Annotated in this window: 54 protein-coding genes (2 of these 54 running past the window's edge); 25 read left to right on the top strand and 29 right to left on the bottom strand. The window is 66.2% G+C overall.

Annotation, left to right across the window (positions count from 1 at the left end; translation table 11 throughout):
* The 3 genes from chvE to WKW82_RS12535 form a co-directional block, all read right to left on the bottom strand.
* Positions 1-236: the start of a multiple monosaccharide ABC transporter substrate-binding protein gene (chvE, locus tag WKW82_RS12545; protein ID WP_340342614.1), read on the bottom strand. Its footprint begins 838 nt before the window's first position; the window shows 236 of its 1,074 coding nt (coding positions 1-236); it begins with the start codon at positions 234-236; its stop codon lies off the left edge, out of view.
* Positions 237-433: 197 nt separating this feature from the next.
* Entirely contained in the window at positions 434-1,396 is a 963-nt protein-coding gene (locus WKW82_RS12540) for an ABC transporter substrate-binding protein (protein ID WP_340342613.1), read from the bottom strand.
* Positions 1,397-1,453: 57 nt separating this feature from the next.
* The gene (locus WKW82_RS12535) at positions 1,454-2,905 is read right to left on the bottom strand and encodes an aldehyde dehydrogenase family protein (RefSeq protein WP_340342612.1); all 1,452 of its coding nucleotides are present in this window, start codon (positions 2,903-2,905) and stop codon (positions 1,454-1,456) included.
* A gap of 88 nt (positions 2,906-2,993) precedes the next feature.
* On the opposite strand from WKW82_RS12535, the gene WKW82_RS12530 reads away from it, so the two are divergent.
* Positions 2,994-3,953: a LysR family transcriptional regulator gene (locus WKW82_RS12530; RefSeq protein ID WP_340342611.1), complete on the top strand. Its 960-nt coding sequence runs from the start codon at positions 2,994-2,996 to the stop codon at positions 3,951-3,953.
* Between the two features lie 30 nt (positions 3,954-3,983).
* On the opposite strand, the gene WKW82_RS12525 is transcribed toward WKW82_RS12530, so the two are convergent.
* Positions 3,984-4,511: a hypothetical protein gene (locus WKW82_RS12525; protein ID WP_340342610.1), complete on the bottom strand. Its 528-nt coding sequence runs from the start codon at positions 4,509-4,511 to the stop codon at positions 3,984-3,986.
* A 204-nt stretch (positions 4,512-4,715) separates the two neighbouring features.
* Here WKW82_RS12525 and WKW82_RS12520 point away from each other — a divergent pair, with 204 nt between their 5' ends.
* On the top strand, positions 4,716-5,639 hold the full coding sequence (locus tag WKW82_RS12520) for an SMP-30/gluconolactonase/LRE family protein (RefSeq protein ID WP_340342609.1): 924 nt from the start codon (positions 4,716-4,718) through the stop codon (positions 5,637-5,639).
* Positions 5,640-5,644: 5 nt separating this feature from the next.
* Here the strand turns inward: WKW82_RS12520 and WKW82_RS12515 are convergent, their stop codons facing one another.
* From WKW82_RS12515 to WKW82_RS12500, 4 genes are all read right to left on the bottom strand, one after another.
* Positions 5,645-6,487: a hypothetical protein gene (locus WKW82_RS12515; RefSeq protein ID WP_340342608.1), complete on the bottom strand. Its 843-nt coding sequence runs from the start codon at positions 6,485-6,487 to the stop codon at positions 5,645-5,647.
* Positions 6,488-6,559: 72 nt separating this feature from the next.
* Positions 6,560-7,624, bottom strand: coding sequence for an aldose epimerase family protein (locus WKW82_RS12510; RefSeq protein ID WP_340342607.1), 1,065 nt, complete (start codon positions 7,622-7,624; stop codon positions 6,560-6,562).
* The gene (locus WKW82_RS12505; protein ID WP_340342606.1) at positions 7,621-8,259 is read right to left on the bottom strand and encodes a 3-oxoacid CoA-transferase subunit B; all 639 of its coding nucleotides are present in this window, start codon (positions 8,257-8,259) and stop codon (positions 7,621-7,623) included. The genes WKW82_RS12510 and WKW82_RS12505 overlap by 4 nt, the downstream gene beginning before the upstream one ends.
* Before the next feature lies 1 nt (position 8,260).
* Positions 8,261-9,061, bottom strand: coding sequence for a CoA transferase subunit A (locus WKW82_RS12500; protein WP_340342605.1), 801 nt, complete (start codon positions 9,059-9,061; stop codon positions 8,261-8,263).
* An 88-nt stretch (positions 9,062-9,149) separates the two neighbouring features.
* On the opposite strand from WKW82_RS12500, the gene WKW82_RS12495 reads away from it, so the two are divergent.
* Positions 9,150-9,716 (top strand): LuxR C-terminal-related transcriptional regulator, encoded by a 567-nt coding sequence (locus WKW82_RS12495; RefSeq protein WP_213953650.1) that lies wholly within the window; start codon positions 9,150-9,152, stop codon positions 9,714-9,716.
* A 69-nt stretch (positions 9,717-9,785) separates the two neighbouring features.
* Positions 9,786-11,459, top strand: a complete 1,674-nt coding sequence (locus tag WKW82_RS12490; RefSeq protein WP_422823466.1) for an alpha/beta fold hydrolase — start codon at positions 9,786-9,788, stop codon at positions 11,457-11,459.
* A 22-nt stretch (positions 11,460-11,481) separates the two neighbouring features.
* Here the strand turns inward: WKW82_RS12490 and WKW82_RS12485 are convergent, their stop codons facing one another.
* The gene (locus WKW82_RS12485; RefSeq protein WP_340342604.1) at positions 11,482-12,459 is read right to left on the bottom strand and encodes a Bug family tripartite tricarboxylate transporter substrate binding protein; all 978 of its coding nucleotides are present in this window, start codon (positions 12,457-12,459) and stop codon (positions 11,482-11,484) included.
* Positions 12,460-12,684: 225 nt separating this feature from the next.
* Between WKW82_RS12485 and WKW82_RS12480 the strand changes: the two genes are divergently transcribed.
* Complete coding sequence (locus WKW82_RS12480) at positions 12,685-12,969, top strand: hypothetical protein (protein WP_340342603.1); 285 nt, start codon at positions 12,685-12,687, stop codon at positions 12,967-12,969.
* Between the two features lie 11 nt (positions 12,970-12,980).
* Here WKW82_RS12480 and WKW82_RS12475 read toward each other — a convergent pair whose 3' ends face one another.
* On the bottom strand, positions 12,981-14,267 hold the full coding sequence (locus WKW82_RS12475; RefSeq protein WP_340342602.1) for a hypothetical protein: 1,287 nt from the start codon (positions 14,265-14,267) through the stop codon (positions 12,981-12,983).
* A gap of 68 nt (positions 14,268-14,335) precedes the next feature.
* Between WKW82_RS12475 and WKW82_RS12470 the strand changes: the two genes are divergently transcribed.
* The 3 genes from WKW82_RS12470 (at position 14,336) to WKW82_RS12460 (ending at position 15,856) form a co-directional block, all read left to right on the top strand.
* On the top strand, positions 14,336-14,956 hold the full coding sequence (locus tag WKW82_RS12470; RefSeq protein ID WP_340342601.1) for a 2OG-Fe(II) oxygenase: 621 nt from the start codon (positions 14,336-14,338) through the stop codon (positions 14,954-14,956).
* 14 nt (positions 14,957-14,970) lie between these two features.
* Entirely contained in the window at positions 14,971-15,567 is a 597-nt protein-coding gene (locus tag WKW82_RS12465; RefSeq protein ID WP_340342600.1) for a hypothetical protein, read from the top strand.
* Between the two features lie 94 nt (positions 15,568-15,661).
* A complete protein-coding gene (locus WKW82_RS12460) occupies positions 15,662-15,856 on the top strand; it encodes a hypothetical protein (protein WP_340336858.1) in 195 nt (64 codons plus the stop codon).
* Between the two features lie 14 nt (positions 15,857-15,870).
* Here WKW82_RS12460 and alkB read toward each other — a convergent pair whose 3' ends face one another.
* The 9 genes from alkB to WKW82_RS12415 form a co-directional block, all read right to left on the bottom strand.
* Positions 15,871-16,512, bottom strand: coding sequence for a DNA oxidative demethylase AlkB (gene alkB, locus WKW82_RS12455; RefSeq protein ID WP_340342599.1), 642 nt, complete (start codon positions 16,510-16,512; stop codon positions 15,871-15,873).
* Positions 16,513-16,516: 4 nt separating this feature from the next.
* Complete coding sequence (locus WKW82_RS12450) at positions 16,517-17,203, bottom strand: 2OG-Fe(II) oxygenase (protein ID WP_340342598.1); 687 nt, start codon at positions 17,201-17,203, stop codon at positions 16,517-16,519.
* Complete coding sequence (gene ada, locus WKW82_RS12445) at positions 17,200-18,297, bottom strand: bifunctional DNA-binding transcriptional regulator/O6-methylguanine-DNA methyltransferase Ada (protein WP_422823465.1); 1,098 nt, start codon at positions 18,295-18,297, stop codon at positions 17,200-17,202. The genes WKW82_RS12450 and ada overlap by 4 nt, the downstream gene beginning before the upstream one ends.
* A gap of 83 nt (positions 18,298-18,380) precedes the next feature.
* Positions 18,381-19,268, bottom strand: a complete 888-nt coding sequence (locus tag WKW82_RS12440) for an ABC transporter permease subunit (RefSeq protein WP_340342597.1) — start codon at positions 19,266-19,268, stop codon at positions 18,381-18,383.
* A complete protein-coding gene (locus WKW82_RS12435; RefSeq protein ID WP_340342596.1) occupies positions 19,261-20,049 on the bottom strand; it encodes a taurine ABC transporter ATP-binding protein in 789 nt (262 codons plus the stop codon). Before WKW82_RS12435 ends, WKW82_RS12440 begins: the two co-directional genes overlap by 8 nt.
* 26 nt (positions 20,050-20,075) lie before the next feature.
* A complete protein-coding gene (tauA, locus tag WKW82_RS12430) occupies positions 20,076-21,086 on the bottom strand; it encodes a taurine ABC transporter substrate-binding protein (RefSeq protein ID WP_340342595.1) in 1,011 nt (336 codons plus the stop codon).
* A 200-nt stretch (positions 21,087-21,286) separates the two neighbouring features.
* Positions 21,287-22,210: a dimethyl sulfoxide reductase anchor subunit family protein gene (locus WKW82_RS12425; protein ID WP_340342594.1), complete on the bottom strand. Its 924-nt coding sequence runs from the start codon at positions 22,208-22,210 to the stop codon at positions 21,287-21,289.
* Positions 22,207-22,947, bottom strand: coding sequence for a 4Fe-4S dicluster domain-containing protein (locus WKW82_RS12420; protein WP_340342593.1), 741 nt, complete (start codon positions 22,945-22,947; stop codon positions 22,207-22,209). Before WKW82_RS12420 ends, WKW82_RS12425 begins: the two co-directional genes overlap by 4 nt.
* Positions 22,948-23,051: 104 nt before the next feature.
* Entirely contained in the window at positions 23,052-25,991 is a 2,940-nt protein-coding gene (locus WKW82_RS12415; protein WP_340342835.1) for a molybdopterin oxidoreductase family protein, read from the bottom strand.
* Between the two features lie 81 nt (positions 25,992-26,072).
* Between WKW82_RS12415 and WKW82_RS12410 the strand changes: the two genes are divergently transcribed.
* Positions 26,073-27,041: a LysR family transcriptional regulator gene (locus WKW82_RS12410; protein ID WP_340342592.1), complete on the top strand. Its 969-nt coding sequence runs from the start codon at positions 26,073-26,075 to the stop codon at positions 27,039-27,041.
* On the opposite strand, the gene xsc is transcribed toward WKW82_RS12410, so the two are convergent.
* Complete coding sequence (gene xsc, locus WKW82_RS12405; protein WP_340342591.1) at positions 27,032-28,852, bottom strand: sulfoacetaldehyde acetyltransferase; 1,821 nt, start codon at positions 28,850-28,852, stop codon at positions 27,032-27,034. The genes WKW82_RS12410 and xsc overlap by 10 nt on opposite strands.
* Positions 28,853-29,026: 174 nt before the next feature.
* On the opposite strand from xsc, the gene WKW82_RS12400 reads away from it, so the two are divergent.
* The 3 genes from WKW82_RS12400 to WKW82_RS12390 all read left to right on the top strand — a co-directional run bounded on the left by WKW82_RS12400 (position 29,027) and on the right by WKW82_RS12390 (position 32,920).
* Entirely contained in the window at positions 29,027-29,860 is an 834-nt protein-coding gene (locus tag WKW82_RS12400; RefSeq protein ID WP_422823464.1) for an IclR family transcriptional regulator, read from the top strand.
* 22 nt (positions 29,861-29,882) lie between these two features.
* Positions 29,883-30,821, top strand: coding sequence for an AAA family ATPase (locus WKW82_RS12395; RefSeq protein ID WP_340342590.1), 939 nt, complete (start codon positions 29,883-29,885; stop codon positions 30,819-30,821).
* Between the two features lie 389 nt (positions 30,822-31,210).
* On the top strand, positions 31,211-32,920 hold the full coding sequence (locus WKW82_RS12390) for a cobaltochelatase CobT-related protein (RefSeq protein ID WP_340342589.1): 1,710 nt from the start codon (positions 31,211-31,213) through the stop codon (positions 32,918-32,920).
* A 204-nt stretch (positions 32,921-33,124) separates the two neighbouring features.
* Here WKW82_RS12390 and WKW82_RS12385 read toward each other — a convergent pair whose 3' ends face one another.
* Together WKW82_RS12385 and WKW82_RS12380 are read right to left on the bottom strand one after the other, a co-directional pair.
* Complete coding sequence (locus WKW82_RS12385) at positions 33,125-34,423, bottom strand: SGNH/GDSL hydrolase family protein (protein WP_340342588.1); 1,299 nt, start codon at positions 34,421-34,423, stop codon at positions 33,125-33,127.
* 67 nt (positions 34,424-34,490) lie between these two features.
* Positions 34,491-34,694, bottom strand: a complete 204-nt coding sequence (locus tag WKW82_RS12380) for a hypothetical protein (RefSeq protein ID WP_340342587.1) — start codon at positions 34,692-34,694, stop codon at positions 34,491-34,493.
* A 45-nt stretch (positions 34,695-34,739) separates the two neighbouring features.
* Here WKW82_RS12380 and WKW82_RS12375 point away from each other — a divergent pair, with 45 nt between their 5' ends.
* The 4 genes from WKW82_RS12375 to WKW82_RS12360 all read left to right on the top strand — a co-directional run bounded on the left by WKW82_RS12375 (position 34,740) and on the right by WKW82_RS12360 (position 39,388).
* Positions 34,740-35,114 (top strand): hypothetical protein, encoded by a 375-nt coding sequence (locus WKW82_RS12375; RefSeq protein ID WP_340342586.1) that lies wholly within the window; start codon positions 34,740-34,742, stop codon positions 35,112-35,114.
* An 86-nt stretch (positions 35,115-35,200) separates the two neighbouring features.
* A complete protein-coding gene (locus WKW82_RS12370) occupies positions 35,201-36,187 on the top strand; it encodes a tripartite tricarboxylate transporter substrate binding protein (protein ID WP_340342585.1) in 987 nt (328 codons plus the stop codon).
* Positions 36,188-36,378: 191 nt separating this feature from the next.
* The gene (sauS, locus tag WKW82_RS12365; RefSeq protein WP_340342584.1) at positions 36,379-37,818 is read left to right on the top strand and encodes an acylating sulfoacetaldehyde dehydrogenase; all 1,440 of its coding nucleotides are present in this window, start codon (positions 36,379-36,381) and stop codon (positions 37,816-37,818) included.
* Between the two features lie 43 nt (positions 37,819-37,861).
* On the top strand, positions 37,862-39,388 hold the full coding sequence (locus tag WKW82_RS12360; protein WP_340342583.1) for an AMP-binding protein: 1,527 nt from the start codon (positions 37,862-37,864) through the stop codon (positions 39,386-39,388).
* 218 nt (positions 39,389-39,606) lie between these two features.
* Here WKW82_RS12360 and WKW82_RS12355 read toward each other — a convergent pair whose 3' ends face one another.
* Both WKW82_RS12355 and WKW82_RS12350 read right to left on the bottom strand, forming a co-directional pair.
* Positions 39,607-39,909, bottom strand: a complete 303-nt coding sequence (locus tag WKW82_RS12355; protein WP_340342582.1) for a DUF202 domain-containing protein — start codon at positions 39,907-39,909, stop codon at positions 39,607-39,609.
* Positions 39,906-40,277, bottom strand: a complete 372-nt coding sequence (locus WKW82_RS12350) for a YidH family protein (protein WP_340342581.1) — start codon at positions 40,275-40,277, stop codon at positions 39,906-39,908. Before WKW82_RS12350 ends, WKW82_RS12355 begins: the two co-directional genes overlap by 4 nt.
* 267 nt (positions 40,278-40,544) lie before the next feature.
* On the opposite strand from WKW82_RS12350, the gene WKW82_RS12345 reads away from it, so the two are divergent.
* From WKW82_RS12345 to WKW82_RS12335, 3 genes are read left to right on the top strand one after another with little or no spacing between them, the layout of a single operon-like run.
* Positions 40,545-41,483, top strand: coding sequence for a phosphate acetyltransferase (locus WKW82_RS12345; RefSeq protein WP_340342580.1), 939 nt, complete (start codon positions 40,545-40,547; stop codon positions 41,481-41,483).
* A 4-nt stretch (positions 41,484-41,487) separates the two neighbouring features.
* Positions 41,488-42,672 carry an acetate/propionate family kinase gene (locus WKW82_RS12340; protein WP_340342579.1) on the top strand — a complete coding sequence of 395 codons (1,185 nt, stop codon included), beginning with the start codon at positions 41,488-41,490 and terminating at the stop codon, positions 42,670-42,672.
* Positions 42,669-43,559 carry a bestrophin family protein gene (locus tag WKW82_RS12335; protein WP_340342578.1) on the top strand — a complete coding sequence of 297 codons (891 nt, stop codon included), beginning with the start codon at positions 42,669-42,671 and terminating at the stop codon, positions 43,557-43,559. The genes WKW82_RS12340 and WKW82_RS12335 overlap by 4 nt, the downstream gene beginning before the upstream one ends.
* 129 nt (positions 43,560-43,688) lie before the next feature.
* On the opposite strand, the gene WKW82_RS12330 is transcribed toward WKW82_RS12335, so the two are convergent.
* Both WKW82_RS12330 and WKW82_RS12325 read right to left on the bottom strand, forming a co-directional pair.
* Positions 43,689-44,462, bottom strand: coding sequence for an enoyl-CoA hydratase (locus WKW82_RS12330; protein ID WP_340342577.1), 774 nt, complete (start codon positions 44,460-44,462; stop codon positions 43,689-43,691).
* Between the two features lie 15 nt (positions 44,463-44,477).
* A complete protein-coding gene (locus WKW82_RS12325) occupies positions 44,478-45,293 on the bottom strand; it encodes an IclR family transcriptional regulator (protein ID WP_340342576.1) in 816 nt (271 codons plus the stop codon).
* A 140-nt stretch (positions 45,294-45,433) separates the two neighbouring features.
* Between WKW82_RS12325 and WKW82_RS12320 the strand changes: the two genes are divergently transcribed.
* The 3 genes from WKW82_RS12320 to WKW82_RS12310 all read left to right on the top strand — a co-directional run bounded on the left by WKW82_RS12320 (position 45,434) and on the right by WKW82_RS12310 (position 49,558).
* Positions 45,434-47,080, top strand: coding sequence for a GMC family oxidoreductase (locus WKW82_RS12320; protein WP_340342575.1), 1,647 nt, complete (start codon positions 45,434-45,436; stop codon positions 47,078-47,080).
* A gap of 203 nt (positions 47,081-47,283) precedes the next feature.
* Positions 47,284-48,609: an MFS transporter gene (locus WKW82_RS12315; protein WP_340342574.1), complete on the top strand. Its 1,326-nt coding sequence runs from the start codon at positions 47,284-47,286 to the stop codon at positions 48,607-48,609.
* Positions 48,610-48,679: 70 nt separating this feature from the next.
* Positions 48,680-49,558, top strand: coding sequence for a 5'-nucleotidase, lipoprotein e(P4) family (locus WKW82_RS12310; RefSeq protein ID WP_340342573.1), 879 nt, complete (start codon positions 48,680-48,682; stop codon positions 49,556-49,558).
* Between the two features lie 13 nt (positions 49,559-49,571).
* Here the strand turns inward: WKW82_RS12310 and WKW82_RS12305 are convergent, their stop codons facing one another.
* From WKW82_RS12305 to WKW82_RS12295, 3 genes are all read right to left on the bottom strand, one after another.
* The gene (locus WKW82_RS12305; protein WP_340342572.1) at positions 49,572-50,414 is read right to left on the bottom strand and encodes a glucose 1-dehydrogenase; all 843 of its coding nucleotides are present in this window, start codon (positions 50,412-50,414) and stop codon (positions 49,572-49,574) included.
* Between the two features lie 81 nt (positions 50,415-50,495).
* Positions 50,496-51,800 carry a UDP-N-acetylglucosamine 1-carboxyvinyltransferase gene (locus WKW82_RS12300; protein WP_340342571.1) on the bottom strand — a complete coding sequence of 435 codons (1,305 nt, stop codon included), beginning with the start codon at positions 51,798-51,800 and terminating at the stop codon, positions 50,496-50,498.
* 307 nt (positions 51,801-52,107) lie between these two features.
* A complete protein-coding gene (locus WKW82_RS12295) occupies positions 52,108-52,497 on the bottom strand; it encodes an FKBP-type peptidyl-prolyl cis-trans isomerase (RefSeq protein WP_422823472.1) in 390 nt (129 codons plus the stop codon).
* A 125-nt stretch (positions 52,498-52,622) separates the two neighbouring features.
* Here WKW82_RS12295 and eat point away from each other — a divergent pair, with 125 nt between their 5' ends.
* The 3 genes in view from eat to eutC are tightly spaced (at most 37 nt apart) and all read left to right on the top strand, a layout consistent with a single transcriptional unit that may run on beyond the window.
* Entirely contained in the window at positions 52,623-53,987 is a 1,365-nt protein-coding gene (eat, locus tag WKW82_RS12290; RefSeq protein WP_340342570.1) for an ethanolamine permease, read from the top strand.
* A gap of 16 nt (positions 53,988-54,003) precedes the next feature.
* Positions 54,004-55,401 (top strand): ethanolamine ammonia-lyase subunit EutB, encoded by a 1,398-nt coding sequence (locus WKW82_RS12285; protein ID WP_340342569.1) that lies wholly within the window; start codon positions 54,004-54,006, stop codon positions 55,399-55,401.
* Between the two features lie 37 nt (positions 55,402-55,438).
* Positions 55,439-56,082 carry the 5' portion of an ethanolamine ammonia-lyase subunit EutC gene (gene eutC, locus WKW82_RS12280; RefSeq protein WP_340342568.1) on the top strand. 142 nt of this gene lie beyond the right edge of the window, so the window shows 644 of its 786 coding nt (coding positions 1-644); its start codon is at positions 55,439-55,441; its stop codon lies beyond the right edge, outside the window.

Here is a 56,082-nt window from a genome sequence, read left to right as displayed (position 1 = left end):
ATCTGCGCGAGCTGGTTCGGGATGTCGTCATCGGCGTATTGCAGGTCGGTCTTGTAGCCCTTCTCCTTGAAGTACTTGACCATGTTGTTGCCGTCGGCGATCCAGCGGGCCGAGGACTTGGTCGGCATCGAGATCGCGATCGGGCCCTTGTCCTGCGCCTGCGCGAGCGAGGCAACGCCGATGAGGCCCGTGGCGGCGATGCCGGCGAGCAAGGTCTTGAGGAATGTGCGTTTCATTAGAGATCTCCTTGGGTATGCGTGTTGTGCGTTGTAGTGCGGGCTGCGATTCTCGTGCCGGAAGCACCGCGGGGCCAGCTATTGCCGGGCCGCGAATCCCGTTCCAGCAACACCGCGGAACCGGCCTTGCCGGCCCGATGGTGTGGCCCCCCGCCAGGGGTTGGAGCAGCGGCACGACGTGCCGCGCATCCTGTCGCTCAATACTTGCGTGACGGGAATTCCTTGGCCGCCACTTCCATCGGGAAGATGCCCTCTTCCGTCACGATGCGCTTGGGCAGCGACTTGCCAGCCTTGATGTCCTTCACGGCGCTCATCAGTTGCGGGCCCAGCAGCGGGCTGCATTCCACCGACACGTTCAGCTTGCCGGCGATCATGGCTTCGAAGGCGCCCTTCACCGCGTCGATCGAGATGATGGTGATGTCCTTGGCCGGCTTCAGGCCCGCTTCCTCGATCGCCTGGATCGCGCCGATGGCCATGTCGTCGTTGTGCGCGTAGAGCACATTGATGTTCTTGTCGGCCTTCAGGAAGGCTTCCATCACTTCCTTGCCCTTGGCGCGGGTGAAGTCGCCGGTCTGCGAACGCGTGATCTTGAACTTGGGGTCGGCCTTGATGATTTCCTCGAAGCCCTTCTTGCGGTCGATCGCCGGTGCCGAGCCCACGGTGCCCTGCAACTCGACGATGTTGATCGGACCCTTGTTGTCCTTCATCTTCTCGACCAGCCACTTGCCAGCCTTGCGGCCTTCCTCGGTGAAGTCCGAGCCCATGAAGGTCACGTAAAGCGAGGTGTCCTTGGAGTTGACCGAGCGGTCGGTCAGCACCACCGGGATCTTCGCGGCCTTGGCTTCGAGCAGCACCGTGTCCCAGCCGGTTTCCACGACCGGCGAGAACGCGATCACGTCGACCTTCTGCGCGATGTACGAGCGGATCGCCTTGATCTGGTTTTCCTGCTTCTGCTGCGCGTCGGAGAACTTGAGCTCGATGCCTGCCGCCTTGGCCGACGACTTGATCGACTCCGTATTGGCGGTACGCCATTCGCTTTCAGCGCCGACCTGCGCGAAGCCGAGAACGATCTTGTTTTGCGCGAAGACAGTGGCCGGCAGCAGGCCCGTGAGCGATGCGGCGGCGAGTGCCTTGGTCAGGGTGCGGCGTGTCAGTTTCATGGTGATGTTCTCCTGGTTGGCGTGATGACTACTAGAAATGTTCGACCCCGGTCGCGATCAGGCCAGCGTGTAGCCCGTCTTGACCGTGGTGTAGAACTCCGCTGCGTAACGGCCCTGCTCGCGCGGGCCGTAACTCGATCCTTTGCGCCCGCCGAAGGGCACGTGGTAGTCCACGCCCGCCGTCGGCAGGTTGACCATCGTCATGCCGACCCGCGCATGCCGCTTGAAGTGCATCGCATGCTTGAGCGAGGTGGTGCAGATGCCGGCGCACAGGCCGAAGGGCGTGTCGTTGGCCAGGGCCAGCGCATGCTCGTAGTCGTCGGCGCGCAAAACGCAGGCGATCGGCCCGAAGATTTCTTCGCGCGCCACGCGGTGCTCCGGCTTGGCCAGGAACAGCGCCGGGCTCATGAAGTGGCCGACCGTCGCGCGCTGCAGCGTCTCACCACCCGACAAGTGCTCCGCGCCTTCGTCCCGCGCGATGCCCATCCATGCTAGGTTCTGCTCCAGTTGCGCACGGCTGACCACCGGGCCGATGTGCACGCCGGGCTCCACCGCATGGCCGACGCGCAAGGCCGCCATGCGCTGGCCCAGCCGCGCGACAAAAGCGTCGAACACCCTGGCCTCGACCACCAGCCGGCTCGATGCCGTGCAGCGCTGACCGGTCGAGTAGTACGCACCTTGCACCGCGCAATCGACCGCCTTGTCGAGGTCAGCATCGGCCAGCACCACGAGCGGGTTCTTGCCGCCCATCTCCACCTGAACCTTGGCGCGGCGCGCGGTGGCGCCTTGCAGGATGCGCTCGCCCGTCTCCGCCGAGCCGGTGAAGCTCAAGGCATCGACGAGCGGACTGTCGACCAGCGTCTGGCCCACTTCGCGACCGCTGCCCATGACCAGGTTGAAGGCGCCCGCCGGCAAGGCGGCGCGGCTGATGATTTCGGCCAGCGCCCAGCCGCAACCCGGCACCAGTTCGGCCGGCTTGAACACCACGGTGTTGCCATAGGCCAGTGCCGGCGCGATCTTCCAGGCCGGAATCGCCAGCGGAAAGTTCCAGGGCGCGATCAACCCGACCACGCCGACCGGCTCGCGCGTGACGTCCACATGCACGCCCGGCCGCACCGAGGCGATGCTTTCGCCGCCCGCGCGCAGTGCCTCGCCTGCGAAGAACTTGAAGATCTGACCGGCCCGGGTTGCCTCCGCCACCGCCTCGGGCAAGGTCTTGCCCTCCTCGCGTGCGAGCAGCAGGCCCAGTTGATCCTTGCGCGCGAGGATCTCGCTGCCGATCTGGTCGAGCACATCCGCGCGACGCTGCGGTGTGGAATGACTCCAGTGCTTGAAGGCATCGGATGCCGCGCGGATCGCCAGCTCCGTCTGAATGCGATCGGCCCGCGCGTACTCGGCCACCACCTCGCTCGTGTCCGACGGGTTTTCGCTCAAACCGGTGGTCACACCTGTCTCCCAGCGGCCATTGATGTAATGGCGGGCGCGTTGGGTCAGATCACTGCGTTTCAAAGTGGCGCGAGTGTAGGAATGTCACCGATATCTTTCAAATCGTAAATTTGCTTGAATCGATATCAATTCCAGCATTGACGTTTACCCCATGACCCACTACACGCACTGGTTCATCCGTGCGCGACTCAAGACCCGCCAACTGCTGCTGCTCGTGGCACTGGCCGAGGAAGGCAACATCCACCGCGCGGCCCAGGTGCTGAACATGACCCAGCCGGCCGCATCGAAGCTATTGAAGGATCTGGAGGACGTGCTGGAGGTGTCGCTGTTCGACCGGCTGCCGCGCGGGATGCGGCCCACCTGGTATGGCGAAACCATGATCCGGCACGCCCGCGTCGCGCTCGCCACGTTGAACGAGGCGCACGATGAACTCAACGCATTGAAGGCCGGCCGCTTCGGCCAGGTGAACGTCGGTGTGATCACCGCGCCGGGCCTGGCGCTGTTGCCGGGCGCGGTGGCCGCAGTCAAGCGCGAGCAGCCGAACCTGCGCATCTCGGTGGAGATCGAGACCAGCCCCGTGCTGATGGAGCGCCTGGAGCAAGGCAAGCTCGACATCCTCGTGGCCCGCCTGTTCGCGGAGCACGACAAGTCCAAGCTGCGCTATGAAGCCCTGACCGAGGAGCCGGTATGCGCCCTGGTCCGCCCCGGCCATCCGCTGCTGGGCATGAGCGGGCTGACGCTGCGCGACGTGGTGTCGGCCGGCTGGATCGTGCCGCCCGCGGGCAGCGTGTTGCGGCACCGCTTCGACCTGATGTACCAGGAGGAAGGCCTGCCGCCGCCGCTCAACGTGATCGAGAGCGCGGCCCTCCTTTTCATCACCCGCATGCTGCAACAGAGCGACATGATCGCCGTGCTGGCAAGCGACGTGGCGCAGTACTACGCCTCGCACGGCATCGTTGCCATCCTGCCGATCGAACTGCCCTGCCACATGGACATGTTCGGCATCATCACCCGCACCGACCGTCTGCTGTCGCCGGCGGCGAAGATCATGATGAATGCGTTGAAGAGTGAGAGCCTGGCGGTTTATGGGCGGAGGCTGGAGGTGGATTGACGCCGCCCGAGGCGCCAGCCGCGTCCTGCCCTATTTCTTGAACTCCTTGCCCCAGACCCGCACGGCGACCATGTCCTTGGCCGTGCCGTTGAAGGTGAACTTGACCTTGATGCCGGCGTTCTCCGGAATGGTCACATCGAGCGGGTTGGTGGTGTCAGAGGACAACTCATGCGCAAAGGCGTCCTTGTCGAGGATCAGCACGGTGCCCCGCTTCTGCAGGTTGATCATGCGCACTGGCTTCTTGCCGTGGTTCCGGAGTGCGAACTCCGCATCGACGCGGTCGTCCGAAGCTGCCGCAATGGTCAAAAGCCTGGCATCGACCTTCGCCTCGAACTCCGCGAGGTTGGAAACCAGGACAGCACCGTCCGCCGCCTCCCCGGTCTTGCGGCCATCGGTCACGCCGTCCGACACGCCACTCATCATGCTCTTGCCCAGCGAGATGGCACCCGACGTGGCGCTCTTCACAGCCTTCTTGACCGAGCTTTCTTCCTGCGCGGGTTCTTCGGCCAGCGCCGCGGCAGATGCCAGCACGGCCAATGCAATCACGAACTTCTTCATCGTCGATTCCTCCCTTTTCCCGCTGCAATGGCGGGGTGCGCGCGACTATATCGCCACGCGTTGTCGAAGGGGCCGTGCGTTCGAATCAACCGCCCGACGGGGCCGGCAGGCCATCACGGTTCATGCGCGGAATTCACCTCGCTCGTATCGCCGGACTGCCCTACGATTCCCGGCGCCCCTTCCCGACAACTACAACAAGACTGCATGAACACACAAACCGCCGCCCTGCCCGCGCCGACCTTGCTCGGCCCCCTCGAATGCCTCTGGGCCGCAGCCGCCACTCTGGGCGAGGGCACTTGCTGGTCGCAGCGCGAGCAGGCGCTGTACTGGGTCGACATCGTGTCGTGTCGCCTGCATCGCTTCACACCGGCGGACGGCTCACGCGCAAGCTGGGAGTTCGATGAAGAGATCTCCGCCGTGGCAGAACGCGCGAGCCAGCCCGGCCTGATCGTCACGCTGCGGCGCGGCTTCGCCCTGTTCGATCCGGCCCGGCCCGACCGCAAACCCGAGTACCTGCATCAACCCGAACCCGAACTGACCGCCAACCGCTTCAACGACGGCAAGTGCGACGCCCAAGGCCGCTTCTGGGGCGGCTCGATGGACCGGGACTGCGTGGCGCCGACGGGCTCCCTCTACCGCTACGACCCCGACGGCCGCTGCACGAAGCACGAGACCGGCATTGCCGTGAGCAACGGCCCGACCTGGTCGCTGGACGGCAAGACGATGTACTTCAACGACACCGTGACCCAGCGCGTCTACGCCTGGGATGTCGACACCGCCTCGGGCAACCTCTCCAACAAGCGCCAGTGGTTGCGCTTCGCCAAGGACGACGGCTACCCTGACGGCATGACCACCGATGCGGCCGGCCGCCTGTGGATTGCCCACTGGGGCGCCTCGTGCATCACCTGCCACGACCCCGTGAGCGCGGCCGAGTTGTACCGCCTGGTATTGCCCACGCGCCACATCACCAACTGCGCGTTCGGCGGGGCCGACATGAGCACCATGTTCATCACCAGCGCGGCCAGCGGGCTGACGGCCGAGCAACTGGAAGCGGAGCCCTTGGCGGGCGGCTTGTTTGCCGTGCGGATCGACGGCGGCGGCGTCGCGGCGAACCTGTTTGGCGGTTGAGGCCGTCACCACCGGACGGTGGCGCCCACCATCGGCCCATTGAAGCGCAGGTTGTCGACCGGGGCGCCCGACTTCATGTCATACGACAGGTAGCGCCACATCGCGGTGAGTTCGATCGACTGGTAGGAATAGCTCACGCCGGCGGCAGCCTGGTACGTCAGGTGCGACTGGCCGGTCCCCGCGTCGAAATAGAAGGGCAAGGACCACCGTCCGTTGTTGCCCATCGCGTAGCGACCCTTCAAGCCGAAGATGCCGTCCCACTGCGTCTCTCCGGGCGAAGTGCTGCCAACGCGGCCGACCGGTTGCAGCGACCCGGCGTCGCCGATGACGTTCCAGCGCAGCGTGGGCTTCATGGCGAACATGCGGGCGCCAGCCAGCAGGTCCAGCGTCAGGACCGGGTCGGCCATCACGCGGTACTCGCCGCCCAGGGTCCAGACCGAGCCCTTCATGCTCAGGCTGAGGTCCGCCGCCGTGTTCGACGGCAGCGGGCCGCCGCCGAGCGAGAAATCGCGGCTGTACGGCTTGTCGCTCGCGAGGTTCAGGTTGAGGACCTCGGTGAACGCACCCCAGCGCCCGTTGTTGGCACCGAAGGAACCCGCGAAGCTGAATTTCTGGCTGTCGGCGAGCTGTCCGGCGTTGACCTGGATGCCCGGCCCGCCGGGCGAAGTCACGGCATCGACCTGTCCGCCGAGGTTCGGCAGGTAGCCATAAACCGACAAGGAATAGCGCCAGGCATTGGGATTCGCTTCGGCCGGTGCCGTCTGCGCGTCGACAAAGCCCGGCACCAGGGCGGCCAGCAAAACCGCCCCATGAATCGTCTGGTCGATCTTGAGCTTCGGGTAACTCATTTTTGCATTCAACCACGCTGGATGCGGGCTGCATAGTCCCCCAAACAGCTTGTTGATCAGGTCATGCGACCTTCAGCAAACTCCGAAGCGATGCACCGTGCTGCTGCGGAAAACCTCTCTTGGCCGAAGGGTTGTGGAAGGGAATTCCGGGTGGTTCGGCGAGTCGGGAAAGTGCTGGGTTTCCAGGCACAGGCCGTCGCTCTGCCGCCACGAAATGCCGGCGCTGCCGGCGAGGCTGCCGTCCAGGAAGTTGCCCGAATAGAACTGCACGCCCGGCTCCGTCGTCCAGACCTCCATCGCGCGGCCGGACGGGTCATGCTCGACGCGGGCGGCGAGCGACAGGCCGCCCGCATCGACAGCGGTCCGGTCCAGCACCCAGTTGTGGTCGTAGCCCTTGGCGGTGAGCAATTGCGGGTGCGATCCGCGGATGCGCTGCCCGATCGCCGTGGGCTGGCGGAAGTCGAACGGCGTGCCGGCGACATCGGCCAAGCCAGTCGGGATCAGCGTCGCATCGACCGGCGCATAGCGGCTCGCGTGGAGCGTCAGGCGGTGGTCCAGGATCGAGCCCGTGCCGCCCAGGTTGAAGTAGCCGTGATGGCTCAGGTTGACGATGGTGGGCGCGTCGCAGACCGCTTCGTAGTCGATGCGCCATTCGTTGGCTCCGGCGCCCAGCGAATAGCGCACGGTGACGCGCATTTCACCCGGGTAGCCCTCCTCGCCATCGACGCTGGTGTAGCGCAGTTCGAGCACCGTGGCGCCCTCATGCTGCACCGGTGTCATTTGCCACCAGCGCTTGCCGAAACCACGGTTGCCGCCATGCAGCGAGTTGGGGCCGTTGTTCAGCGTGACCTGGTGCTTCACGCCGTCAAGCTCGAAGCGTCCACCGGCCAGGCGGTTCGCAAAGCGCCCGACGATCGTGCCGAAGTTCGGGTTGCGCTCGACGTAGTCGGTGAGCGTCTGCAGGTCCAGCACGATGTTGCTGCTGCGCCCCTCGCGGTCGGGCACATGCAGCGCTGTCACGATGCCGCCGTAATTGATCGCCGACAGCCGAAGGCCTCGGCCGTTGTCGAGCGTGTACTCGACCACGTCCTGGCCGTCCGGCATGCGCCCGAAGGCGCGCTCGCTCAACTGGATCACTGGATGAGCTTGCAGCCCGTCTTGCCTTGCAGTTCGTCGAAGCTCACGCCGGGCGCAAGCTCCGTGACCTTCAAGCCCTCGGGCGTCACGTCCATCACCGCCAAGTCGGTGATGATGCGGTCGACCACGCCCACGCCGGTCAGCGGCAGCGTGCAGGCATCGAGGATCTTGAGGTCGGTGGTGCCGTCCTTCTTCTTCGCGACGTGCTCCATCAGGATGATCACGCGCTTGACGCCGGCCACCAGGTCCATCGCGCCGCCCATGCCCTTGACCATCTTGCCGGGAATCATCCAGTTGGCCAGGTCGCCCTGGGCGCTGACCTGCATCGCGCCGAGGATCGACAGGTTGATCTTGCCGCCGCGGATCATCGCGAAGCTGTCATGGCTGCCGAAGATCGCGCTGCCGGGCAGCGTGGTCACGGTCTGCTTGCCGGCGTTGATGAGGTCGGCGTCGACCTGGTCCTCGGTCGGAAAGGGGCCGATGCCCAGCATGCCATTCTCGCTCTGCAGCCAGACTTCCTTGTCGCCGACGAAGTTCGCCACCAGCGTGGGAATGCCGATGCCGAGGTTGACGTAGAAGCCGTCTTCGAGTTCTTGCGCCGCGCGTGCGGCCATTTGGTCTTGGGTCCAGGGCATGTCAGTTTCCTTTGATCTTGGCGGGAGCAGGCGTGTCGACGACGGCGGCCTGGGCGATCGCGGCTTGCGCCTCGACCTTGGCGGCCACCGGATCGACCGGTGCCGATGCGCTCACCGTGCGCTTCTCGATGCGCTTCTCCGGCGTCGCGTTGAGCACGATGCGGTGCACGTAGATGCCCGGCAGGTGGATGTCGTCCGGCGCCAGTTCGCCGACCTCGACGATGCGCTCCACCTCGACGATGCAGACCTTGCCGGCCATCGCCGCGGCCGGGTTGAAGTTGCGTGCCGTCAGGCGGAAGCGCAGGTTGCCGGACTTGTCGGCCACGTCGGCCTTGACCAGCGCCACGTCGGGCACCAGCGAGCGTTCCATGACGTAGGTTTCGCCGTCGAACTCGCGCAGTTCCTTGCCTTCGGCGACTTGCGTGCCGACGCCGGTCTTGGTGAAGAAGGCCGGGATGCCCGCGCCGCCCGCACGCAGCTTTTCGGCCAGCGTGCCCTGCGGCGTGAATTCCAGTTCCAGTTCGCCAGCCAGGTACTGGCGCTCGAACTCCTTGTTCTCGCCGACGTAGCTCGCGACCATCTTCCTGATCTGGCGCGTCTCCAGCAGCTTGCCGAGGCCGAAGCCATCGACGCCCGCGTTGTTGGAGATACAGGTGAGATCCTTGACGCCCGAGTCATGCAGCGCGTCGATCAGCGCCTCGGGAATGCCGCAGAGGCCGAAGCCGCCGACGGCGAGGGTCTGGCCATCGGCCACGATGCCCTTCAGCGCCGCGTCAGCGGAGGGAAAAATCTTGTTCGCCATGGCGTGGAATCCTTGGGTCGTTGGGTTGAAAAAACACGTTGGGGACTGCAGCAACGATACTACGTAGTCGCATACGTAGTAATTCGTAATGGGCACACCCGATATCGACTACCGCCTGGCCTTCGAGAACGCGCCCGTGGGCATGGTGCTGTCGCGCCATCGCACGATGGTCGACTGCAACGCACGCCTGTGCGAGATGTTCGGGGCCACGCGCGAGGCATTGATCGGCCAGTCGTTTCGCGTGCTGTACCCGAGCGTCGCCGAATTCGAGCGCATCGGCAAGCGCATGGAGCCGATCCTGAACGCCAGCGGGCGCTATGCCGACAACCGGATGATGAAACGGCTGGACGGCCCGCTGCGTGGCGAGACCTTCTGGTGCCATGTGAGCGGCCACGCACTGAACCGGGCCGCGCCGCACGAGGCCGGCATCTGGACCTTCGAGGACCTGGGCTCGCGCCGCTCCGGCAAGGCGGCGGACCTGACACCGCGGGAGCGGGAGGTGGCGGCGCATGTGATGCAGGGCATGACCTCAAAGCAGATCGGCAAGGCGCTGGGGATCAGCCACCGCACCGTGGAGTTGCACCGGGCGCGGCTGATGCGCAAGTACAGTGCGAGCACGACCGCTGAGTTGGTGCAGAAGTTGTTGGCGGGATAGATGGCCCGATCAAGTCCGCCGCAAGGCGTTGGTCGAAGGTCCCCAAGAAAATCCACGGAGGCAATCCACATGTCAAAATTTCCCGCCGCGCAGCGTGGCGCCATCGCAGCATTCGCGGCGCTCGCCATCGCAGCTCTCGCCGCCTGCTCCAGCACCGGCATGCCGCGCATCACGCGCGCAGCCCCACCGCCGACCGATTGCAAGGCCTGGGTCGGCACCGACCGCGACGCCGAGATCCCCGGCTACCAACTACCGCAATCCAGCGGCGGCATCGTCTGCGTGCCCTTCCTCCAAACCGCCAACAAGCCACCCTCCAACTACACCGGCAACGACTACTACGTCGACGAATTCACCGATGCCAAACTCAAGTCGCGCTGGGCCGCCTGCAAGGCCGACGCCGCCTGCTTCCAGCGCATCGACGCGCAGATGCAGCGCTGGCTGCCGCCCAACAAGGAGCGTGCGACGCGCTCCACTGGCGTGATCGACCCGTCCGGCAAGATCGACCCCGATGGCCTCGTCGACTTGAAGCAGATCCGCCGCCCGGCCTTCTTCGCCAAGGCGCCATACAACGAGGCCATTGCTGCCGACGAGGCCCGCACGTACACCGTCGAGTTCACCGCCCCGCGCGACGCCTTCGAGCGAATCGACCTCAACATGCGCGACCTGATCAAGCTGCGCGGCTGGTACATCGAAGGTGCGGGCGTCGACGATGGCAAGGGTGGGAAGGTGCGCGCGCTGGTCGTCATGGCGCCCGGCGGCGGCGGGCAGCTCACGGCCATCCAGCATCCGGACGAGAAGTCCTACCGCATCGACCCCGCGACCGGCAAGACGGTAGCCATCCGCTTCCCCAACGCGACGACCGAGACCATGGGCCAGCGCTGGTGGCGCGACCAGTTGCATGCGCTCAACCAGGCCGGCTTCGACGTGCTGGCCTACGACCGGCGCGGCGAGGGCCTTTCAGGCGGCTTCAGCGACACCAACACGCTGGAGCAAGGCGAGGACGTGTTCCGTGTGCTATCGCAACTCGAGAGCGGCGACGGCATGCGCATGCTGACGCCTGGCGGCCAATTGCTGGAAGGCGCGTCCGCCCGTGGCAGGCTGCTGGCCGGCATGAAAGCCGACACCATTCCGATCCTGCCGGGCGGCTATTCGCGCGGCTCGATGTCGACCGCCTGGGCCATGACGAAGAACTTCTCGGCATCGTGCAGCTTCGACATGCCGACGCCCACCTGCACGCCGGCCAAGGGGCTGAAGAACATCAAGGGTGCGATCCTGCTGTCGTCGTTCGCGAGCGGCGCGGGCTACGTGGGCGTGTCGCCCGACTTGGCCGACCGCAACCTGTTCCTGGGCGGCATGGCGGCGGACCATCACATCGTCTTCTATCCCAACTCTGCGCCGCTGGCGGGCATGGACAAATGGCCGGCCGCCTTCTTCGGCAAGGGGCTGTGGGACCGTGCCGAGACGGTGGAAGGCACGGTCGCGGCCTATGACCGCATCGGCGGCTTGAAGGAGATCGTGGTGGCGCGCGGGCCGCATTCGATCGAGACTTGGCCGGCGCAGGATTTGCGCTACTTGCAAGAGCGCATGGTCGCTTTTGCGAAGGGTGCCGTCACGGGTGCGACAAGCGTTCCGGGCGCGCGGTCATGGAACGATCTGAAGCAGCTCGTTGCCACCACGCCGGACTCATGGGAACCGTCTTCGGCACCCCGCACCGAGCCACCGAAGACGCCGCCGAATCAGTGAGCTTGCCTTCCAGCGAAGAACGTTATTGCGGCACCAGGCCCGCAGCTTTCACAAGGTCGGCATGCAAGCGGATTTCCTCCGAGATGACCTGCTTGAGAGGCTTGGCCTCATCGGCCGCAGGCTCCATCCCGATCTCCAGCAGCTTGGCCTTGGCGTCGCCCTGGAGAAGCGCCTTCACGGACTTGTTGAGCCGATCCAATATCGGTTGAGGGGTCTTCGCAGGAGCGAGCAGGCCAATCCATGCGGAAAGGAACACGCGGTCGACGCCGCCTTCGCCAAGCGTCGGGATGTTCGGTGCCGAGACAGCGCGCTTCTCGCTCAGCACGCCCAGCGGATGCAACTTGCCGGACTTGATGTGCGGAAGTGCTTCGGGCAGCGGCGCGAAGATCATGTCCACCTGCCCGCCCATCAGGTCCGTGATCGCCGGTGCGCCACCCTTGTACGGGATGTGCGTCAGCTTCGCGCCGGTGCGGCTTTCGAACAGGAGGCCCGCCAGATGCTGGGGGCTCCCGTCGCCCGACGATGCGAAGTTGAGTTTGCCGGGGCTGGCCTTGGCGGCGGCCAGCAAGTCGCCCACCGTCGCGAAGCGCGACTTGTCGCGCACCACCAGCACCATCGCCTGGTTGACCAGCTTGGTGACGGGCGTGAAGTCGGCTTCCGGGTCGTAGGGCAGCGTCTTGAAGATGCTCTTGTTGGTCGTCAGGAAGGATGCCGGCGACACCGCGAGCGTGTAGCCGTCCGGTGGCGCCTTTGCCACGACCGGCATGCCGATTTGCCCGGAGCCACCGGCACGGTTGTCGACCACGAAGGGTTGGCCCGTGTCGGTCGCCAACTGCTGGCTGACCATGCGGGCCACCATGTCCACGCTCCCACCGGCCGGGAGCGCAACCACGACCTTCACGGGGCGGCTGGGATAGCTGTCCTGCGCCGAGGCGGGCGACATGCAGATGAAGCCGGACACGGCGCAAGCTGAAACGATTGCCGAACGGATGGAAGCCATGGATGCCTTTCTTTTCACAAGAAGCCGGACCGCCACCGGCACTGCAATTGCAGGGCCCGTTGGTCACTGGCTGTTCACGCAAATTGCATGCCCCGCCGGCGCGTCAAGCCCCAGGGTCCCGACGCACCCGGCGGCAGGGTCAATGCTGGACACCCCAGGTGGCCCCTCCTAGTATCACCACTCACTCTCAGTCGATCAAACCAGTCGATCAAACTTGGGGACGCCATGAGGACCAATCCAAAGGACCTGGAGCTCGTTGAAGCGATCAAGAAGCGGTACGGGAAAGTCATCGATCTGGACAAGTCGCCGACGGCGATTCTCGAGATCATCCAAAACTACCGGCACCTCCTCGACGAAGTCGCGGGACCGGATGGCACCGGCGGTGGTCCGGGTGGCCCGCCTCCGCCACCGCCCGGTTCCACGCGCCCTGATGTGGGTACTGCGGCGGTGTTGAATCTGCTGCTCGAGTTGCAGCGCGAGGTGCGCGCCCTCAACGCAAAGGTCAAGTAGCGCAACGCTGATCAGTGATGGAGCGTGGCCTCGCGAAAACCTGCCTGCAGCAGTCGCCGGGGGATCGGCATCACGTGCAGCAGTGGCGCTCCGTAGGCCACCCGGATCGGCTCGCCCGATCGATACACCTGGAACACCGCTGGCGTCGCGTGGAACACATCCGTGGCAACGATCCCGCGCAGCACGTCGAAGCCTTCGCCATGCACACCTTCGAGCAGGCACGACCAGCCCGGCGGCGTCTGCACGAAAGCCCATGGCTTGACGAAGAAGTGCGGCTCGCCCGGCGGATGCGGGGTGAAGTACTTGGTGAAGTACAGCATCGCGCGGCGGTTCTCGCCCAGGAAGGTGGGGCCGAGCGCCTCGGCGAAGGCTCGCTCCACCTCGCGTGCGCCGGCTCGCAGCACCGACTCGTCCGGCTGCACGGCGAGGGTGTAACCGTCATAGGACGCCTCGAAGGGCACGAGGTTGGAGAAGACGATACGTGGCATCGGGCCCGTGAGGGTGTGCGCCGCCGGCCCGACGGTGATCACGCGGCAGCGCGCCGGCGCATCGCTGCAAGAGGCGCGCTCGTCAGCGACGGGAAGACTCGTCTTGCGGTACTTCCGTGTCGGCGCATCCACCTTGGCGTCGAAATAGGCCGCGTCATAGAAGGCCGCATGCGCGGCACCGATCTCCGGCGCCTGCGAGAGCGGAATCTCCTCGATGCGCGCGCCGGGTGCGACGGGCGCCACGGTGCCGATCTCGCCTTCGATGCGGAGCCGATCCGGGGCGTCCGGGCGCAGCGTGATCTCAAGCATCAGCGGCGCGAACGCACCATCGTCGGCGATGAAATATTCCTCCACTTCGAAGAAGCGGTTGCGACGGTTCGCCGTCGAGGAGACCCGGAGCCACACGCCCGCGTCGGCACGCACGCAAAGCCCGGTCCACAGATGCACACGCACCTCGCCGGGGCTCGCGCTTGCCACTTTCACGAAGTCGTCGGCGAACATCGTCGGCAGCAGCCCGTCAGCGCGAAGAATCCCTTGCGCGACAAGCCTGGGCAGCACGGCGCGATGGGCGGCCGTGAACGCTTCGCCGTAGGGAGCGGCGATCTCCACGGCCACATGCCCCAGGCTGCGTCGCAGCACGATGGGCTGGCGCAGCGTGATCTGGAACCCGAATGCGTTGCCTTCGAAGAGCGGCGCGCACGCCTGCGCCACGCGCAGCGGCACCGAGCCGCCAAGGTCGCCGCTGCGTTTCTGGAGTTGCGCCAGGCCGAGCGCGTCCAGCACCTCGAACGCCGTCACAGTCGCTTTCATGCGCCTCCGTCGATTCAGTCCCGACCGCGCAAGTATGGACTTTCGATTCCGTTCGTGGCTCGACGATCGTGCTGAACGATCCGGCACCGGTCATGATCGTGGATGACTTCGTCGGCGAAGCGGTGGTGCAGCGTTTGCTCGACTATGCGATCGCTCACGAAGCCGGGTTCCGCCCCTCAAGAGTTGCACTGGGGCATGCAAACGAGGGCTACATCGACGAAACCCACCGTGTGTCGAAAGTGAATCAGGACATCGACCCCGTCATGCCTTGGATCGAGCCCATGATCAGGAAAGCCGTCGCGGATGCAATTCCGAAACTGGGCCTCGTCAATGTCGATCAGTATTTCCTGGAGCCCGAGATCGCATGGTCCGGTGACGGTGCCTTCTTCAAGATGCATGCCGACACGCTGAGGCATCGCGCGAACCCGCGCGTCCTGACGATGGTCCTGTACTTTCACAAGGAGCCGAAGGCATTCCAGGGCGGCGAGTTGCGCCTGTACGGCTTGGGCGCGCAACCGGACAGTGGCGACGACTACCGAGAGATCGAGCCGCGATGGGACAGGGCCGTCTTTTTTCCCTCGTGGTTTCCGCATGAGGTGCTGCCTGTGCGTTGCCGCAGCGCTTCGTTCGAAGATGGGCGGTTCGCGCTCAACTGTTGGGTGCACAGGACGTCGGGGAACGGAACGTGACGACCTTGTCGGACATGAAAACCAGCGCCGTCGAGTTCGCGGAAAAATGGTATGTCGTCGAGCGGGCCGTCATCGACGCTGATGCCGTGGCCTTCCATCGCGAGCATGTGCTGGCCCGCGCCGACAACGACAGGATTGCGCCCGGTGATGCCCAGGTCCGTGACGCGCCGGTTGCCTACGGCGATCCGCTCACGGAAGTGCTTCTGGAGAGTTTGCGCGCCGTTGTGGAGCGCGCGACCGGATTGCGACTGTGGCCGACCTATTCGTACTTCCGCGTCTACAAGCGAGGCAGCCTGCTCAGGGCGCATGTGGATCGACCGGCCTGTGAAATCAGCATGAGCGTCAATTTAGGCATGGATGCGGACGCGCAGTGGCCCCTCCGGATCGCAGGGCCGACGGGCATTGCATCGGTGTCGCTCGATCCGGGCGACGGGCTGATCTACCGTGGATGCGATTGCTATCACTGGCGAGAACCTTTCGAGGGCGATCGACTGGCGCAGGTCTTCCTGCACTATGTCGATCGGAACGGGCCAAACGCCGAATGGAAATTCGACAAGCGGGCCCGCCTTTCCGGTTCATTGGAAATGGGCTCGACCGACCATTTTGATTAACCGCCGCGCCCCTGTTCGGTGCGCAACTGGACGAATCAACACATGGGGAAATGACCTACAGAAATACCCCTTGCATCGGACCAATATGAGTGGCATGACACACACCAAACTCATCGTTCGGGAGCCTGTCGCAGGCTCGTACTTCTGGGCTTTGATCGAGTCCGACGCCAAGGGCGAATCGGTACGCGACGTCGAGACGTCCGAGAAGGATTTCGATTCATATGAAGCGGCGCTTGCGGCCGGCACGCGGGCGTTGAAACGCCTGGTCGAGCGCGAGCACGCGCACTGACCTCACAGTGCAAATCAACCGGCCTTGCGAAAGGTCAGGTTGATGCGGCAGCGTCCGGTCGACGGATGCTCGCCATCTTTCAGCGGCAGGATGCCGTGGTGGTTGAGCCTTGCCGGGCCGCCCCACACGACCACATCGCCGTGCACGAGCGGCAGGCGCATCGACTTGTCTTTACGCTGCAGGCCACCGAAGAGGAGCACGGCCGGCAGGCCCAGTGATACCGAGACGATCGGATGACCGTAGTCGCGTTCGTCGCGGTCCTGGTGCAGCGACAGGCGTGCGCCGGGTTCATAGCGATTGACGAGACAGGCATCGGGCTCGAAGCCAGCGAAGCCTGCCGCATTGGCCGCTTCACTTGCAAGTTCGCGGAACGCCTGCGGCATCGCCGGCCAAGACTTGCCGGCGACAGGATCGATGGCGTCGTAGCGATAGCCCGTGCGATCGCTGACCCAGCCGAGCGGTCCGCAATTGGTCATGGCCACCGACATCCGGAAGCCACCCGGTGTGATCATGTGGCGCCACGGTGACGCCGCCAACACACCGTCCAACGCGGCGCGCAGCCTGGGCGCTTGGTCGCCGGCGAAGCCTCGCAGCAACACGGCCCCCGGCACGATGGGCAGTGCCAATCCTTGCTCGGCTTCGAACAGGTCGCGCATGGCTTCAGGCCGCGTCGTGGAAGATGATGCCGGCCGTGTGCCGATGGCCCGAGCGCACGCGGCTCACGCCGTGCCGAAGGTTGACACGATACGGTCCGCGCGTACCCTGCACCGGCCGGTGATGAACGGCAATGATGGCCGCATCGCCTTGCTTCAATGGAAGGACGATGGGACGCGACTGCATGCGCGGCCGTTGCTCGGTCATGACGAATTCTCCACCGGTGAAATCGCGGCCGGGTTCCGAGAGCAAGACCACCACCTGCAGCGGGAACACATGCTCGCCGTAGAGATCCTGGTGCAGGCAGTTGTAGTCGCCCTCCCCGTACTGCAGCAGCAATGGCGTCGGCCTGGCTTGGCCGGCCGCATGACAGCGCGCAAGGAACTCCTCATGCGTCGGCGGGAAGCGCACGTCGATGCCCATGGCCTGGTGCCAGCGGTTGGCGATCGGCACGAGTCTCGGGTAGAAGGCTTCGCGCAGGCGCGCCACCAGCAGCGGCAAGGGATAGGCGAGGTACTTGTATTCGCCGCTGCCGAAGCCGTGGCGCGCCATCACGACGCGGCTGCGGAACAGCTCATCCCGTGCATAGAGGGCCGCCAGCGCCTCGCACTGCGCGGGCTTCAGCACACCCTCGATGATGGCGTGGCCCTCCGCGTCGAGCGATTGCCCGACGGCCTCCCAGTCCACCTTCATGCGACGGCCTCGTGCTCGCGCTCCAGCAGCGCACGCTTGCGCTCGACGCCCCAGCGGTAGCCGGACAGCGCGCCATCGCTGCGCACCACGCGATGGCACGGGATCGCGATCGCCAGCGTGTTGGCGCCGCAGGCCTGGGCTACCGCGCGATGCGAATTCGGCGCGCCGATGCGGGCGGCAATGTCCGAATAGCTCACCGTTTCGCCGACCGGCACCGTGCGCAAGGCTTGCCAGACGCGTTGCTGGAACGCTGTGCCGCGCACGTCCAGCGGCAGGTCGAGCCCGTGTCCAGGCGCCTCGACAAGGCCGACCACCTGCGCCACCAAGCTGTCGAATTCCGGGTCGTCGCCGATCAGCCGCGCCTGCGGAAATCGGTCCTGCAGGGCACGTGCGAGTTGGTCCGGATCGTCACCCAGTTCGATCGCACACACGCCGCGCCCGCTGCGCGCCACGAGGATCGCGCCGAGCGAGCATTGACCGATGGCGAAGCGGATGTCGGTATCAGCACCGCCGGCCTTGAAGGCGCTCGGGGTCATGCCCAGCACATGGTCCGACTCCTCGTAGAAGCGGCTGTTGGCGTTGTAGCCGGCGTCGTAGATGGCGTCCGTCACCGTGTCGCTGCGGCCCAGGGCTTCCCGCACGCGGCTGGCGCGGTGCGCTGTGGCATAGGCCTTCGGCGTGACGCCGGTCACCGACTTGAACAGGCGATGCAGGTGCCAGTTGCTCATCCCGGCACGCTGCGCCAACTCGTCGAGAGAGGGCACCTGTTCCGCGCTCTCGATGAAGCGGCACAGGTCGGCAATCATCTCGACCTGCCTTTCGGCGCGCGGCGGCTGGTCGGGCTTGCAGCGCTTGCAGGGCCGGAACCCAGCGCGTTCGGCCTCGGCCGTGTTCTCGTAGAAGGCCACGTTCTCCGGCCGTGCCAGGCGTGCGCCGCACGAAGGCCGGCAGTACACGCCAGTGGTTTTCACCGAATAAAAGAACTGCCCGTCGAAACGGCCGTCGCGCGCCTGGACCGCGGCCCAGCGCGGGTCGTTGACGGTGGCTGCGGCCTGCAGTTCAGTCGGGGTCATCATCATGTTCATCTTGCCCATCCTTTCGTTCCTGAGTGGATGGGGATGACTTTAGGCAATGGCTCCGAATGCGGCACTCCGCCGCTTGCTTTCGAATTCGCTTTCTACATCCGCCCCTTCCAAGGCACCACCTTGCGCTCCACCCACCGCATCAGCAGATCAAACAGGTAGGCCACCACGCCGATCACGATGATCCCCATGATCACGATGTCGGTGCGCAGGAAGTTCGACGCGTTCAACACCATTTGCCCCAGGCCCATGTTGGCCGCGACCATCTCCGCCGCAACCAGCGTGGTCCAGCCGAAGCCGATGGCGATGCGCATGCCGATCAGGATGTCGGGCATGGCCGAGGGCAGGATCACGTGGCGGATCACCTGCATGTAGCTCGCGCCCATCGAGTAGGCCGCGTTGATCTGCTCCTGCGATGCGCTGCGCATGCCGGCGCGGGCCGCGAGCGCGAGGGGCGCGAAGCAGCTCAGGAAGATCAGCAGGATCTTGGGTGTCTCGTCGATGCCGAACCAGATGATGATGAGCGGCAGGTAGGCCAGCGGCGGCAGCGGGCGGTAGAACTCCAGCGGAGGGTCGAAGATGCCGCGCACCACGCGGCTCATGCCCATCGCGATGCCGATCGGGATCGCGGTGATGCAGGCGAGGAAGAAGGCCGAGAACACGCGGAACATGCTGGCCAGGAAGTGCTGCCACAGCGGCTTGTCGTTGGCCTGCCCGGTGAGGTATTCGTAGAACTGCTGGAACACGGCCTGCGGCGTCGGCAGGAACAAGGGCTTGACCCAGCCGACGTTGGTGGCGATGGCCCACAGCACCAGCAGCACCACGACCGTGACCACGCTGATGACCACGCTGGAGCCCTCCCCCGGCACCTTGAAGGCGCTGGTCTTGAGCTTGCCGCCAGCCGCCGCGACGACGGGCGCCGCCGGCGGCGCGGAGGAAGAAGGCGACACCACGACGGGCGAGGCAATGGTCACGTCAGGCATGCGCCACCTCCCGGTGATGAATGATGGCCAGCACTTCCTCACGCATGCGGATGAACTCCGGCTCCGACTTGACCTTGCGCGCGTCGCCATGCGCGAGGAACTGGCGCGAGAACGGCACGTCCTCATAGACATGCGAGATGCGGCCGGGGCTCGGGCTCATCACGATCAGCCGCGTGCCGAGGAACAGCGCCTCCTCCACCGAATGCGTGATGAAGAAGACCATCTTCTGCGCCTTGGCCCAGGCCTGAAGCAGGATCTCCTGCACCGTCTCGCGGGTGAAGGCATCGAGCGCGCCCATGGGTTCGTCCATGAGCAGCACCGCCGGGTCGCTGGCCAGCGCGCGGGCGATGCCGACGCGCTGCTGCATGCCGCCAGACAATTCGTAGACGGCGCGGTCGGCGTACTTCTCGAGGCTGACGAGGCGCAGCTTGGCCAAGGCGATCGCATCGCGCTCAGCCTTGCCCACGCCGGTGAAGCGCAGGCCCAGGGCCACGTTCTCGCGCACGTTGAGCCAGGGCATCAACGCATGCTTCTGGAAGACCACGCCGCGATCGGCACCCGGGCCGGTCACCGGTGCGCCGTCGAGCAGGATCTCGCCGCTGGACGGCGGCAGGAAGCCCGCAATGCAATTCAGCAGCGTGCTCTTGCCGCAGCCCGATGCGCCCAGCGCAACCGTGAAGTCGCCGCCGCGCATCGTCAGGTTGACGGGCGCAAGCGCCTGCAGCGTGCCGCCCTTGATGGCGTAGTTGACCGTCAGGTCGCGGATGTCGAGGGTCGGCATGCGGGCTCCTTTGTGAGTGCGAAAGCCTACTTGGCGGCCATCGCCTTCTGCACGTAGGTCGTGGTCACGAAGGCGCTGTAGTCGGGCTTGACCTCCTGTACGCGGCCCTGCTCCTTCAAGAAGGCAGCAGTGTTCGCCATGGCCTTGGCCGCGCCGCCGCCAAGCCAGGTCGGTGACAGTTGCTCGGCATAGGTCGGGAAGGTGTAGAGCGCCATAGCGGGACCGACGTCGGCCGGGTTGGCCTTGGTCCACTTGGCCATGGCCTTGGTCTGCGCGGAGTCGGCCGTCCAGGTCTTGCCGGTGGCCTTGTATTCCTCGTTCGCTCGGTTCAGCGCCTTGACGAAGGCGATCATGAAGGGCTCGTTGGCCTCGGCCCACTTGGCATTGACGACGATGCCCTCGAAGGTCGGCGCGCCCTTCTTGCCGATGCTGCCGGAGGTGGCGATGACCTTGCCGTTGCCCTTGATCTTCGACAGCACCGGATCCCAGATGAAGGTCGCGTCGATGTCGCCGCGCTCCCAGGCGGCGGCGATCTCGGGCGGGCGCATGTTCATGACGTTGACGCTCTTGGCATCGACGCCGTCCATCTTCATGCCGGCCATGAGCTGGTAGTGCGCGGTCGACACGAAGGGCGTGGCGACCTTCTTGCCTTGCAGGTCCTTCATGCTGCTGATGTTGGAGCCGTTGCGGGCGACCAGGGCTTCTGCGTCGGCAATGTCGGCCGAGATCCAGAACAGCTTGATGTCCTGGCCCTGGCTGGCCGCGGCCGTCAACGGGCTGGAGCCGGTCTCGCCCATCTGCACGTCACCCGAGGCCATCGCGCGGATCACGTCGCCGCCACCGTTGAACATGCGCCAGTTGATCTTGTAGCCGGTGGCCTTCTCGACCTCGCCGGACTCCATCACCAGGCGCAGCGGCACCAGCATGTCCTGGTGGGCGAAGGTGACTTCCTTGGCCTGTGCGAAGGCGCCGCCGCTCACGATGCAGGCGGCCGCCAGCGTCGAGAGTTGCAGGGTGAGGCGACGTGACATGTTCATCTGAAAACTCCTGTGAATGGACCGAAGCACTTTGCTCCCATCGACGGCGGCCACAAAGTGCCAGCGCCGTTCGGGCAATGGAGCCAGCCGATGGGGACTTACCCTTGCAGTTGGTGCATGCCGCACGCAACAGGTGCGGGCCGCACCGTGCGACACGAAGGGCAAACGAAAGCATGACACGTTTTGCGCGTCGGCGCGGCTTACGACACGACTTGGTAGTACAGGTTCTGCGGGTGCCTGGCCTGCGCGAAGAAGAACCAGCGGTCCGCGAACAGGCCCGGCACCTGCACCAGCAGCGCAAGGACGAAGGCCGCCCCTGACGCCGTGGCCACACCCCACAGCATCAGCACCGTCGGCAGCGCGAAGCCCAGCACGATCAACGCCAGCCTGACCTTCTTCAGCGCCGCCTGTCCGGCCTTGTGGAAGAACTCGCGCGTGTTGAACGAGCCGGCCGACATGCCCATCGATTTCTGCACCAGCTTGCTCGCGCGGATGCCGGTGGCCGATTGCAGCGTGGACTTGGGCCTGAGCGCGGCATTGCGGCGCAGCGCGAGGGTGCGGGTGATCCATGCGGCAACGGTCACGGCCAGCGCGGCGGGGCCGGTCGCAGCGAGGACGTGCGGCTGATCGAGCATTGCGGCGAGCGCGCTCGACAGGATCAGGCCGGACGACAAGCCGGTGAGCGTGAAGTTGACGAGCGTCAGCGGCTGCGCCCACTCCTGGATGAAGCGCAGGCAGGCGTAGATCATCGCGGTGCAGTACCAGAGCAGCGCGGCACATGCGACGGCGACGAGCGGCAGCAGCACGCCATCATTGCCGGCGCGCAACGCCAGCCACCACAGCCCGACCACGACGATGAACGCCGGCAGCACGATCACTTCGCGAGACAGCCAGGAGGTGCGCCACATCAGCACCGCACGCCAGGCGCGCTCGGGCCGGCCGAGGTGGGCGAAGGAGGCGCCGAGGCCCACGAGCAGCATCGCTTCCGCGACGATCAGCGCATCGCTCATGAACGACGGCGCCACCGCCACGCCGGCCAGCCTTGCGAGGGCCAGCGCCACCACCAGGCCCTGCGCCGCGCCAGCGATGGTCGTGAAGATGACGACCGAAAACGCCGGGTTCATGCCTGGCCTCCGATCGTGGGTTGCACCTTCGACGCATCGCCAACCGCCTCGGTCACGCGCCGCGGCAGGTACTGGTTGGCCGGGCTGGTTTCCCACTCAGGCATGAGCGCGTAGCCGCCGCGCTCGCGGATGGCCTTCGACGCCTCGGAGTTCGGGTCCTTCACATCGCCGAAGATCCGCGCGCCGGTCGGGCAGGCCTTGACGCAGGCGGGCTTGCGGTCCTCTTTCGGCAGCTTCTCGTCGTAGATGCGGTCGACGCAGAGCGTGCACTTGGTCATCACCTGCCGCTCCTCGTCGAGTTCGCGCGCACCGTAAGGACAGGCCCAGGCGCAGTACTTGCAGCCGATGCACTTGTCGTAGTCGACCAGCACGATGCCGTCTTCCTTGCGCTTGTAGCTGGCGCCCGTGGGGCACACCGGGACGCAAGGCGGGTCTTCGCAGTGCAGGCAGCTCTTGGGGAAGTGGATGGTTTCAGTCAGGGGGTACGCGCCGGCCTCGTAGGTCTGCACGCGGTTGAAGAAGGTCCCGGTGGGATCGGCGCCGTAGGGGTTGAGGTCGGCCAGCGCGCCGGCGCTGCCGGAGGTGTTCCACTGCTTGCAGGAGGTGACGCAGGCGTGGCAGCCGACGCAGACGTTGAGGTCGATGACGAGGGCGAGTTGCTTGGCCAGCGTATCGCCCGGCTCCCAGCGGACTTCACTCCCTCTCCCGCGCGCGGGAGAGGGTTGGGGTGAGGGCATGGGGCCTTTCATGGCGACTGCGGCCGTTCCAACGCCGTCGCCCTCACCCCGGCCCTCTCCCGCTGGCGGGAGAGGGAGTGAAAGCAAGTCCTTCAACCACTGGATCATTTGCGCCTCCCGGCAAAGTACGTCAATACACTCGCGGCTTTGCCGACGACGCCGGGTGCCGCAGGCATCGTCTTCATCTGCGGAAAGCTCTCCATCGGTTCTTCCGGGTCCGCGGGACGAATACGCACTCGCACGTCGTACCAACCGGCCTGCCCCGTGACCGGATCGGAGTTGCTGATCGTCTTGCCGCCATGCGCATTGGCGAACGGCAGTTCCTCGGTGATCAGGTGGTTCAGCAGGAAGCCCTTGCGCGCCTCGTCCGCACCGGGCGCGAGTTGCCACGCCCCATCCGCCTTGCCGATCGCGTTCCACGTCCAGACGGTGCCGGGCTCCACCGTCTCGCTGTAGCGCAGCATGCAGCGCACCTTGCCCCACTGGCTCTCGACCCAGCACCAGCCGCCGTCCTCGATGCCGGCCGCCTTGGCGGTCAGCGGATTCACGTGCAGGTAGTTGTGGCTGTGGATCTGCCGCAGCCAGGCGTTCTGCGAATCCCAGGAGTGGTACATCGCCATCGGCCGTTGCGTGATCGCGTTGAGCGGATAGGCCGCGCGGTCGGTCACGTCGTCTTCGAGCGGCGGATACCAGAAGGGCAACGGATCGAAGTACATGTCGATGCGCTCGCGCAGTTCGTCCGGCGGCTGACGGCCTTGGGTCTTGCCTTGCGCGGCCAGGCGGAAGGTCTGCAGCGTGTCGGAGTACAGGGCAAGCTGCACCGGATCGTTGCGCTGGCGCCAGCCCTTGTCCTTCGCGAAGTCCAGGTACGCGCGGTTCCAGTTGCGCATGTAGTGCATGGACTCGGGCATGTGGTACTGGAACACGCAGTTGTTCTGCGCATAGAAGTCCCACTGCTTCGGATTGGGCTCGCCCTTGAGGTGCTCCGTGCCGTCCTTGCCGCGCCAGCCCATGAGGAATCCGATACCCGGTTGCGGCTGGAAGTTGACGATGAAGTCCGTGTAGCCACTGAACTTGCGCCCACCCTCCGGCGTGGTGAAGGCGGGGAATCGGAGGCGCGAGGCCAGTTCGATCAGCACCTCCTGGAAAGGCTTGCATTCGCCCGTCGGCGGCACCACTGGAATGCGCACGGAATCGACCGGCCCGTCGAACTCGCTGATCGGCCGGTCGAGCATGCCCATCACGTCGTGCCGCTCCAGGTAGGTGGTGTCGGGCAGGACCAGGTCGGCGAAGGCGACGGTCTCGCTCTGGAAGGCATCGCACACGACGAGGAAGGGGATCATGTGCTCGCCCTTCTCGTCCTTGCGGTTGAGCATCTCGCGCACGCCCATGGTGTTCATGCTGGAGTTCCAGGCCATGTTGGCCATGAAGATCATCAGCGTGTCGATGCGGTACGGGTCGCCTTTCACCGCGTTGGTGATGACGTTGTGCATCAGGCCGTGGGCGGACAGCGGATGCTCCCAGGAGAAGGCATGGTCGATGCGGATCGGCGAGCCGTCGGGGTTGATGGCCAGCTCGTCCGGGCTCGCTGGGAAGCCCAGCGGCGCGGCGTTGAGCGGCGTGTTCGGCTGGATCATCTCGGGCGAGTTGAAGGCGCGGTAGTTCGGCACGATGTGGCGCGGATACGGCGCCTTGTGGCGAAAGCCGCCAGGTGCATCGATGGTGCCCAGCACGCTCATCAGCACGGCCAGCGCACGCACCGTCTGGAAGCCGTTCGAATGCGCCGCCAAGCCACGCATCGCGTGGAAGGCCACGGGCCGCGCCTGTGTGGTTGGGTGTTGCTTGCCCCAGGCGTCGGTCCACGGGATCGGCAGTTCGAAGGCCTGCTGCAAGGCCGTCTCGCCCATCTCGCGCGCCAGCTTGCGGATACGGTCGGCATCGATGCCGGTTATGGCCGAGGCCCACTCCGGCGTGCAGCTCGCCACGCGGTCGCGCAGCAACTGGAAGGATGGCGCGACGTGCGTGCCATCGGCCAGCGTGTAATGCCCTTCAAGGGCCGGGTCGCACCATTCGCCAATGCCCTCCGGATAGGCCGGCTTCACCGAGTTGTCACTCCTGTCCCAGACCAGCTTGTTGTGCGGATTGCGGCCATCACCCGGCGGGCCGCGTTGGGGGTCGAAGGCGAACAGGCCCTCGCGCTCGCCATCGTCCAGCACCACCAGTTGCGGCGCATTGGTGATGCGCTTGAGGAAGGCATGGTCGATCAGGTTGTGGGTGATCAGTTCATGCAGCAGCGCCATGAACAGCGCGCCGTCGGTGCCCGGCTTGATCGGAATCCATTCGTCGGCGATGGCGGAGTAGCCGGTTCGCACCGGGTTGATCGAGATGAAGCGGCCGCCCTCCCGCTTGAACTTCGACAACGCGATCTTCATCGGGTTGCTGTGATGGTCCTCCGCCGTGCCGATCATCACGAACAGCTTCGCGCGGTCCAGGTCCGGCCCGCCGAATTCCCAGAAGCTGCCGCCCACCGTGTAGATCATTCCGGCGGCCATGTTGACCGAGCAGAAGCCGCCATGCGCCGCGTAGTTGGGCGTGCCGAACTGGCGCGCGAACAGGCCGGTGAGCGCCTGCATCTGGTCACGGCCGGTGAAGAGCGCGAACTTCTTGGGGTCGGTCGCGCGGATCTTGCCGAGGCGTTCGGTGAGGATCTCGTAGGCGCGTTCCCAGCTGATCGGTTCGAACTCCCCTGCCCCGCGTTCGCTGCCTTGCTTGCGCAGCAGTGGCCGCGTGAGCCGCGCCGGCGAGACCTGCTTCATGATCCCCGACGAACCCTTGGCGCAGATCACGCCCTTGTTGAGCGGGTGTTCCGGGTTGCCGTCGATGTAGCGCACCTCGGGCCCGTGCTCGCCTTCGCGCAGGTGCACGCGGATGCCGCAGCGGCAGGCGCACATGTAGCAGGTGGTGGTCTTGACCTCGCATTCCGCGGTCGGCGTGGGGGAAGCCAGCGGATCGTGCAGCGGCTCGCGGGAGAGGAAATTGAACAGGTTCGGCCTCTTGTCGTTGCGTGGGTGCGCACGATCGTAGGCAAAGCCGCTCAAAGGAAAAAGCGGAGAATATTGTTCAGAATGATCGAAAAATCGAATCAGCAGGATTTCCGCCGCCTGCGCCTGAACCTGCGGCAGGTCGAGGTGTTCGTGGCCACGGCGCGTGGTGGCAGCACGCGGGCGGCGGCGGATCGCGTGTCGCGTTCGCAGTCGGCGGCGAGCACCGCGCTGGCGGAACTGGAGACGGCCCTGGGTGCCGAGTTGTTCGATCGCATCGGCCGCCGCCTGGTCCTCAACGAGAACGGCCGCGCCCTGTTGCCCAAGGCGCAGGCGCTGATCGAGCAGGCAGCCGAGTTGCAGTCGCTTTTCAGTGCCGAGCATGCGGCGCCCTTGCGCGTGGCGGCCAGCTTCACCATCGGCGAATACCTGCTGCCCGACCTGGTCGCCCAGTGGACGCGGCTGCATCCCCGCAGCCAGGTGCACCTTCGCATCATGAACACCTTCCAGGTCTCCGAGGCGGTGGCTGGCTTCGACGTGGACGTCGGTTTCATCGAGGGGCCGCAGACGCATTCCGACCTGGTGGTGCATCCCTGGCTCAACGACGAGCTGGTGATCTTCGCTGCGCCGAACCATCCGCTGGCCCGTCGCATCGCCACGCCCGCGCAGCTTTCGGAGGCGACCTGGGTGGTGCGCGAGCATGGCTCCGGCACGCGGCTCGCCACCGACTTCTGGCTGATGCAGAACCTGGAGCAGGTGCGCGTCGGCTTCGAACTCGGCAGCAGCGAGGCGATCAAGCGCGTGGTCGCTGCGGGTGACGGGCTGGGCTGCCTGTCACGCTTCGCATTGGCGCAAAGCCTGAGCGATGGGCGACTGGTCGAGCTGCGCACCCGGCTGCCCAAAGCGGCGCGCAAGCTGTCGATCGTGCTGCACCGGGAGAAGCGGCTGGGGCGTGCGACAACGGAGTTCTTGGCGCATTGCAGCGCCGCGGCGCCGCGAGGGGCTCGCACAAAAGCCCGCGCTGATCGGCGCGGGCCGGCGATTCACACGTAGTCCTTGTACTTGTCGAGGAAGCGAACTGGCTTGGACAGCGCATCACGCCGGAACGGATCGCCCAGCTCCCGCGTGCACATGATCTCGATCACGCAGGTCTTGCCCTCGTTCATCTGCATGTCGATCGCCTTCTTCAGCGCCGGACCGACATCCTCCAGTTTGTCCACCACGATGCCCTCCGCGCCCATCGCCTTCGCGATGCCCGCAAAGCTCTCGCTCTCCAGTTCGCCTGCGACGAAGCGGCGGTTGTAGAAGTCCACCTGGTTCTTCTTCTCCGCGCCCCACTGCCGGTTGTGGAAGACCACCGCCGTCACCGGGATGTCGTGCCGCACGGCGGTCATGATCTCGACCATGCTCATGCCCCAGGCGCCGTCGCCGGCATAGGCCACGGCCGGGCGGTCCGGCGCGGCGCACTTGGCGCCGATCATGGTCGGCAGCGAGTAGCCGCAGTTGCCGAAGCTCATCGGCGCGAAGAAGCTGCGCGCTTCGTCGAAGCGCAAATAACTGTTGGCGATGGCGTTGATGTTGCCGATGTCGGTCGAGACCATCACGCGCGGCGGCATGGCCTTTTCCAGTTCACGCAACACCTGGCGCGGATGCAGGTAAGTGCCACCGGTCGGCGTCTTCTCGCCCTTGGCTTCTTCAATCGCGTCGAGGCTGAACTGATCGCGCTCATGTGTCCACTCGTCGAGTTCCTTTTCCCACGCAGCCTTCTCGGACTTGATGGTCTCGGCACGCGCGGCCTTGGTCGCGTCGCAGGCCAGCGTCTTGCCGTCCAGGCGCTTGAGCAGTTCCTTGGCCGTGGCCTTGGCATCGCCGTGGATGCCGACGGTGATCTTCTTCACCAGGCCCAGGTTGGTGTGGTCGGCTTCGACCTGGATGATCTTCGCGTCCTTCGGCCAGTAGTCCATGCCGTGCTGCGGCAGCGTGCCGAAGGGGCCCATGCGCGAGCCCAGCGCAATCACCACGTCGGCCTGCGAGATCAGCTTCATCGCGGCCTTGGAACCCTGGTAGCCCAGCGGGCCGGCCCACAGCGGATGGCTCGCCGGGAAGGAGTCGTTGCGAAGGTAGCCGTTGCACACCGGCGCGCCGAGGCGCTCGGCCAGGGCCTTGCACTCTTCCACCGCATCGCCCATCACCACGCCGCCGCCCGAGAGGATCACCGGGAACTTGGCCGAGGCCAGCAATTCGGCGGCGGCCGCCAGGCTGTTCTCGCCGCCGGCGCTGCGTTCCACGCGCATCGGCTTGGGGATCTCGCAGGTGACTTCGCCGTAGAAGTAGTCGCGCGGGATATTGAGTTGCGTCGGTCCCATCTCGGAGATGGCGCGGTCGAAGCAGCGCGCGGTGTATTCGGCCATGCGCTTGGGGTTGTTGACGTGGCCCTGGTACTTGGTGAACTCCTGGAACATCGGCAACTGGTTGGCCTCCTGGAAGCCACCGAGGCCCATGCCCATGGTGCCGGTCTCCGGCGTGACGATGACGACCGGGCTGTGCGCCCAGTACGCCGCCGCGACGGCGGTCACGCAGTTGCTGATGCCGGGGCCGTTCTGGCCGATCACCACGCCGTGGCGGCCCGATACGCGCGCATAGCCGTCGGCCATGTGGGCGCCGCCCTGCTCATGCACCACCGGGATCAGGCGGATGCCAGCCGGCGCGAAGATGTCCATCGCGTCCATGAAGGCCGAGCCCATGATGCCGAACATGTCGGTCACGCCGTTGGCCACCATGGTCTCGACGAAGGCTTCCGAAGGGGTCATCTTCTGCACGCCGGTGACGGCGGTGCGTACGTTCGCGGGGGGTTGCTTGGTCATGGGGAAGTCTCCTGGAGGGCGGGTTGGCCGAGGGGCGGCATCACGAAAAGATGGAACGCACGGTTCCGGATTCACACGGCGCCGAATATAGGTGCGCGCCGGTTCGGCGTCAAACGAATTTCAATTTCCGGAACACCATGTACTATTTTTTGCAAAAGACTATGATCGCGCCCCATGAAGATCGTCAAGGGCCAGAAGGCCGAGCCAAAGGTCGAGATCGCGGTGGACAGCGCTGCCGACACGCCCGCGATGCGCCTCTTCGCGCTGCTCGAAACCATCGCGGCCAAGGACCAGCGCTACTCGCTGCAGGGCCTCGTCGAAGAGATGGGACTGCCAAAGCCTACGCTTCACCGCATGCTTCAACAACTCGAAGGCGCAGGCCTGCTCCAGCGCGAGGGTGATGGCCGCCACTACGGCATGGGCACGCGCCTGCGCCGCCTGGCCGAGAACCTGCTCATGAACGACAGCTTGCACGGTGCGCGCCACGCGGTGCTGCGACGGCTGGTCGAGGAAGTCGGCGAAAGCTGCAATCTCACGGCGCTTTCGGGCGGCGAAGTGGTGTACCTTGATCGCGTCGAGACCGCGGCGCCGCTGCGCTTCTACCTGCACCCCGGTTCGCGCGTGCCGGTGCATTGCTCGGCCAGCGGGAAGGTGTTCCTGGCGCAGATGACGGCAGCCCAGCGCCACCGCCTGCTGGCCAACGTGCCGCTGGAGGCCTACACCCCGCAGACACTGACCGACCTCGAACAGATCGAGGCCGAGATCGAAAAGGTGCAGAAAGACGGCCATGCCTTCGACAACGAGGAGTTCCTGCCCGGCCTGCTCTGCATCGCCGCGCTGGTGCCCAATCCATTGGGCCCGTCGAACCTCTGCCTCGCGGTGCAGGCGCCCGTGATGCGGCTCGACATGGCCAAGGCCAGGAAACTGTTGCCAGCCCTGCGACGCGCCGCACTCGCCTTGAGCCGCCTGGGCATGGACAGCGACCCCGACACACGCGCCCGCGCGTGACGCCCTCATGGAAACACCCGCCGTGACCGACACCGCCGCCCTCCTCCCCGACCGCCTGCTGAGCGTGCGCGACACCTTCGGCATCGACACCGACCTGAAGGTGCCCGCCTTCAGCGAGCGCGACGAGCACGTCCCCGAGATCGACGCCGTCTACCGCTTCAACCCCGACGTGACGTTGGCCATCCTCGCCGGCTTCATGCGCGACCGGCGCGTGATGGTGCAGGGGCTGCACGGCACCGGCAAGTCGACCCACATCGAGCAGGTGGCCGCGCGCCTGAACTGGCCCTGCGTGCGCCTGAATCTCGACGGCCACATCAGCCGGCTCGACCTGGTCGGCAAGGATGCCGTGGTGCTGCGCGATGGCCAGCAGGTGACCGAATTCCAGGAAGGCATCGTGCCGTGGTCCTTGCAACGGCCGGTGGCGTTGATCTTCGACGAATACGACGCCGGCCGGCCCGACGTGATGTTCGTGATCCAGCGCATCCTGGAACGCGACGGCCAGTTCACGCTGATGGACCAGAACCGCGTGTTGCGTCCGCATCCGTACTTCCGGCTGTTCGCGACGGCCAACACGGTCGGGCTGGGCAACCTCAATGGCCTGTACCACGGTGCGCAGCGGCTCAACCATGCGCAGATCGATCGGTGGAACATCGTCGCTTCGCTCGACTACCTGCCGCACGAGGAAGAGATCGCCATCGTGCAGGCGCGCGTGCCCTCGCTGGCGAACGATGAGGGGCACGCGATGGTCGCGCGGATGGTGGCCGTGGCCGACCTCACGCGCAAGGGCTTCGCGGCGGGCGACCTGTCGACGCTGATGTCGCCGCGCACCGTCATCACGTGGGCGGAGAACGTCGAGATCTTCAAGGACCCGGCGGTGGCGTTCAGGCTCTCGTTCGTCAACAAGTGCGATGAGGCGGAGCGCCCGTTGGTGGCCGAGTATTTCCAGCGTTGTTTCCCGTAATGCTCGCCAAGGATCTTGCCTTGAGATGACGAACCAAGGGCGACGCTCGCGAGCCTTGCCACCGGCCGAAATGCACGGGCCGGGGCGAGATCACGCCGACGGTGTACTCCACGCCGCGAATGTCCCCCGCCGTCAGCCTGCGGCTGCCGGCTCCTCCTTTATTTCGCTGCGTGGAGCACACCATCGACGCGATCAGGACGCGCTGCGTTTGAACCGCTGGCGCAACGGGCGGTTCCACGTGCCGAGGGCGCTGGGTGTCTCCCGCAGCGAAATAAAGGAGGAGCCGAAGGCGGGGGACATTCGCGGAGGGAGATACCCAGTGGCCTCGGCACGCGCCCCTCGCTCGCTACCCCTCTCTCTCGGACTACGCAGCGCAATGAACGGCTGACATGAGCGACCTGCAACAGCGCATCCGCCAAGAGCAGCGTGCCCTCGAACTCTGCGCCGCGGTGATCCGTGCAGAAAGCGGCGAGCGCGACCTGCACTTCCGGGGGCGCCGCCTGCATCGCGGCAACGCGCCGCTGCCGTGGTTCGCGCCACACCTGCACCCCTCGCCCGACACCGATGACTTCGATTCTTTCCGCGGCGCAGCCGACGGCATCGCGTTGCGCCTCACCGCCTCCGATGCCGAGCTGCATGCGCGCCTGAAGCCGGAGGCCGCCGTCGAGCGCTTCATCTTCGACATGCTGGAGCAGTTCCGCTGCGAGGCAATGGTGCCCGCATCGATGCCCGGCATGGCGCGCAACCTGCGGCACCGGCACGACCAATGGTCGCGGGCCTTCCACCATTCCGGCATGACCGACACGGCCAAGGGCCTGCTGCTCTACACCGTCGCGCAGGTCTGCCGCGCTCGGGTGCATGGTGAACAGGTGCTGGAAGAAACCGAGGACATGCTGGAGGCCACGCGCTTCGCGCTGTCGCCGCGCATCGGCCATGCGCTGGCGGGCCTGCGCCGTGACCGTGCCGACCAAGCAGGCTATGCAGTGCATGCGCTGTCGATCGCAAGCACCGTCGGTGGCATGCTGGATGAAGCAGGCGACGAGCCACAAGACCGCGACCCCGACAACAAGCGCCACAACCTGTTCAGCCTCATCGCCGAAATGGACCGCGAGTTCGAGGAGTCGGTCGCCGCGGCCGATGCGGGCCGCAGCAAGGTGCTGGACGACGCGGCCGGCGCCTACCGCGTCTTCACCACCGCCTACGACCGCGAGCACGAGGCCGCATCGCTCGCGCGCAAGGCCGTGCTCGTGGAATACCGCGAGCAACTCGACCGCCGCATCGCCGGCCAGGGCGTCAACATCGCGCGCCTCGCGCGTGAGTTGCGCGCGTTGCTGGCCGTACCCGCGCGCGACGGCTGGGACGGCGGCCAGGAGGAAGGCCACATCGACGGCCGCCGCCTCGCGCAACTCATCGCCTCGCCCACCGAGCGCCGAGTGTTCCGCCGCGAGCGGCACGAGCCCGTGGCCGACTGCGCGCTCAGCTTCCTCATCGACTGCTCGGGCTCGATGAAGGCGCATGCCGAATCGGTCGCAATGCTGGTCGACGTGTTCTCACGCGCGCTCGAACTGGCCGGCGTGACCAGCGAAATTCTCGGCTTCACCACCGGCGCCTGGAACGGCGGCCGTGCGCTACGCGATTGGCAGCGCGCCGGCAAGCCGCATCACCCAGGCCGCCTGAACGAACGCTGCCACCTGGTCTTCAAGAACGCCGACACCCCATGGCGCCGCGCCCGCCCATCCATCGCCGCGCTGCTCAAGCCCGACCTGTTCCGCGAAGGCATCGATGGCGAGGCCGTCGACTGGGCCTGCACCCGCCTGATGCAGCGCGCTGAAGAACGCAAGCTGCTGCTCGTGGTCTCCGACGGCTCGCCGATGGACAGCGCCACCCAGCTTGCCAACGACCCGCACTACCTCGACCACCACCTGCGCGACGTGGTGTCGCGCCACGAGCAGATGGGCCAAGTGGAGATCGGCGCCATCGGCGTCGGGCTGGACCTGAGCCCGTACTACCGCCACAGCCAGGTGATCGACCTGGTGGCATCGACGGGCAACCGGGTGTTCGGCGAGATCGTGGGATTGATGTCGAGACTGCAGCGCTGAGGCTTCCCGCCAAGGAGGCTCTGAACAAGTCCCCGCGAGGGCGCGCGCCTCGGCTCGGGATGGGATGCAAGGCGCAAACCACAGCCATGGCCGAAGCCATGGCGAGGATTTGCAACGCCGCAGACCGCCCGAACCGAGGATGCGCGCTCCGCGAGGGACTTGTTCAGAGCCTCCCTAAGCACCGCCGACGCGAACGGCCACCCCCTAATTGAACAGCTGCAGCGGAACCGACTCGCCCATCTTGCGGTACCCGGCTTCGTTGGGGTGCAGGCGGTCGCCACTGTCGTAGAGCCCCCGCAGGCGGGACGGGCGGGCGGGATCGCGAAGCGCCAGATCGAAGTCGATCACGCCGTCGTACTCGCCGCTGGTGCGGATCCAGTTGTTGACCGCCTGGCGCTTACCTTCGCCTTCCGTCGAGTAGTAGCCCGCGCCCTCGAATGGTGGCAGCGTGGCGCCGAAGATGCGCACCCCCTTCTGATGCGCGCGTGCGATCAGCAGGCGGTAGCCGGAGATGAGCTGGCTGGCCGTCACCGGCTCGCTGGACGCCAAGGCCCCTAGGCCGATGTCGTTGATGCCCTGCAGCACGATCACGTACTTGAGCCCGGCCTGGGCCAGCACGTCGCGGTCGAAGCGCGACAGCGCGCTGGGGCCGGTGACATTGCGCAGCACCCGGTTGGCCGAAATGCCCGTGTTGGCCACCCCCACCGGGATGTTCGCGGCCTGCAGCCGCTCCGCCAGCACATTGGTCCAGCGTTGGTTTCTGTCGGCTGCGGTGGGGTAGCCGTCGGTGATGGAATCGCCGAGCACGGCGACGGCCGACGCCCCGCTCACCCGGAGCACGTCCACCGCGGTCAGGAAAAAATACGACTGCACCGTGGACATCTTGGGCGGGATGAGCATCCCCGTGTAGTCACCGTTCTGCGACAGGTAGTTGGTTTGCAGCCCGAAGTAGTGCCGGGTCGTGCCCGTGGTGGCATTGGGCAGATACAGGCTGACCGCGAGATCGGACAGCGCCGGCACATTGAGCACCACCGGGTCGCTCAAGGCCGGCGCGCCGGCCGGGATAGTGACCGAACTCGCCCCGCCGAAGGTCAGGGTCCGGTCCGACCCGGCGACGACGCCGATGTCCGAACTGCGCAGGCCGACGTGCGCAGCACCGATCACCAGCGGCTGGCTACCGAATTCGTTGGACAAGCGCACCCGCACCGCGGTGCCGCCGCTGCTGACCCGCACGATCTGCCGCAGCGTGGTCTGGGCACTGAACTGCTTGAAGCCGGTGGCAAAGTCGTCGCCCGCATGCGGCCCGGCGGACCAGGTGGCGATCCAGGTTTCGTCGCTCCACGCGGACCAGGCCGTTGAGACGCCGAGCGCGCCGGACAGGCCTATCGACATCGCGGCGGCCAGCAACATGCGCCGCGGCCGGCCGGGACCGTCGACCGCCGCAGGCAGCCGGCGCGTGGCGCCGCGGCTCAGCGCGGCAAGGGCTTGGACGATGGATCTCATGGCGCTCTCCTCGTTGCGATGGACTGTCGCCGTCCGCTTGGCTGCGCATGCACGGCGAGCGCAGGTTCTACGCCGATTGCGCCGGCAGCGCTGGCATTGGCCCTGCGATCGGCGTGGTCGGCAACGAACGCTCCAGGCCGAACTGGCGCATGCGCGCACGCACGGCTATGCTGACTATCGCGAGGCCACCCGAATGCATTGGCGAAATCATCCCGACCTCAAAGGCAAGCTTCATCCAGACCACCCTGACGATCTCCAGGTGGTCGTTCACGATGGGGGCCCGCGAATCACGCCACTGGGGCCGGAAGCGGTATGGGTGACCCTGACGTCCATCGACGGCGCACTGTTCTCCGGAAGAGTGCTCAATGCGCCAACGCACTTGAAGACCGTGCAACAGGACCAGGTCATCCGCTTCCTCATGGACCCGGCCACGGGCCATGCGGTCATGGTGACCGACAAGTACATGCGGGAAAGAGGAAACTGGAAGATCGGCGCGTGCACCCAATGCGGCTTCTCGGAGTTGTTCGACGCCCCGTCCGACCTGGCGCGCGCTACCTTTCCCAACATGCCTGCGGACGCCGTGCTCGAGGCATTCACCGCCTTCTGCCCGCTGTGCGGCGGCGTCCAGGCCATTGAATACCTGGGAGCCCCCACCCCTGCAGCCCAACGGCCTTGGTGGAAGCTCTGGTAGCGCAATTGAATGTGTCGCGCAACATTGCGCCCGGGCTGGGCGCGTTCGACGCCGGCTTACCTTGTTATTCGATGGAGACACGAAGAATGAAATGCTTTGCACGCCTGCTCAGGATCGGCCTGCTTGCCGCCATGGCGCTTGGCGCCGGCCTCAGTGCCCAGGCCCAGTCCGCTGGCGACTACCCCAACAAGGCGATCCGCCTCGTCGTCCCCTACCCGCCCGGCGGCGGCACCGACGTCATCGCGCGCATCGTGCAGGAACGCTTCCAGGCGCTGCTCGGCCAGCCCGTGGTCATCGAGAACCGCGGCGGTGCGGCCGGCTCCATCGGCACCGAGGCCGTCGCCAAGTCGCCACCCGACGGCTACACGGTGTTGTTCACGCTGTCGTCGCACACCATCAACCCGGCCATCTACCCCAAGCTCGCCTTCGACACTGCGAAGGACTTCGAGCCGGTCGGCATGGTCGCCTCGCTGCCGCAGATCCTCGTGGCCAATCTGCAGTTCCGGCCCAACACGGTGGCTGAGTTGATCGCCTTGGGCAGGGAAAAGCCGGGCACGCTGTCCTTCGCGTCAGTGGGCAATGGCTCGCCGGGGCACCTGGCTGGCGAACTGTTCAAGCTGCGCACCGACGTCGCGATGGCCCACATCCCCTATCGCGGCGGCGGTCCGGCCGTGACCGACGTGATGGGCGGGCAGGTGCCGCTGCTGTGGGTGTCGATCCCCGCGGCAGCGCAGTTCGTGAAGGCCGGCAAGCTCAAGGCACTGGCCGTGTCGACCACCAGGCGCAGCGCCGCCTTCCCTGACGTGCCGACCATGCAGGAAGCCGGTGTGCCCGATTTCGATGTCGACTCTTGGTACGCGGTGTTCGTGCCGGCGAAGACGCCCAGGCCGATCATCGACAAGCTCAACAAGGTGATCGACACCGTGGTGCATGAGCCGGAGATTCGCGACAAGCTGCTGGCCCAGGGCAGCGAAGGTGTCGGCGGATCGCCAGAGGCGCTTGGCAAGGTGGTCAACACGGAGTTGGCGCGCTGGAACAAGTTGGTCAAAGAGGCCCGCATCTCCGTCGACTGAAAAAAAGGGGTGAATCTTTCTACTGCGGACACCGATCTCGGGTCTGTGGTGCTCACCGTACTGGAGTACGGTTCCGCTCCGCGACCCGACCTCGGCGCCCTCGCTACGAAATCTTCACCCCTTTTTTGGCGTCGTGCCACGCCGGGCCACGCCGCAATGCTCCAGGAACTGCATGAATCTGACTTACTGGTATGACTGAATCTCCTTCTCCCGCAACCGGCCCCATCGCCGAACTCGTGGCTCGCGCCCGCGCCGCACAGCGCATCTACGAAACCTGGTCGCAGGAGCAAGTCGACATGGCCGTGCTCGCGGCAGGCTGGGCCATCATCGAGCCCCAACGCAACCGTGAATTGGCCGAGCTGGCAGTGGCCGACACCGGCGTCGGCAACGTCGAGGACAAGGTGCGCAAGAACCACCGCAAGACCTTCGGCCTGCTGCGCGACCTCAAGGGCGCGCGCTCGGTGGGCGTGATCTCGGAAGACCCGGCGACGGGCATTGTCGAGATCGCGCGGCCGGTGGGTGTGGTGTGCGCCATCACGCCATCGACCAACCCCGGCGCGACGCCGGCCAACAAGATCATCAATGCGCTCAAGGGGCGCAATGCGGTGATCGTCGCGCCCTCGCCCAAGGGCTGGTCCACGGCGGCGCGGCTCATCGAATTCATCCATGAGCAGTTCGATCGCATCGGCGCGCCGCGCGACCTGGTGCAACTGTTGCCAGCGCCCATCAACAAGCAATCGACAGCGGAGCTGATGCGCCTGTGCGACTTGGTCGTGGCCACCGGCTCGCAGGCCAACGTGCGTGCGGCCTATGCGAGCGGCACGCCGGCCTTCGGCGTGGGTGCGGGCAACGTGGCCGGCATCGTGGACGAGACCGTGGACGTGAACGCAGGGGCCGATCGCATCCTGCGCTCCAAGACCTTCGACAACGCGACCAGTTGCTCGTCGGAGAACAGCCTCGTGATCGTTGACGCAGTCCGTGCGCAAATGCTGGCCGCCCTCAAGGACCGCGGCGCCGTCATGCTGGCGGCCACGCAGAAGGCCACGCTGCAGGCGCTGATGTGGCCGGAAGGCAAGCTCTCGCCCGCCGTCATCGGCCAGTCGGCGCGCACCATCTGCGAACGCGCAGCCGCCCTCGACGGCGCCAACCGCGCGGGATGGCAGGCCATCGCCGAAACCGACCCGCGCATCCTCATGGTCGCGGAGGACGGCGTAGGCCATGAGCATCCGTTCTCCGGCGAGAAGCTGAGCCCGGTGCTCGCCATCTACGCGGCGCGCGATTTCGACGAGGCCGCTGCCACTGTCGCCCGCATCTACGCCTACGAAGGCGCAGGCCACTCGATCGGCCTGCACAGTGCCGTGCCCGAGCGCGCCCTGCAGCTCGGCCTTCACCTGCCTGTCTCGCGCGTCATCGTCGACCAGGCGCATTGCATCGCCACTGGCGGCAGCTTCGACAACGGCCTGCCCTTCTCGCTCTCGATGGGTTGCGGCACCTGGGGCCGCAACAACTTCTCCGACAACATGAATTACCGGCACTACCTCAACATCACGCGCATCTCGCGGCCGATTCCGGAGCACGTGCCGAGCGAGGAAGACATCTTCGGCGCGTACTTCGCACGGCACGGCAAATGACGCTGGCCCCCGAATGCGCGTGCGACATCCTGGAGAAACTGAGATGAGCGCGGCGCGAACAGTCCATGAACTGATCGAGCAGCAGGCCGAGCGCCAGCCATCGGCAACGTACGCGGTATCGGCCGAGGATGGCCGGCGCATCGCATACGCCGAACTGGCCCGTGGCTGCCGCACTGTCGCCGCGGCGCTGCAACGCCATGGCGCACAGCCGGGCGACGCGGTCTCGATCGTGATGCCCAACGGCCTGCAGACGCTTCGCCTGCTGCTCGGCGCGATGCATGGCGGCCTGTGCGTCAACCCGGTCAACCTGGTCTCGCAACCCGAGCAGATGCGCTATGTGCTGATGCACTCCGACTGCCGCATCGTGTGCGTCGCGCCCGAATGGGAGGCACGCGTGCGCGCCATGCTCGAAGGCATCGGACGCGAGGTGGCCGTGATCGTGGTCGACCCCGATGACAGGACCCTGCCGGGTGAACCCGATCATGCGGAGCGTGCCCCAGCACCCGATCCCCGCGCAGTGGCCCTGCTGATGTACACCTCCGGCACCACCGGCCAACCCAAGGGCGTGATGCTGACGCAGGCCAACCTCGCGGCCAATGCACATGCAATCACCCTCGAACACGCGCTTTCAGACAGCGACCGCGTGCTGGCCGTCCTGCCGCTCTATCACATCAACGCCTTCGCCGTGACCATGCTCGCACCGCTCGCACATGGCGGCAGCCTCGCGATGCCGGCGCGCTTCTCGGCCGGCCGTTTCTGGGACCAGGCGGCGAGCACGCATTGCACCTGGATCAATGTCGTGCCGACGATGATTTCCTACCTGCTCGAAGGCGAAACACCGCCGCGCGCACAGACCGCCCCGATCCGCTTCTGCCGCTCCGCCTCCGCCGCCTTGCCACCCGAGCACCACCGCGCCTTCGAGTCCATGTTCGGCATCGGCATTGTCGAGACCATGGGCCTCACCGAGACCGCGGCGCCCTCCTTCTCCAATCCGATGGCGCCGGAACAACGCAAGCTCGGCTCGGTCGGCCGCGCGTCGGGTTGCGAGGCACGCGTGGTCGACGCGTCCCTGCACGAAGTGCCCGACGGCACCACCGGCGAACTGGCCATCCGCGGCCCCAACGTCATGCGCGGCTACTACAAGAACGAGCAGGCCACCCGCGACAGCTTCACGCCCGATGGCTGGCTGCGCACCGGCGACCTTGGCCATCGCGATGCGGACGGCTTCTTCTTCGTCACGGGACGCATCAAGGAACTCATCATCAAGGGCGGCGAGAACATCGCGCCACGCGAGATCGACGAGGCCCTGATCCAGCATCCCGCCGTGCGCGAGGCCGCCGCCGTCGGCGTGCCCGACAAGCACTACGGCCAGCAGATCGGCGTGTGCGTCGTGCTGCGTGAAGGTCACGCGGTCGATGAGGCTGCGCTGCGCAGCTTCTGCGAATCGATGCTGGGCCGCTTCAAGACACCCGCCTATTTCCGCATCGTCGACGACCTGCCCCGCGGACCGTCCGGCAAGGTGCAGAGGCTCAAGCTCACTCCGCTGTTCGAATCCACAAAAAAAAATTGAGCGCGCTTTTGCGCCCTGAACGCCACCGCGCAAGAAGGGGTGAAGATTCCGTACCGAGGGCGCCAGCCGGGAGGCCGGTTCGCGGAGCGGAACCGCACTCTCGTGCGGTGACAACAAGTTGCGGCAAAGGCTAACAATTGCGCGCAAGCGCTTGTTATGCCGGAGCCAAAACCGCAGACCCGAGATCGCCGTCCGCAGTAGAAACATTCACCCCTTTTTCATACCAGTGCTGCTGCTGTCGAAGCCATGGCCCCGATGCAAACAATCACCGCCGTCCACTTCAGCAAATGCCCCGCCGGCGCGGCTCGCTTGTTCACATCCACAAGATCGACCCGGCGCCGCATCGAGATCAGCACCAGCCCGAGCGCGCCAAACAACAACACAGTGCCACCCACGCCCAGCAGCAGGCTGTGCGCGCTGAACGCCAGCTTCAGATAGACCACGGCGCAGACCATTGCCGAGATCGCCGTGCGGGTCCATGCCATCGCGGTCCGTTCAGGCTGAAGGCCGGGGTCTCTCACGCCCACCCCGCAAGCACCAGGGTCACCAGGGCCGCGGAGGCAAACAGCAGCAGGGCCAGTACCGCGAGCGACTTCGATCCCGGCAGCGGCCAATCGTGGCGCATGGCGATCTCGTTGCTCTTCCAGCGCCAGTAAGCCACGGCGGTGAGCAGCGCGGCGATGCCACTGCCAAGGACCGCGATCACCGACACATACGAATGCCCGGGCGGCCGCAGGGCCAGTTGATCGAACAGCACCGCGCCCGCCAGCAGCGCGAGCGCCGTGCGAACCCACGCGAGGAAAGTGCGTTCGTTGGCCAGCGAAAAGCGATAGTCCGGCTCGTGGCCTTCCTTCTGCCAGGCGGGCCGGCGGTCAGGCGGCGAGTCCATGGCATGTCCCGGCGGATGTCACATGTCCCGGCCTGCCCCGGTCGGTGCGATACAGGGAATCGATCATGCTCGGCTCCGAGGAAATGGCGGACCCCGAAGGATACAGACGCGAACGCCTGATGCCTTGATGCACCCTGAATACAAAGGCACACTTGTGCACCGCTCGCCCGCGCCATCATCCACCGTGCCCCCAGACTGCGGCCACAGTCGATCGCACGCTTCCGCGCATAGGCACTGCGCCAATTTCACCATTCAAGGGACGGAACCATGGACAGACCGCACGAAAAATACCAACGCCTCATCGAACGCTGCCAGACACTCGCGCCGACGCCGACCGCCGTCGCACACCCTTGCGACCAAAGCTCGCTGGAAGGCGCCGTCGAGGCCGCGAAACTGGGCCTGATCGCGCCGATCCTCGTGGGGCCAAGCGCCCGCATCCTGTCGCTGGCCGAGACCTGGGGCCTGGACATCACCGGCATGCAGATCGTCGATGCCCCGCACAGCGTCGCAGCCGCGGAGATGGCCGTGCAACTCGTGCGCGAAGGCAAGGCCGAGGCGCTGATGAAGGGCAGCCTGCACACCGACGAACTCATGGGCGCCGTGGTCAAGGGCGCAACCGGCCTTCGCACCGCGCGTCGCGTGAGCCATTGCTTCGTGATGGACGTGCCGAACCATGACGACGCGCTCATCATCACCGACGCGGCCGTCAACATCGCGCCCACGCTCGAGGTCAAGGCCGACATCCTGCAGAACGCGATCGACCTCGCGCATGCGCTGCACTTCGACGAGGTGCGCGTGGCCGTTCTCTCCGCGATGGAGACCGTCAATCCCAAGGTGCCCTCCACACTGGAAGCCGCGGCGCTTTGCAAGATGATGGACCGCGGCCAGGTCACGGGCGCGCTCATCGACGGCCCGCTTGCTTTGGACAACGCCATCGACATGGAGGCCGCACGCGTCAAGGGCATCAAGTCACCGGTGGCCGGCCGAGCGAACGTGCTGCTGGTGCCCGACCTGGAAGCCGGCAACATGCTGGCCAAGAGCCTGTCCTTCCTGGCTGGCGCGGACACGGCGGGCATCGTGCTCGGCGCGCGAGTGCCGATCATCCTCACCAGCCGGGCCGACTCGCTCATCGCGCGGCTCGCATCGTGCGCGGTGGCGGCGCTGGTCGCGCAGGCCCGCCGCGAAAGCACCAAAGTCCTGGGTTGATCGCATGTCCGACGTCGTCCTCGTCCTCAATGCGGGCTCCTCGAGCATCAAGTTCAGCGTCTTCGAAGCCGAAGGCGAAAACATCCCGCTGTTCAACGGCCAGGCTGAAGGCCTGTACACGGCGCCCCGCTTCACCGCCAAGTCGGCCATCGGCACGCGCATCCGCGATCACGAATGGGGCGATGGCGTCTCGCTCGGGCATGAAGGCGCGATCGCGTTCCTGATCGAGTTCTTCCGCGAGCAACTGGCCGGGCACCGGATCGTCGCGGTTGGCCATCGCGTCGTGCACGGCGGCCTGGCCTTCGCGCAGCCCGTGCGCGTCGATGCCGATGTGCTCGCGGCGCTGCGCAAGCTGAGCCCGCTGGCGCCGCTGCACCAGCCGCACAACCTCGCGCCGATCGAGATCATCGCCAAGCTGCAGCCCGGGCTGCTGCAGGTCGCCTGCTTCGACACCGCCTTCCATCGCCGCCAGCCGGAGATCGCCCAAGCCTTCGCGCTGCCGCCATCCATCACCGACCGAGGCGTGCGGCGCTACGGGTTCCACGGCCTCTCCTACGAATACATCGCGAGCGTGCTGGGCGAGTTCGATGCGAAGGCGACATCGGGTCGCACCATCGTCGCGCACCTGGGCAATGGCAGCAGCATGTCGGCGTTGGTCAACGGCCAGAGCGTCGCCAGCACGATGGGCTTCACCGCACTCGACGGCCTGCCCATGGGCACGCGTTGCGGCAGCCTGGACCCGGGCGTGCTGCTCTACCTGATGGACGAGATGGGCATGGACGCCCGCGCCATCGAGGACCTGGTCTACAAGCAGTCCGGGCTGCTCGGCGTGTCGGGCGTGTCCAGCGACATGCGGGTGCTGCAAGCGAGCAAGGATCCGCGCGCCGCGCAGGCGGTCGACCTGTTCGTGTACCGGCTGGGACGCGAAATGGGCTCGCTGGCGGCCGCGGCCGGTGGGGTCGATGCGCTGGTCTTCACGGCCGGCATCGGCGAGCATTCCGCGTCGATCCGCGAGCGCGCCTGCCGCGACGCGGCCTGGCTGGGCATCGAACTGGACCCGGCGGCCAACCGGTCCGGCGGACCGCGCATCAGCACGGCCGCCAGCAAGGTGTCGGTGTGGGTGATCCCCACCAATGAAGAACTGATGATCGCGCGCCACGCGATGAAGATCGGGCAGGCTGCCGCGTGATCGTCCGGCCGGGTCTCCATTGGCTGCGCATGGTGTTCGTGTGGCGCGGCTCGGTGCTGCGCGACATCGCGCCGCAATTGCTGCTCGTGACCGGGTTCTCGATCCTGGTCACGGCCTTCCACGGGTACTTGTTCGCGTGGAAGGTGCCGCTCAACTTCGTGCCCTTCTCGCTCATCGGCCTGACGCTGGCCATCTTCCTGGGCTTCCGCAACAACACGAGCTATGCGCGCTACTGGGAGGCGCGCATGCTGTGGGGCACCGTGCTGAACGAGTCGCGCAACTTGCTGCGCATGGGGCTGACGCTGGTCGAGCCGCCCGCAAAGTCGCAATTGCTTGCGGCGCGGCTGATCGCCTTCGTGCATGCGCTTCGCCATCAGCTTCGCCACACCGATCCATCCGCGGACTTCGCGCGCGTGCTGTCGCCCGAAGACCAGGTGCGCCTGCAGCCCGCGCTGTTCAAGCCCGCGATGTTGTTGCTCATGGCCAGCGAGTGGGCGCGCGACCATCGGCAGGCGGGCCAGGCCATGGAAATGCCGCTGGGCCGCTTGACGGAGGCGTTGGGCGGCTGCGAGCGCATCGCAGGCACGCCGATCCCGTTCACCTACGTCGTCATCATCCACCGCACCATCTTCCTGTATTGCGTGCTGTTGCCCTTCGGGCTGATCGATTCGATCGGCCCGATGACGCCGGTGATCGTGGTCTTTCTCGGCTACACCTTCTTTGCGCTGGAGGCGCTGGGTCAGGAGATCGAAGAGCCCTTCGGCACGGCACAGAACGACCTGGCGCTGGACGAGATGTCACGCACGATCGAGTCGACGCTGCGCGAGATGCTTGGGGAGCCGCAGCAGCCGATCGTGATGGATCCCGAGGTGTTCAACCACACCTGAAGGTGTGAATCTTTCTACTGCGGCCGCCGATCCCGGGCCTGCGCTGCTCGCCGTACTGGAGTACGGCTGCGCTGCTCAACCCGACCTCGGCGCCCTCGCTACGAAATCTTCACGCCTTCAGCGCCGCTCTCATTTGCGCTTCAGGAACGCCGCCATGAAGCGCTGTGGCTCACCTGTCGCATAGGCGCTCGCGAACTCATCCACACCATTGCGGATGGAGGTCTCCAGCGGCTCTTGCTGCCATTCGCGCAACAGACGCTTCTGCTGCCGCATCACCGCAGGCCCATAGCCCGCGAACTTCCGCGCCATGCGCTCGACCTCCTCATCGAGTCGGTCCGGCGGCACCACGCTGTCGACCAGGCCCCATGACAGGGCTTGCGCTGCATCGACGTTGTCACCGGTCATCAGCAGCCAGTTCGCGCGCGCCTGCCCGATCAGGCGCGGCAGCAGCGCGGCGTGGATGATCGATGGAATGCCGACCTTCACCTCCGGCATGCCGAACTGCGCGCGGTTGGAGGCGATGCGCAGGTCGCAGGCCGCGGCGAGTTCGAGCCCGCCGCCCAGCGCCCACCCGGGAATGCGCGCGATCACCGGGCTCGGGAACAGCCGCACCGCTTCGCACAGGCCGCGCAGCTTGTCGATGAAGACGCGTGCGGTATCGACATCGAGCGCGCCCATCTCCTGGATGTCGGCGCCCGCCACGAAGGCCTTGTCGCCGGCGCCGCGCAGCACGAGCACCCGCACCTCGCTGTCGGCCGCAAGTTGCGAGATCGCCGTGCGCACATCGTCGATCACGGCGGAGTCGAGGATGTTCAGCGCGTTGGCCGAGCGGATCGTGACGGTGGCGACACCATCGGCTTGCAGGTCGACGGTCGCGTGTTGGCATTCAGGCAGGTTCTTCATGGTCGTCGAACGGTGTCAGAGCAGCGGGGTCATGCGCGCAGCCGCGGCCTTCAACGCATCGATCCGCTTCAACGCATCCTTCATCGCCATGCGCGCCGTCGGCGCATGCACCGCGATGGCCGCACGCACCTCTCCGGCCGCGTCGCGTACCGGCACCGCCACGGCGATCAACCCAGCAATGAACTCCTCCGCGTCGCAGGAATGGCCACGCTCGGCAATCGCATCGCATTCCGCGCGCAGCTTCGACGCCGACACGATGGTGTTGCGCGTCATGCGCGTGAGCGTGAGGCCATCGATGAGCAGGTCGCGCTCCCTGCGCGGCATCTGCGACAGGAACAGCTTGCCGCTGGCCGTGCAATGCAGTGGTACATGCGAGCCCACGTCGAGCGTCAGCCGCAGTGGCCACTTTGCCTCGACCCGGTCCAGGTACAGCACCTGCGCGCCGTCGAGCGTGGTGAAGTTGCAGGTCTCGTCCACCTCCCGCACCAGTTCCGACAGCACGTCGTGCCGCAACCCGCGCACCACGCCATGGTTGAGCGTGTCGAAGGCCAGTTGGCGCAGCGCAGGGCCGACGCTGTAGAAGCGCTCCTCCACGTCCCGCGCCAGGTAGCCCGCGGCCAGAAGCTGCGTGCAGATGCGGTGCGCCGTGCCCTTGGGCAAGGCCAGTCGGGCAGCCAGATCGGCCAGCGACAGGGCGCGCCCCTCGCTCGCCAGCAGCGACAGAAGGCGCAGGCTGCGCTCGGCCGATGAACCGCTTCCCGCGGCATCACCTGCCCGGGTCTCGGCGGGCTTGGGAATCGCTACGGCTTTCTGCGGCCGGGCTGACTTCATTCGGGTATACCTCTAATCGAAGTGGAACCTTTCGTTCCGAAAATTCGCAACACCCTCCGGGCCGCGACAAGTGTGTTGTCCCGCAAATAGCTGCGCAGGCACACCAGACCATTGTTCCACTGCCGGATGGCCACAAACACATGACCGAGAACGAGTTCGACTACATCGTCGTCGGCGCCGGCTCGGCGGGCTGCGTGCTGGCCGCGCGGCTCAGCGAAGACCCGGCCACGCGGGTGCTCCTGCTCGAAGCCGGCCCGCCCGACAACTCGCCCTGGATCCACCTGCCCATCGGCTACGGCAAGACCATGTGGAGCCCGATCTACAACTGGCGCTTCGAGACCGACCCCGACCCGGGCATGAACGGCCGCCGCATCTACTGGCCGCGCGGCAAGACGCTGGGCGGCAGCAGCTCGATCAACGGCCTCATCTACATCCGCGGCCAGCGCGAGGACTACGACCACTGGGCCGAGCTCGGCAACTCCGGCTGGAGCTACGACGACGTGCTGCCGTACTTCATCAAGTCCGAGGGCAACCAGCGCGTTGGCGACATGCCGCTGCACGGACACGACGGGCCGCTGAAGGTGTCGGACATCGGCGCGAAGCATGAGCTCATCGAGGCCTTCATCGATGGCGCCGGGCAGATCGGCGTGCCGCGCACCGACGACTTCAACGGTGCCCGGCAGGAAGGCGCCGGCTACTACCAGCTCAACACCTTCAACGGCCTGCGCTGCAGCGTGGCCAAGGCCTACCTCGCGCCCGCCAAGCGCCGGCCCAACCTGTGCATCGAGACCGAAGCCTTCGCGGCCGGCCTGGTGATGGAAGGCCGCCGCGCCGTCGGCGTGAAGTACCGGCAAGGCGGCGTGATGAAGACCGCGCGCTGCAAGGCCGAGGTGCTGCTGTCGGCCGGGGCGATCCAGTCGCCGCAACTGCTGCAGTTGTCCGGCATCGGGCCACGCGCGCTGCTCGACCGGCTCGGCGTGCCGGTGGTGCATGACGCACGCGGCGTCGGCGAGAACCTGCAGGACCACCTGCAGATCCGCCTCGGCTACGAATGCACGAAGCCGATCACCACCAACGACCAGCTCAACTCCTGGGTCGGCCAGGCCCGCCTCGGCATCGAATGGCTCCTGCACCGCACCGGCGCGCTGGCCATCGGCATCAACCAGGGCGGCTGCTTCATGCGCGCGCTGAAGGACGAGGCCGGCCAACCCGAGGCCGCCACGCCCGACATCCAGTTCCACGTCGCCACGCTCTCGGCCGACATGGCGGGCGGCAAGGTCCATCCGTACTCGGGCTTCACGATGTCGGTGTGCCAGTTGCGGCCCGAGTCGCGCGGCCACGTGCGCGCCCGCTCGCGCGACCCCTTCGAGGCGCCCGAGATGCAGCCCAACTACCTCTCGAAGGAACTGGATCGCCGCACCACCGTCGCCGGTGTGCGCGCCGCCCGCGCCATCGCGCACTCGCCCGCCATGCGCCCTTACGTCAAGCGCGAGGTCAAGCCGGGGCCCGAGGCCGCAAGCGACGAAAACCTGCTCGAGTTCTGCCGCAACAACGGCGCCACCATCTTCCATCCCAGCGGCACCTGCAAGATGGGCAACGACACGCTGGCCGTGGTCGATGAGCGCCTGCGCGTGCACGACATCGGCGGCCTGCGCGTGGTGGACTGCTCCGTCATGCCCACGCTCGTCTCCGGCAACACCAACGGCCCCGTCGTGATGATGGCCGAGAAGGCCGTCGACATGATCCGCGAGGACCGGGCGCGCTGTCCCGCAGATGTCTGCGCATGAAATCGCGCCTTTCGCGACATGGCGGCGTTGCAAATCCTCGCGATAGCTACTGGTATCGCTGTGGTTTGCGCCTTGCCCTGCCACGAAACGCATCGATTTCATTCTGCGCAGCCATCTGCGGGACAGCGCGCAGGAACCCGATTCACTTTCCGTAGCCGCCGCCCGCAAGGGCCCCACAACGACACTTCATTGGAGACAAACACATGAGTGCGACAGCAGACGAAAAAGCGATACGCAAGGTGGTCATCTCGGCCCTGGTGGGCGCCACGATCGAGTGGTACGACTTCTTCCTCTACGGGGTGGTCGCCGGCATCGTGTTCAACAAGCTCTACTTCCCCGGCAGCGATCCGGTGGTGTCGACGCTGCTCGCCTACGCCACCTTCGCGGTCGGCTTCGTCACGCGGCCGCTGGGCGGCGTGATCTTCGGGCACTTCGGTGATCGTATCGGGCGCAAGGCGATGCTGATCATCACGCTGATGATCATGGGGGTGGCCACCTTCCTGATCGGGCTGGTGCCGACCTATGCGCAGATCGGCATCGCGGCGCCGCTGCTGTTGCTCATCCTTCGCATCGCCCAAGGCATTGGCCTCGGCGGCGAATGGGGTGGCGCGGTGCTGATGGCCTACGAATACGCACCGAAGGAAAAGCGCGGCTTCTACGCCTCGCTGCCGCAGATCGGCTTGGCCATCGGCCTGTGCATGGCCTCGGGCGTGGTGGCGCTGCTGTCGTCGGTGCTCAATGAAGAACAGTTCATGTCCTGGGGCTGGCGCATCGCCTTCCTGCTCTCCGGCGCGATGGTGATCGTCGGCATGTACATCCGCCTGCATGTCCAGGAAACGCCCGAGTTCACCGCCATCAAGGCACGCAACGCCGAGGCGCGCATCCCGTTCATGGACATGATCCGCCGCTATCCCGGCAACGTCTTGAAGGGCATGGGCGCACGCTACATCGACGGCGTGTTCTTCAACATCTTCGGCGTGTTCTCGATCAACTACCTCACCAGCACCCTCAAGATCAGCCGCACCGACGCGCTGCTGGGCGTGATGGCCGCGGCGGTGGTGATGTGCTTCACCATCCCCATCTTCGGCCGCCTGTCCGACAAGGTCGGGCGCACCAAGGTCTACATGTGGGGCTCGCTGATCACGGCCATCGCCGCCTTCCCCGGCTTCTGGCTCATGACGCACAGCGGCGGCAACATGTTCCTGATCTGGATGGCGATCATCGTGCCCTTCGGCATCTTCTACGCCTCGGTCTACGGCCCGGAAGCCGCCCTCTTCTGCGACCTGTTCGATGCCAAGGTCCGCTACACCGGCATCTCCTTCGTCTACCAGTTCTCCGGCATCTTCGCCTCGGGTATCACGCCGATCATCGCGACGGCGCTGCTCAAGTCGGGTGGTGGCCAGCCGTGGCAGATCTGCATGTACGTGTTGTTCGCGGGCGTGGTGTCGGCGATCTGCGCATGGATGATCGGGCGGGCCGGGGACAACACGGACACGGTGCAGCAGGCGGAGCTGCGGGCGCGGGCCTGAAATTGCTTCGTTGACACGAAGCGAGATACTCACCCCGCGATCCTTTATTACTACAACCGGGAGAGAAACCATGTCGCATTCCTTCGCGCGCGCTGCGCGCCACGGTGCCGTCGCGCTCGCGTTCGGCGCCTTCAGCCTTGCCGCCCACGCCCAACCCGCCGCCGCGCCGACGGCCCCCAACACCCTGGGCCCCACGGGCCAGGGCGTGAACAACGCCCTGCTCTACGCCGTGGCCTGGAAGCAGACGGCGGCCGAATACCGTGCGCTCTACTACCAGGGCTTCAACATCGCGCGCATGCATGTCGAGCGCGCCATCGCGGCGCGAAAACCGGGTGACAAGCCGCTGGCCGTGGTCACAGACGTGGACGACACCATCTTGTTGCCGCTCAACTACTGGGGCTACCTGATCAACAACAACCTGGACTTCTTCGACGACCCGATCTGGGACAAGTGGATTCCCGAGAACAAGGTCGTCGCCGCACCCGGCGCGAAGGAGTTCCTTCAGTTCTGCGCCGACAACAAGGTCGAGATCCATTACGTCACGAGCCGCGAGCAAGGCGAGAAGACCTACGACTACGCGATGGGCCACCTCAAGTTCCTCGGCTACCCCTATGCCGACACCCAGCACCTCACGGTGCTGCGCGACACGTCGAACAAGGAGAAGCGCCAGGACGAAATCATGAAGGACTTCGACGTCGTCGTGTTCCTTGGCGACAACCTCAACGACTTCCGGCGCAAGTACTACCTCAAGAGCAACGTCGACGGGCGCATGGCCGCGATGGAGGCCGACCGCGAGAAATTCGGGCGCAACTACATCCTGTTCCCCAATCCCACCGATGGCCACTGGCTGGCCGCGATCTTCGGTGACTCCGAACCGCCACCCACCGACGCGAACCGCGAACTGCTGAAGAAGGCCTCGACGCGTTCGGCGTGGAAGGCCAAGGAGTAGCGCGAGGGGTTGCTCAGCCCTGCGCCGGCGGCGCCAGCACCGCCCGCAGCATCTCGCGCCGCGCGTTCGTCGCGGTCCACATGGGACCGCAGGTGATGCCGCCATCGACGACCAGCGCATGGCCGTTGACGAAACTCGATTCATCGCTCGCCAGCCATAGCGCTGCGTTGGCGATGTCCCCGGGCACGCCGGCGCGCTGCAACGGCTGGATGTTGGCCAGCGCCATCAGCATGGTGCCGGCCGAGCGCTCGGCATCCTCCGCATCGAGGCCGATGGCGCGGCCGAAGATCGGTGTCGCGACGCCGCCGGGGCAGATGCAGTTGACGCGCACGCCGCTCTCGCCCAACTCGGTGGCCACGCTGCGCGTCAGGTTGATCACCGCAGCCTTCGCGGCCGAATAAGCATGGCCGGCAAAACCCGACTGCATGCCCGCGACGCTGGCGGTACTCACGATGCTCCCGGAGCCCTGGCGTTTCATGATCGGCGCCGCGTGCTTCATGCCGAGGTAGGCGCTGCGCACCAGCACGGCCATCGCGTTGTCCCAGCCTTCCACGGCGAGGTTTTCAATGGGGCCGCCGGGGCCGGGAATGCCGGCGTTGTTGAACATGCAATCGAGCCGTCCGAACATGGAGAGCGCCAGGTCGATGGCCTCCTGCACGTCGGCTTCCTGGCTCACGTCGGTGTGCTGGAAGATCACTTGCGAACCCAGTTCCTCGGCCAGGCGCCGGCCGCGCTCGTCCTGCAGGTCGGCAATCACCAGCTTGGCACCCTCGCGCGCGAACAGCCGCACACTCGCCTCGCCGATGCCGCTCGCGCCGCCGGTGATGACCGCGACCTTGTTGTCCAGACGTCCCATGGTGTCGAACCTTCCTGCGTTTGCTTGATGGAGATCAAAGCCACTTTGCCATGGCGCGCAGTGCCTGCCAACGCGGGGTTACTACTCCTCGCTGGTCCACTCCACCCGCACGCCCAGGCTGCGCAGGTTCTCGACGAAGTTCGGATGGGCGCGGCGAATCGGAGTCGCATTGCGGATCTCGGAGCGCCCCTCGATGCTGGCAGCCACCATGAAGAGCGCGATCGCCACGCGGATGATGTACGGGCTCTCGACCACAGCCGGCGTCAGCGGGTTGCCGCCGAAGGTGACGAGCCGGTGCGGGTCCGACGAGAACACGTGCGCGCCGAACTTCGACAGCTCACCCGTCCAGCCCAGCGCGCCGTCGTACACCTTGTTCCAGAACATCGCATTGCCTTGGGCGCGCACGCCCAGCGCGATGAAGATGGGCAACAGGTCAACAGGGAAGTAAGGCCACGGCGCCGCCTCGACCTTGGTCAGCACGTTGCTCGTGAAAGGCGTCTGCACCTTCAGCGGTCCGTTGGGAATCACACGCGACCAGCCGTCCTCGTGCGTGATCTTCACGCCGAACTTCTCGAAGGTGCGGTCGATCAGCGGAAAGGTCTCGGGCGCGCTGTTGCGCACGATCACGTCGCCGCCGGTGATGGCGCCCAGTGCCAGGAAGGTGGTGATCTCGTGGAAGTCCTCGTCGAAGCGGAACTCGCCGCCTTTGAGCTTGTCGCCGCCATGCACCGTGAGGCGCGAGGTGCCCAGGCCTTCGATGCGCACACCCATCATCGCCATGAAGCGGCAGAACTCCTGCACGTGCGGCTCCGACGCCGCGTTGGTCAGCGTGGAACTGCCTTGCGCGGCGGAGGCGCAGAGCACGAAGTTCTCGGTGGTGGTGACCGACGCGTAGTCGAGCCAGTGGTCGTTGGGCGTGAGCGCACCGTTGGCGGCACGCACCACCAACGAGCCTTCCGCACGCTCGATCTGGCTGCCGAAGCGGCGGAACACCTCGACGTGCGGATCGATCTCGCGAACGCCGAGCGTGCAGCCCTTGACGTTGTCCTCCAGCCGCGCCACACCGAATCGCGCGAGCAAGGGCGGCACCAGCATGATCGAGGAGCGCATCTCCTCCGGCAACCGGTGGCGGGCGCAGTCGAACTCGGTCGCGTGGTGGTGGATCTCCAGCGTGCCGGTGGCATGGTCCATCTTCACGTCACTGCCCAGCGTGCGGAAGATCTCGAGGATCTTGCGTACGTCGGTGATGTCCGGCACGCCGAGCAGGCGCAGCGGCTCGCTGCTGAGCAAGGTGGCGCAAAGCACCGGCAGCACCGCGTTCTTGTTGGCTGAGGGAATGATGCGGCCACGCAGGGGCGTGCCGCCGTGAACGACGAGATTGGTCATGGAAACGGGGATGAAAGTTTGCGGGTCAGGCGCTTCGGCGCACTGCGATGGAATGAACTGTAGCCGCCGCGCGGCGGATCATCGAGTGCAAAAGCAACAATGCAGAAATGGCACGGCATCGCAGGGAAACTTCTCACGCGAGAGCCCTCGGCGCATGGCGTCGCACACCGCCCCGGCACACGTCAGCCGCTCGACAACGGCGTCCTCGGGGCTTGGGATCGCGGCCTGGAGCGGCCCCATGCAGGACGCATGGCGCTCGTCGGTCGCCGCTGCGTCCTTGCGATTGGCCACGGCATGACGCCGGCGCTCAGCGCCCCTTGATCGAAATCAGCTCGACTTCGAAATTGAGCGTCGAATTGGGCGGAATCGGGCCCACGCCGCGGCTGCCGTAGGCAATGGCCGGCGGACAAGTCAACTTGGCCTTGCCGCCCACCTTCATCTTCTGCACGCCCTCGGTCCAGCACTTGATGACCCCCTTGAGCGGGAACTCGGTCGGCTCGCCGCGCGAATAGGAACTGTCGAATTCCTTGCCGGTGTCGGGGAAGGTGCCTCGGTAGTGCACCTTGACGGTGTCGGTGTCGACCGGCGATGCGCCCGTGCCCTCCTTGACCGATTCGTAGACCAGGCCGCTGGGCAGGGTCTCGGGCTTGCCTTGGGCCCAGCCGGCGGCCGGGACGATGCAAAGCGAAAAAAGAATGGCACTGAACTTGAGACGCACGGGTAATTCCTTGAAAGGCTGAAAACGGTCATTATTGCCACGCAATGCGGATGGCACCGCTCTTGCTCGGCATCGACGTCGCCACTTGTGTAACAGGAACCTGCATGTCCTCTGGTCTCAAGAAAGTGCTCGGCCCCTTCCAGTTGTGGGGCATCGCCGTGGGCCTGGTGATCTCGGGCGAGTACTTCGGCTGGAGCTACGGCTGGAACACGGCCGGCACGCTGGGCTTCCTGGTCGCGACCCTGTTGGTGGCGACCATGTACACCACCTTCATCTTCAGCTTCACGGAGTTGTCGACCGCCATCCCGCATGCGGGCGGGCCATTTGCCTATGCGCGCCGCGCCTTCGGGCCGACGGGCGGCTTCATCGCCGGCTTTGCGACGCTGGTGGAGTTCGTGTTCGCGCCGCCGGCTATTTCGCTGGCCATCGGGGCGTACCTGAACGTGCAGTTTCCGGGCATCAATCCGAAGTGGTTCGCGCTGGGCGCCTATGTGCTCTTCATCGGGCTGAACTGGGTCGGCGTCGGCATCGCGGCAGCGTTCGAACTGTTCGTGACGGTACTTGCCATCGTCGAACTGCTGGTGTTCATGGGCGTGGTCACGCCGGGCTGGACGCTGGCCAATTTCACCGCCAATGGCTGGGCCGGCGGCGATGTGCTCAACGGCGCCGCCGTCTCCGGCATCTTCGCGTCGATCCCCTTCGCGATCTGGTTCTTCCTTGCCATCGAAGGCGCGGCCATGGCGGCCGAGGAAGCGCGCGACCCGCACCGCACCATCCCCATCGCCTACACCACCGGCATCCTGACGCTGGTGCTGCTGGCCTTTGGCGTGATGATCTTCGCCGGTGGCGTCGGCGACTGGCGCAAGCTTGCCAACATCAACGACCCGCTGCCGCAGGCGATGAAGGTGGTGGTGGGCGAGAACAGCGGCTGGCTGCACATGCTGGTGTGGATCGGGCTGTTCGGGCTGATCGCGTCCTTCCACGGGATCATCATGGGCTACTCGCGGCAGATCTTCGCGCTGGCGCGCGCCGGCTACCTGCCGGGCTTCCTGGCGGCGCTGAGCCCGCGCTTCAACACGCCGCACCGCGCGCTGCTCGCCGGTGGCGTGATCGGCATCGCGGCCATCTTCAGCGACGAGTGGGTGAGCTTCGGCGGGCAGACGCTCACCGCCAACATCGTCACGATGTCGGTGCTGGGCGCGATCGTGATGTACCTGGTCTCGATGGCAGCGCTGTTCAAGCTGCGCGCCAGCGAACCCGGCTTGGAGCGCACCTATCGGGCGCCCTTCTATCCCGTGTTCCCGGCCATCGCGCTGCTGCTCGGGCTGGTTTGCCTCGGCGCGATGATCTGGTTCAATGGCTTGCTGACGCTGCTGTTCTGCGGACTCATGGCGCTCGCCTACGCGTACTTCCGCGCCACAGCCGCGCAACGGCATGCGGCCGCCCCGGACGCCATGCTCTCGACCTGATCCAACGCCGCTCAACATGCGCTACAGCACCACGATCGACTCGCAGGTTTTTCTGTTCGACGACCTCAGGCAGGTGATGGCCTTCGCCAGCCCGGCCCGCTCCGGCGACTACCTGGCCGGCATCGGCGCCGCCACGGCGCAGCAACGCATGGCCGCGCGCCACGTGCTGGCCGACACGCCGCTCAAGCAGTTCCTCACCGAGGCGCTGGTGCCCTACGAAGACGACAACATCACGCGGCTCATCATCGACAGCCATGACGCGGCGGCCTTCGCACCGGTGTCACACCTCACGGTCGGCGACTTCCGCAACTGGCTGCTGTCCGAGCTGGCCACCACGGATGCGCTGAGCGAACTGGCGCCCGGCCTCACGCCCGAGATGGTGGCAGCGGTGTCCAAGCTCATGCGCAACCAGGACCTCATCGCCGTGGCCCGCAAGTGCAGCGTGGTCACGCGCTTTCGCAACACGCTCGGCCTGCCCGGCCACCTCGCGGTTCGGCTGCAGCCCAACCATCCCACCGACGACCTGCGCGGCGTCGCCGCCTCCACGCTCGACGGCCTGCTGATGGGTGCCGGCGATGCGGTGATCGGCATCAACCCGGTCTCCGACAGCACGCCGGTGCTCGCGTCCCTGCTGCACATGCTGGACGAGGTGATCCAGCGCTTCGAGATCCCCACGCAAAGCTGCATCCTCACGCACGTGACCAACGCGATCCGGCTGGCCGAGGCGGGCGCGCCGGTGGACCTGGTGTTCCAGTCGATCGGCGGCACCGAGAAGACCAACCTCTCCTTCGGCGTGACACCCGCGTTGCTCGACGAGGCCTACGCGGCGGCGCTGTCGCTCGGGCGCGGCACCGTGGGCCACAACGTCATGTACTTCGAGACCGGCCAGGGCAGCGCGCTCTCCGCCAATGCCAACTTCGGCGTCGACCAACAGACCTGCGAGGCACGCGCCTATGCGCTCGCGCGGCGCTACAAGCCCTTGCTCATCAACACCGTTGTCGGCTTCATCGGGCCGGAGTACCTGTACGACGGCAAGCAGATCATCCGCGCCGGCCTGGAAGATCACTTCTGCGGCAAGCTGCTGGGCCTGCCGATGGGCTGCGACGTCTGCTACACCAACCATGCCGAGGCCGACCAGGACGACATGGACGCGCTGCTGGTGCTGCTCGGCGCGGCGGGCATCAACTTCATCATGGGCGTGCCGGGCGCCGACGACGTGATGCTCAACTACCAGAGCACCTCCTTTCATGACGCGCTGTTCCTGCGCGAGACGCTGGGCCTGAAGCGCGCACCGGAGTTCGAGGCGTGGCTGCAGCGCATGCGGATCACCGCGCCCAATGGCAGCCTGGAAGCGCCGTCGGCCAACCGCGTGCTGCACGGGATGGGCGAGCTTGCGGCGTTGGGGGCGTCATGACGCGAGTCCTTGCCGACGCATCCCCGGAGCGCGCCTGATGCCCGCCGTCACCCCCAGCCCCTGGTCCACTTGGCGCGCCGCCACACCCGCGCGCCTCGCGCTGGGCCGCGCGGGCAATGGCATGCCGACCGATGAAACCCTGCGCTTCGGCTGGGCCCATGCAATGGCGCGGGACGCAATCCACGCGCCGCTCGATGTCGACGCGCTTGAGCAATCGCTCACCGCCGACGGCTGGACCACCGCGAGGGCCCGCAGCCAGGCCGTCGACCGCACGACCTACCTGCGCCGGCCAGACCTCGGCCGCCGGCTCGACGCGAATGACGCCGGCCACTTGCGCGCAAGCCCGACAGAGCGCCCGAACGCAACCTGCGATGTCTGCATCGTCGTCGGCGACGGCCTGTCGTCGCTCGCCGTCGCGCGCCACGCCGTGCCGCTGCTCGCCGCCTTGCGCCCGCATCTGCAACCGGCACTTCACCTCTCGCCCGTCGTCATCGCGACGCAGGCCCGCGTCGCACTCGCCGACGACATTGGCGAACTGTTCAATGCCAAGCTCTCCGTCATGCTGATCGGCGAACGCCCCGGCCTCAGTTCCCCCGACAGCCTGGGCATCTACCTCACCCACGCGCCGCGCCACGGCCGCCACGATGCCGAGCGCAACTGCATCTCCAATGTGCGGCCCGA

The sequence above is a fragment of the Variovorax rhizosphaerae genome (genome assembly GCF_037889975.1).
GTDB lineage: Bacteria > Pseudomonadota > Gammaproteobacteria > Burkholderiales > Burkholderiaceae_C > Variovorax > Variovorax rhizosphaerae.
Note: the sequence above shows the minus strand (reverse complement) of the source record. Positions and strands in the feature narration are given on the sequence as shown.

Coding starts and splice junctions, on each gene's coding strand:
- WKW82_RS12425 (WP_340342594.1), bottom strand. CDS start 22,210: ATGAACCCGGCGTTTTCGGTCGTCATCTTCACGACCATCGCTGGCGCG.
- WKW82_RS12475 (WP_340342602.1), bottom strand. CDS start 14,267: ATGAAAGCGACTGTGACGGCGTTCGAGGTGCTGGACGCGCTCGGCCTG.
- WKW82_RS12450 (WP_340342598.1), bottom strand. CDS start 17,203: ATGAAGGTGGACTGGGAGGCCGTCGGGCAATCGCTCGACGCGGAGGGC.
- WKW82_RS12315 (WP_340342574.1), top strand. CDS start 47,284: ATGAGTGCGACAGCAGACGAAAAAGCGATACGCAAGGTGGTCATCTCG.
- tauA (WP_340342595.1), bottom strand. CDS start 21,086: ATGAACATGTCACGTCGCCTCACCCTGCAACTCTCGACGCTGGCGGCC.
- WKW82_RS12340 (WP_340342579.1), top strand. CDS start 41,488: ATGTCCGACGTCGTCCTCGTCCTCAATGCGGGCTCCTCGAGCATCAAG.
- WKW82_RS12540 (WP_340342613.1), bottom strand. CDS start 1,396: ATGAAACTGACACGCCGCACCCTGACCAAGGCACTCGCCGCCGCATCG.
- WKW82_RS12400 (WP_422823464.1), top strand. CDS start 29,027: ATGAAGATCGTCAAGGGCCAGAAGGCCGAGCCAAAGGTCGAGATCGCG.
- WKW82_RS12305 (WP_340342572.1), bottom strand. CDS start 50,414: ATGGGACGTCTGGACAACAAGGTCGCGGTCATCACCGGCGGCGCGAGC.
- WKW82_RS12310 (WP_340342573.1), top strand. CDS start 48,680: ATGTCGCATTCCTTCGCGCGCGCTGCGCGCCACGGTGCCGTCGCGCTC.
- WKW82_RS12490 (WP_422823466.1), top strand. CDS start 9,786: ATGTCAAAATTTCCCGCCGCGCAGCGTGGCGCCATCGCAGCATTCGCG.
- ada (WP_422823465.1), bottom strand. CDS start 18,297: ATGGGCAAGATGAACATGATGATGACCCCGACTGAACTGCAGGCCGCA.
- WKW82_RS12520 (WP_340342609.1), top strand. CDS start 4,716: ATGAACACACAAACCGCCGCCCTGCCCGCGCCGACCTTGCTCGGCCCC.
- WKW82_RS12320 (WP_340342575.1), top strand. CDS start 45,434: ATGACCGAGAACGAGTTCGACTACATCGTCGTCGGCGCCGGCTCGGCG.
- WKW82_RS12350 (WP_340342581.1), bottom strand. CDS start 40,277: ATGGACTCGCCGCCTGACCGCCGGCCCGCCTGGCAGAAGGAAGGCCAC.
- alkB (WP_340342599.1), bottom strand. CDS start 16,512: ATGCGCGACCTGTTCGAAGCCGAGCAAGGATTGGCACTGCCCATCGTG.
- WKW82_RS12285 (WP_340342569.1), top strand. CDS start 54,004: ATGCGCTACAGCACCACGATCGACTCGCAGGTTTTTCTGTTCGACGAC.
- WKW82_RS12420 (WP_340342593.1), bottom strand. CDS start 22,947: ATGCCCTCACCCCAACCCTCTCCCGCGCGCGGGAGAGGGAGTGAAGTC.
- xsc (WP_340342591.1), bottom strand. CDS start 28,852: ATGACCAAGCAACCCCCCGCGAACGTACGCACCGCCGTCACCGGCGTG.
- WKW82_RS12370 (WP_340342585.1), top strand. CDS start 35,201: ATGAAATGCTTTGCACGCCTGCTCAGGATCGGCCTGCTTGCCGCCATG.
- WKW82_RS12360 (WP_340342583.1), top strand. CDS start 37,862: ATGAGCGCGGCGCGAACAGTCCATGAACTGATCGAGCAGCAGGCCGAG.
- WKW82_RS12410 (WP_340342592.1), top strand. CDS start 26,073: ATGATCGAAAAATCGAATCAGCAGGATTTCCGCCGCCTGCGCCTGAAC.
- WKW82_RS12505 (WP_340342606.1), bottom strand. CDS start 8,259: ATGCCCTGGACCCAAGACCAAATGGCCGCACGCGCGGCGCAAGAACTC.
- WKW82_RS12390 (WP_340342589.1), top strand. CDS start 31,211: ATGAGCGACCTGCAACAGCGCATCCGCCAAGAGCAGCGTGCCCTCGAA.
- WKW82_RS12330 (WP_340342577.1), bottom strand. CDS start 44,462: ATGAAGAACCTGCCTGAATGCCAACACGCGACCGTCGACCTGCAAGCC.
- eat (WP_340342570.1), top strand. CDS start 52,623: ATGTCCTCTGGTCTCAAGAAAGTGCTCGGCCCCTTCCAGTTGTGGGGC.
- WKW82_RS12525 (WP_340342610.1), bottom strand. CDS start 4,511: ATGAAGAAGTTCGTGATTGCATTGGCCGTGCTGGCATCTGCCGCGGCG.
- WKW82_RS12325 (WP_340342576.1), bottom strand. CDS start 45,293: ATGAAGTCAGCCCGGCCGCAGAAAGCCGTAGCGATTCCCAAGCCCGCC.
- WKW82_RS12500 (WP_340342605.1), bottom strand. CDS start 9,061: ATGGCGAACAAGATTTTTCCCTCCGCTGACGCGGCGCTGAAGGGCATC.
- WKW82_RS12385 (WP_340342588.1), bottom strand. CDS start 34,423: ATGAGATCCATCGTCCAAGCCCTTGCCGCGCTGAGCCGCGGCGCCACG.
- WKW82_RS12345 (WP_340342580.1), top strand. CDS start 40,545: ATGGACAGACCGCACGAAAAATACCAACGCCTCATCGAACGCTGCCAG.
- WKW82_RS12460 (WP_340336858.1), top strand. CDS start 15,662: ATGACACACACCAAACTCATCGTTCGGGAGCCTGTCGCAGGCTCGTAC.
- WKW82_RS12530 (WP_340342611.1), top strand. CDS start 2,994: ATGACCCACTACACGCACTGGTTCATCCGTGCGCGACTCAAGACCCGC.
- WKW82_RS12515 (WP_340342608.1), bottom strand. CDS start 6,487: ATGAGTTACCCGAAGCTCAAGATCGACCAGACGATTCATGGGGCGGTT.
- WKW82_RS12435 (WP_340342596.1), bottom strand. CDS start 20,049: ATGCCGACCCTCGACATCCGCGACCTGACGGTCAACTACGCCATCAAG.
- WKW82_RS12485 (WP_340342604.1), bottom strand. CDS start 12,459: ATGGCTTCCATCCGTTCGGCAATCGTTTCAGCTTGCGCCGTGTCCGGC.
- WKW82_RS12300 (WP_340342571.1), bottom strand. CDS start 51,800: ATGACCAATCTCGTCGTTCACGGCGGCACGCCCCTGCGTGGCCGCATC.
- WKW82_RS12440 (WP_340342597.1), bottom strand. CDS start 19,268: ATGCCTGACGTGACCATTGCCTCGCCCGTCGTGGTGTCGCCTTCTTCC.
- sauS (WP_340342584.1), top strand. CDS start 36,379: ATGACTGAATCTCCTTCTCCCGCAACCGGCCCCATCGCCGAACTCGTG.
- WKW82_RS12495 (WP_213953650.1), top strand. CDS start 9,150: ATGGGCACACCCGATATCGACTACCGCCTGGCCTTCGAGAACGCGCCC.
- WKW82_RS12480 (WP_340342603.1), top strand. CDS start 12,685: ATGAGGACCAATCCAAAGGACCTGGAGCTCGTTGAAGCGATCAAGAAG.
- WKW82_RS12465 (WP_340342600.1), top strand. CDS start 14,971: ATGAAAACCAGCGCCGTCGAGTTCGCGGAAAAATGGTATGTCGTCGAG.